Genomic DNA, 55697 nt, shown 5'->3' on the forward strand with positions numbered 1-55697 from the left:
GGGCCCTGGCAGGGGTCTTGGGGGGGGATGCCCCCGGGGACCCGCGCCCGCCCCCCCCGCCGCCCGGGGCCTCACCGCCCCCCAGCCCCCCGCCGATGCCCTCGCGGCCGCCCATGGCCCCACGCACACCCCCGAGCCCCGTCGGACTGCACAGTCCCTCCCCCGCCCCCGACGCATTCCTCGCCCTGGTCAACTCCGCCCGCGCCGCCGCCGGTTCCCCGCCCGTCTCCCCCGACCCCCGCCTCACCTCCGCCGCCCAGGCCCACGCCTCCGCGATGGCCGCGGCCCGAAGCCTCGGCGTCCAGGGCGCCGACGGCATCTCCGTCTACCAGCGCCTCACCGCCACCGGGTACGCGTACGTCACCGTCGGCGAACACCTCGTCTCCGGCCCGCGCACCCCCGCCGAGTTCGTCGACTACTGTCTGCGCACCGCCCAGCCCCGCCGGACCCTCGGCGACCCGGCCTTCACCCACGCGGGCCTGGCCCACGCCTTCGACGGCCGCACCGGCGACACCTACTGGACGGCGCTGTGGGCCAGGCCCCTCACACCGGGCGACCTGAGCCGTACGGCGTCGGAGGTCGTCGACCTCACCAACCGCGAACGTACCCGGCACGGCCTGCCGCCCCTGGCCGTCGATCCCTTCCTCACCACCGCCGCACAGGCCCACAGCGCCGACATGATCGCTCGCGCCTTCTACTCCCACACGTCGCCGGACGGCAGCCGGCCCTGGGACCGGGCGGCCGCCGCGGGGTCGAGGCGGCGCTCGATCGGCGAGAACATCGCCTGCGGTCAGCGGTCCCCCGCCGAAGTCGTGGAGGGCTGGATGAACAGCCCGGGCCATCGCGCCAACATCCTCAAACCCGACTTCACCCATATCGGGATCGGCTTCGCGGGCGGCGGCTCGTCGGGCACGTACTGGACACAACTCTTCGGCGCCTGAACCGACACGCCGGTGGGCCCCATGGCGGAACGGAAACGTCCGGGACACCATGCCCCCATGAAGGGTGACCTCTTTTCCAGTGAGCACATGGTCCAGCCGGCCACGACGCCGGGCATGTCCGTCGAGAACGCGAAGTGCATCAGGTACACGGTGAACGGCGAGATGCTCGCCCGGCAGGGGGCGATGATCGCCTACCGCGGCAACCTCCAGTTCGAGCGCAAGGGCCAGGGCGTCGGCGGGATGCTGAAGCGCGCGGTCACCGGTGAGGGACTGCCGCTGATGACCGTGCGCGGCCAGGGTGAGGCCTGGTTCGCGCAGGAGGCGCAGAACTGCTTCGTCGTCGAGGTCGACCCGGGCGACGAGTTCACCGTCAACGGCCGCAACGTCCTGTGCTTCGACGCCTCGTTGTCGTACCGGATCTCCACGGTGAAGGGGGCGGGCATCTCGGGCGGCGGTCTGTTCAACAGCGTCTTCACGGGCAGCGGCAGGCTGGGACTGGTGTGCGAGGGCAACCCGCTGGTGATCCCGGTCTCGCAGCAGTACCCGGTGTACGTCGACACGGACGCGGTCGTGGGCTGGACCGCCGGCCTGCAGACCTCGCTGCACCGTTCGCAGTCCATCGGGTCGATGCTGCGCGGCGGGTCGGGCGAGGCCGTGCAGCTGATGCTCCAGGGCCAGGGGTACGTCGTCGTACGGCCGAGCGAGGCGACACCGCAGAAGCCGCAGCAGCACTGAGCCGACCACCCCACTGCCCGAAACCGTGTTGACCGGTGCCGCGCACCGCGCCAGGGTCGAGGCGGTGCGGATCGTCCGTGCCGGAAGGGTTGAGTGTCTTGATCGGGATCTCCGACATCGAAGCCGCGGCCGAGCGGATCGCCGCACACGTCGTCCGCACCCCGACCGTGCCGAGCCCCGGGCTGTCCGCCCTGCTCGGCGCTCCGGTCACCGCCAAGCTCGAACTCCTCCAGCGCACCGGTTCGTTCAAGGCGCGCGGCGCGACGGCGAAGCTGCTCTCGCTCACCGACGCCGAGCGGGCCGCCGGAGTCGTGGCGGTCAGCGGCGGCAACCACGGCATCGCCCTCGCGGTGATGGCCGCGGCGCTCGATGTGAAGGCCACCGTCGTCATGCCGCGCTCGGCGCCCGCCCACGCCGTGGAGATCGCCAGGGACGCCGGTGCGTCGGTGCGGGTGACCGACGACATGGACGGCGCGTTCTCGCTGGTGACACGGTTGCGGGACGAGGGCCTCACCCTGGTCCACCCCTTCGACGATCCGCTCGTGATCGCCGGACAGGGGACCGTGGGACTGGAGTTCGCCGAGGACGCCGGTGAACTCACCGACGTCCTCGTCAGCATCGGGGGCGGCGGGCTGATCGCCGGTGTCGCGGCGGCGCTGCGCGCCCGGCGCCCGGGTCTGCGGATCTGGGGTGTGGAGACCGAAGGCGCCCAGGCCATGTCCGAGGCACTGGCCGCGGGCGGTCCGGTGCCGGTCGCGCTGTCGTCGATCGTGTCCACGCTCAGCGCGCCGTCCGTGTCACAACTGACGTACGACCATGTGTCGGCCCTGGTCGACGAGGTCCTCGTGGTCACCGACCGGGAGGCCGTGCAGGGTGCGCTGCAGCTCGCCGATCACGCCAAGGTGTGGGCCGAGCCCGCCGCCGGCTGTCTGCTGCCCGCGGCCCGGCGGGTGCTTCAGCGGGTGGGCGACGACGCCCGGCTGGGACTGGTGGTGTGCGGGGGCAACGCGACGACCGGGGATGTCAAAACCTGGGCAGAACGTTTCGAATTGCTCTGACCATTCGTCAAATCCCTTCCCGTGACAGCCCATCAGGAAAAGCACCCGGCTTTCCGCTGAACGCACCCCGTCACGCCCCCCGTACCTGTGGGAAAGGTGAGAGACAGGTTCAGCAAGGGATGACCATGGTCAAGGCGCACGTCTCCACACACGAGTTGGTGGCCGGAAGGTACCGGCTCCTGGAGGTCCTCCACCGCGAAACGAACCGCGTCTGCTGGTACGGCGAGGACGTCGAGGCCGGCCGTCCATGTCTGCTCACACAGATCGGGCTGCCACCGGATCCGGACGGCGAGAGCTCGCGCCGCGCGATCGCCCGGGTCATCCGGATGTCCGAGACCATGGGACGGCTCTGCCCGGACCGGCTCGCCTCGGTCGTCGACGCCGTCGAGGAGTACGGCACCCTGTGGACCGTCACCGAGTGGATCGAGGGCACCCCGCTGGGCGAAGTCCTGGAAAGGGAAGGCACGTTCAGCTACGTGCGGGCGGCCCGTATCGGCCTGGAACTGCTCGACGTGCTGGAGGCCGGGCACGGCGAGGGCATCACCCACGGCGAGCTCAGCCCCGGCCAGGTGTTCGTGCGGGACAAGGGCCCCGTCGTGGTCACCGGCTTCGGCCTGACCGGCGCGACGCTCGCACCCCGGGTCAGCGCACCGTCGTACGCCTCCCCGGAACAGGCCCGCGACGAGCGCATCGGGCCGGCCGCGGACCTGTGGGCGCTCGGCGCGATGCTGTACACGATGGTCGAAGGTCGCCCGCCCTTCCGGGACCGGGACAGCCCGGAGACCACACTGAAGGGCGTGGACCGGCTGCCGCTGCGCAGCCCGGTGCGGGCCGGGCCGCTCACCCAGACCGTGCAGGGGCTGCTCCGGAAGAACTCCAGGGAGCGGCTGAACCGTCAGGTGGTCCGCGAGGCGCTCGTCCGTGTCGTCACCGAGGACCCCGACGCCGCCCTGGCATCGGCCCCCCGGTCCCGGCTGCGCGGCCTCACCTCCGGTGGGCCGGGCTGGAGCCGGCGCACCATGGCCGCCGGCACCGCGCTGGCCGTCGTCACCGTCGCGGTGGCCGTCGTCGCCGTGGCCCGTGAACTGCCCGGCGGCTCGGACGACTCCGCGAACGACGCGGCCACGCCCAGACCGTCCGCCTCGGCCTCCGCCTCCGTCCCGGCCGCACAGCCCAGCCAGGCACCCGTCCCGACGCCGACGCCCCAGAGTCCCACGCCCACGCCGACACCCACTCCTACGAGCGCCTCGCCGGCGGCTCCGCAACCGGAGTTCCAGCACTACACCTCACCGCAGGGCTTCTCCGTCTCCCTCCCCGAGGGCTGGGAGGCGCTGAGCACGACGAAGCAGGACGACCTCGCGTACCGGGTCGTCCTCGGCGCGAAGGGCGACCCGCGCACGCTCGCGGTCACCTACAGCACGCGCGTGGGGGACGATCCGGTGGCCGTCTGGCGGGACGACGTCGAACCGAGGCTGCGGCAGTCCGGCGACTACGAGCGGATCGGGGAGATCCGCGCGACGACGTACCAGGGCCGCGAGGCCGCCGACCTGGAGTGGCTCTCCACCGTCGACGGCACCCGCCTGCACACCCTGGGCCGTGGCTTCCTCCTCGGCTCGGGCCAGGGTTTCTCGCTGCGCTGGACCACTCCGGCGTCCGACTGGGACGACGACGCCAACCAGCAGACCCTGGACACGATCCTGCGGACGTTCCGCGTGCCCTCAGACTGAGTCGCGGGGTGCGCGCATCGCGCGGACACGGGAGCTGTGCAGCGGCTGGGTGCTCCACCGCGCGGTGAACGTCCGGTGCGTGAGCGAGCAGGTCAGGTCGACGTGGTGCGGGGTCTCCAGGAGGGCCACATCCAGGGCGAGGGTGTCCGGGCCGCTCCATCCTCCGCTCACCGCCGCGGGAACCGGTCCGTCGGTGACGGTCCAGCCCGGCTCCCCGAACCGCAGCTCCAGCCGGTGGCCGTCCTCGACGAGGGTCAGCCGCCGGCCCTCCGCGTCGACCTCGACCGCCGTCAGCTTCGGAAGTCCCTCGCAGACGCCGCCGTACGGCGTGAACGCGAGAGCCCGCTCAGGCGGTGCGGGCTTGCCCGGCGCCGGCGGCAGCGCGAGCCGGGACATCCGCTCGGCCAGCGCGACATCGTCCTCCGCGCGGCCGGTCAGCGGGCCGGCGCCGAACGCCGGCAGCAGATGGCTCCAGACCAGGTCCAGCACCTTCTGCATCTCCTCGGTGGCCCCGGTGATCGCGACCACCGCGTCCTGCTCGGGCAGCACGAGGCAGTACTGCCCGTACGCCCCGTCCCCGCGGTAGCCGTGCCGGGACATCCAGAACTGGAAGCCGTACCCCTGCGCCCAGTCGGTCCAGGTGCCGTCCCCGTTGACGATGTGCGACCGCGTCGCCTCGGCGACCCACTCCCGCGACAGCAGCCGCTCGCCCTCCCACACGCCGTCCTGGAGGTACAACTGGCCGAGCCGGGCGATCGCGTCGGTGGTGGCGTGCAGTCCGCTGTAGCCCAGCTCGCGTCCGGTGCGGCCGCGCAGCCACGCCACGTCGCCGATGCCGAGGGGATCGAGAAGGCGCGGGCGCAGATACTCGGTCAGCGGTCGGCCGGTCACCCGCTGGACGATCGCGGCGAGGGTGTAGGTGGCGGGCTGGTTGTAGGCGAAGACCGTGCCGGGGTCACGGTCCGGCGGCAGCAGCAGGAAGCCGCGCACCGGCTCGTCGCGGTCCGTCGCCAGCGCCCGGTCATGGGTCTCGGCCTCATGACCGCTGGCCATCGTCGTGACGTGCCGGACGAGCATCGCGCGGCTGCGCGGGTCGGTGATGTCGGTGTCGAACTCCGGGAAGTACGAGATCACCGGGTCGTCGAGCCGGAGCAGTCCCTCGGCGACGGCGAAGGCGGCGGCCGTCGCGGTGAAACTCTTGCTGAGCGAGTACAGGAGATGGGGACGGTCGGCCGTGTAGGGCGCCCACCATCCGGACGCCACGACCTTGCCGTGACGCAGGACCATCAGACTGTGCGGCTCGATTTCCGGGGCGGATTCGAGGGCGTCGAGCAGGGCCTGCACGCCGGTCGCGTCGATGCCTTCGGCGGACGGGGTGCTCGTGGGCAAGGGGCGAACACTCATACGACCATCCTCCCCCGGCGATCACGTCATGATCCAGACGCCTGCGGGCCGTTTTCCGTGCCGAAGCCCGGGGACTCGCTCCTTATGGTGCAAATCGGATACACGATGATGACCGAGCAGGCCGGGCCCCGTGAGCTCGTCGACCATGTGGTGCGGGCCGAAGAGGTGGGCTTCGACTTCTCGGTGACCTCGGACCACTACTTTCCGTGGCTGCGTGCACAGGGTCACTCGCCGTACGCCTGGAGTGTGCTGGGCGCCGCCGCGCAGGCGACCTCACGCATCCCGCTGATGACGTACGTGACATGTCCGACCTTCCGTTACCACCCGGCCGTCGTGGCACAGAAGGCGGCGACGATGCAATTGCTCTCCGAGGGCCGCTTCCGGCTGGGCCTCGGCTCGGGAGAGAATCTCAACGAGCATGTGGTGGGCGGCGGTTGGCCGTCCGCGGACGTACGGCACGAGATGCTGGAGGAGGCGGTCGAGATCATCCGGGCGCTCTTCCGGGGCGGACATGTGAACCATCGCGGGACGCACTTCGACGTGGAGTCCGCCCGGCTGTGGGATCTGCCCGACGTACCGCCGCCCCTGGGCATCGCGGTCTCCGGCGAGCAGTCCTGCGCCCTCGCGGGCCGGCTCGCGGACCTGGTGATCGCGACGGAGCCCAAGGCCGGCCTCCTCGACGCCTTCGACCGCAACGGCGGTACCGGCAAGCCGCGCGTCGGCCAGCTGCCGGTCTGCTACGACCCCGACCGGGACACCGCCGTGAAACGCGCCCACGCGCAGTTCCGCTGGTTCGGCGGTGGCTGGAAGGTCAACTCGGAGCTGCCGCATCCCGATTCGTTCGAGGGGGCCACACAGTTCGTGACGCCGGACGACGTCGCCGCCTCCATCCCGTGCGGCGACGACCCGGACGACTTCGTCGAGGCCGTGCGTCCCTACGCGGAGGCCGGGTTCACGGAGATCGCCCTGGTGCAGATCGGCGGCGAGTCGCAGCCGGCGTATCTGGACTGGGCGGAGAAGACGCTGCTGCCGGCGCTCCACGACGCCCTGGACCACTAGACACAGGGGTTTGCCAAAGCATCGCCAATGGGTGGATATAGGCTGCCTCCCTGCATTCGTGCAGTTCGACCGGCCCCCACCCAGGAGAGTCACCTGTGACCCTAGCCATCGCCCCGTCCGAGACGTCCCCCGCCCCCCTGTCCGACCTCGTGGCACGGGACGCTCGTGAGTTCGGCGTCTACGCGCGGACCGGAGGCTGGGCCTTCGGGCTGATGGTGGCGCGCAGCGTACGGCCCGGCGGCCAGGGCGCGGACGAGACGCCGAAGGTGTCCGCGAAGGAGTTCGCCGAGCTCGCCGGCTGCTCCGCCGACCGTGTCATGCGGTACTACAAGGCGTGGGACCGGGCCGCCGACGACGGTCTCGTCCCGCACTTCGAGGCGCTCGCACCGGGCCAGGAGGTGGAGGAGCTGCCGGACGCCGATGTGTGGCTGACCTACTACGTCTCCCGCAACAGTGCCACCTCCGAGCGCGGCACCGCCATCGCAGAGGCCGCCGAGGCCGAGGGCATCCGGCCCACGAAGGCGCTGGAGGTCGCCGAGAACCCCACCGCGCTGCGCGCCGCGATCCTCGCCGACCCTTCCACCGCCCGGGCCGCCCGCCAGGCGCTCCTGGACCGGGTGCGCGAAGACCCCGACCTGCAGGCCGAGTTGGCCCGTGACGTCGTGCGCACCGACGACCTCAAGAAGGCCGTCGCCACCGAGAGCAGGTCCGCCGACCGCATCGGCTACGTCCGTCAGATCGCCGAGTCGGGCCAGATCAAGACCCCCGCCGGACAGACCGTCGACGCGCCCGCCGACCTCCGCCAGGAGGCCGAGCGGCACCTTTCGCTCCTCGATGAGCTGGACGAGGACGAGGACACCGGCGAGTGGGCCACCGAGGCCTACGGCACCATGAAGACCCTCGTCGTCGAGGCCGTGGAGGCCGATCCCGAACTCCGTGTCCAGGAACGGCGGACGAAGTTCTACAGCAGCCTCCAGAAGGCGACGAAGGTGTTCGAGGAACTGACCTTCGACGACGCGCAGGACTTCTACGAGGACGACATGGTCCAGCAGCTCGAGGAATTGCAGCAGGCCATCGGCGCCTGCATCACGTCCTTGCGCGACGCTCGGGAGAATCAGCCTCACGGGTGAGCATTTCGTGCGTGAGAGGGGTACTTGAGGGCAGCACCGCGTCCGTTCTTTCCGGAGGCCCTCACGTGAACTTCTCGACGCACAAGACCTTGGTCGTACAGCTCCAGGCGGGCGACACGGGGCGTTTCCCCGTGCTCGCCCACCTGGACTACGACGCCTCCGACCCGTTCGCCGTCACGGTGGTGTTCAGCCACGACGGCCGGGTGCTCGCCCGGTGGCGCCTCGACCGCGAGATGCTCGCCCAGGGACTGACGGGACCGGTCGGGCTGGGCGACGTACGTCTGCGCCCCGTGTCCTCGGGCGCGGGCAAAGAGCTGCGCATGGAGTTCCTCGGCGACGCTCGGCCCGGCGGCGGCAGACATCACGCCGTGGTGTTCGCCTGGGCCCCGACGGTCGCCGCGTTCCTGAGCCGGACCTACGAGGTCGTGCTGCCGGGGCAGGAGGACGTCGAGGTCGACGACTTCCTCGCGGAGGTCATCGCACGGGGCTGAACCGGGTAGCCGTACTCATGCCAGGCGCCGCTGACGGGGTGTCGTCTTCGAGATGCCGGCGTGGCCGGCCGTGGTGCTCGGCGGTCAGGCGGCGGACGCCTTCCTGGCCGCGCGGGCCTTCACTTCGTCGTGTAGCGGCGCCGGATCCACAGCGGCAGCAGGAACCAGCACACCAGGTACCACGCGACCACTGCGGTGACCAGCCACGGCACGTAGGGGTCGTGGGTGGCGACCCGCAGGATCAGCAGGAGTGAGGCGGCCGTGGTGGCGAGCAGCAGCAGCAGGCCGACGAAGGTCAGCCGGGCCGCCCACTGCACCGCGCGGGGTTTGATGCGACGCCCGGACACCAGGCGGTGCAGGGACACCGGCCCGATGAGGGCGCCGGTGGCGGTGGCGCCGAGGACGACCGTCACGATGTAGATCGTCTTCTCGGTGTCGCCGAGGTCGGCGTACTTCGGTGTGAAGACGACGGTCAGCAGGAAGCCGAACAGGATCTGCACGCCCATCTGCGCGACACGGATCTCCTGCATGAGCTCGGCCCACATACGGTCGGCCCGCTCGTCCTCGGTCTCGTCGCGTCCCGTTCGTCTCTCCGCAGCCTGCACCATGCGGGACGGGTAACCCGGCGTCTGATCGTTCAAACAGCCGGGCTCCCGCCCCCATGGACTACCAGCGGTTCTCGACCTGGTCCTTGATCCGCCCCTCGTAGAGGTCCCGGATCGCGGTGAGCGTGTCCTCGGACAGCTCCGGCAGCGCGGCGGCGGCCGCGTTGGCGCGGGCCTGTTCGGGGTTGCGGGCGCCGGGGATCACGGTGGTCACGCCGGGCTGCTGGATGATCCAGCGCAGTGCCAGCTGGGCCGGGGTGTATCCCTCGGGAGCGAGGGCGGAGAACTCGGCGGCCGCCTCAACGCCCGTGGCGTAGTCGACGCCGGAGAAGGTCTCGCCGACGTCGAAGGACTCGCCGTGCCGGTTGTAGGCGCGGTGGTCGTTCTCGGGGAAGACGGTGTCCTTGGTGTACTTGCCGGACAGCAGACCGGAGGCCAGGGGCACCCGGACGATGATGCCGACGCCCGCCTCCTGCGCCGCCGGGAGCACCCGCTGAAGCGGCTTCATGCGGAACGCGTTGAAGATGATCTGCACACCGGCCACGCCCGGCCGGGCGATCGCGGTCAGGGCTTCCTCGCACGTCTCCACACTGACGCCGTACGCGGCGATGCGCTCCTCCTCGACGAGGGTGTCCAGCGCGTCGTACACCGCGTCCGTCGAGTAGACCGGCGTGGGCGGGCAGTGCAGCTGGACGAGGTCGAGGCGGTCGACGCCGAGGTTGCGGCGGGAACGGTCGTTCCAGGCACGGAAGTTGTCGAGGACGTAGTTCTCCGGGATCTGGTCGACCCGGCGGCCCATCTTCGTGGCGACCAGGACGTGCAGGTCGGGACGGCTCCGCAGAAACGTGGCGATGGTCTGCTCGCTGCGGCCGTCGCCGTACACATCGGCGGTGTCGAAGAAGGTCACGCCCGACTCGGCGGCGGTTTCCAGTACCGAAAGGGCTTCCTTGTCGTCGACGTCTCCCCAGTCGGCACCCAGCTGCCATGTACCGAGACCGACGACGGATGCGTGCTGACCCGACCTACCGAAAGTGCGCTCGTCCATGGCGTCAGTCTGTCATCCGTCACCTCTGTGCGCGGAACGGGCTCCTCCGGAGACTCGCCTGTAAATCATTCACTCACACGAGTGAATCAACTCGACGAGCAAGCGCTCTCTGTCAAGCAAGTCCCTAGCTTGACCCCCGTGACCCACAACTGGACCCGCAGAAGCTTTCTCCTCAGTGCCGCCGCCCTGACCCTCGTGCCGGCCGATCCGGCCGTCGCCGCGCAGGAACTGCCCGGCTTCCCGGACGAGGTGGCGCTCTACCGCTCGGCGTACCGGAACTGGGTCGGCGAGATCACCGCCGCCGGGCTGTGGGCCTGTGCGCCTTCCGACGGGGACCAGGTGGCCGCCGTCGTCAACTGGGCCTGGCGCAGCGGCTGGCGGGTGCGGGCCCGGGGTCACTCGCACGGCTGGTCCCCGCTGACGGTCACGGAGGGCACCTCGCCGGACGCGCCCGTGCTGCTCGTCGACACGACCGCGCACCTCACCGATCTGACCCTGGAGTCCGCCGGCGCCGTGCGAGCCGGCGCCGGCGCCTCGATGGAGTCCCTGCTGACCTTCCTGGAGGGACACGGCCTCGGTGTGACGGCCGCGCCCGCGCCCGGCGACCTCACCCTCGGCGGCGCCCTGGCGATCGACGCGCACGGCAGCGCCGTCCCCGCACAGGGCGAGCGACGGCCGCCGGGCCAGACCTACGGCTCGCTGAGCAACCGGGTGCTGTCGGTGACGGCGGTCGTGTGGGACGAGGGCTCCGGGGCCTACGTCCTGCGGACCTTCGCACGTGACGAGGCGGACGCCGCCGCGCTGCTGACCCATCTCGGGCGGACCTTCGTCACGGAGGTCGTCCTGCGGGTCGGCGCGAACGCGAACCTGCGCTGTGTCAGCCGTACGGACATCCCGGCCGGTGAGCTCTTCGCCGCGCCCGGCGGCGACGGACGCACCCTCGCGAGCTACCTGGACGAGGCCGGGCGCGTCGAGGCGATCTGGTTCGCCTTCACCGAGTTCCCGTGGCTCAAGGTGTGGAGCGTCGAGCCGACGAAGCCGCTCACCTCGCGCCGCGTGACGTCGCCGTACAACTATCCGTTCTCCGACAACGTCCCGACCCTGGTGGCGGACCTCGCCGGGCGGATGGTCTCGGACGCGGCCTGGTATCTGGCGCCGGTGCTCGGGAACGCGCAGTACGACACGGCCGCGCTCGGGCTCGTGGCGACGCTGTCCGCCGACATCTGGGGGCCGTCCAAGAACACGCTGCTCTACATCAAGCCCACCACCCTGCGGCTCAACGCCAACGGCTACGCGGTGCTCATCTCCCGGGACCAGGTGCAGCGTGTCGTGGCCGAGTTCACCGCCTTCTACCGCGAACGGCTCACGACGTACGCGGCCCTGGGACGTTTCCCGGTCAACGGCTCGGTGGAGATCCGGGTGACGGGCCTGGAGGACCCGGCCGACGCCGAACTCGTCGGCGCCCGCGCCCCGTTGCTCTCCGCACTGCGGCCGGACAGTGGGCACCCGCAGTGGGACACCGCTGTCTGGCTGGACGTGCTGACGCTGCCGGGGACCCCGTACGCGGAGGCGTTCCTGCGTGAGCTGGAGCAGTTCCTGCTGGACAGCCACGACGGCACGGAGGCCCTGACCCGCGTCGAGTGGTCCAAGGGCTGGGCCTACACGGACGACGCGGTGTGGGACGACGAGCAGGTGCTCGGCACGGCGGTGCCCGCCTCCCTCGGTGACGGCGTCTGGGGGCGGGCGGCCGGCATCCTGGACCGTCTCGACCCGCACGGCGTGTACGGCAACGCCTTCCTGGACCGGCTGTTCGGCTAGGACGTGAGCTGGGCCTGGACCACGGGTGCGTACCGCTCAATGACGGTGTCGAGCGTGCTCGCCCTGAGGTGGGGGCCACGGGCGATGCCGTACATCACGCCGAGGCCGAGAAGGGTGCCCACGGCGAGTTCGGCGCGCAGGCCGCTGTCGGGGCCGGTGAGGCGTTCGGCGAGGCGTTCGGTGACCTGGGCACGGAAGTTGGCGCGCAGGATGTCGCCCTGTTCGCCGTGCAGCGGGGCGAAGGCGATGCGCAGCAGAGGGTCTGCGCCGCGCTCGCTCTGGCTCTCCAGGACGTGGCGGACCATGTACCGGCCCAGCTCTTGCAGGGGTGCGTCCAGCAGGGCTTCCGCGTCGGCCTCGAAGGACATGACGCGGGCGAAGAGGGCGTCCTTGTTGCCGAAGTACTTCAGGATCAACGGCGGGCTCACACCGGCGCGTTCGGCGACCGCCTTCAGGGTGATGTCGGCGTGGGCGTGGCGGGCCAGGAGATAGCGGGCCGACCTGAGGATGGCCGCCTTGGTCGCCTCGGCGTCCCTGCGTGCGGACGTGGCGGCGGTCGGTGGAGTGCTCACGGCACTCATGCTCCCTCCATCACCTCCTTGCGGGCTCCCCGGGCCCGGCGTGTTCCGCCCGCCTCCGGGTCGGCGGGGATGCACAGCGCGGTCGCGCACGCCGCCAGGGCGACCGCACCCGCGACGCCGAAGGCCAGCAGATAGCCGTCCAGGGCGGGCACGGGAACACCGCCGACCAGGCTGGTGTGGCGGACCAGGACCGCGGCGACGACGGCACTCGACACCGCCTGCCCGATCGTGCGCATCAGGACGTTGACGCCGTTGGCGGAGGCGGTCTGGCCTGCCGGGACGGCGTGCAGGATGAGGGTGGGCAGCGCCGAGTAGGCCAGCGTGGTGCCGGTGCCCACGACCGCCGCACCGACCATGATCATCCACAGGTCGTGGCTGTCGGCGATCCGCACGGCATAGCCGGCCGCGATGACCAGCGCCCCCAGGGCGAGCGTGACGCGCGGTCCGCGGGAGGCGGAGATCCGGGCCGAGACCGGCGAGAACAACAGCATGATGAAGCCGCCAGGGAGCAGCACCAGACCGGTCTGGACGATCGACAGCCCGAGCCCGTACCCGGTGGCCCGGGGCGCCTGCACGAGCTGGGCCGTGACCAGGGAGTTGGCGTAGAACGCGAACCCGGTCAGCAGTGCGGCCACATGCGAGAGCCCGACCCGCGGCTTCGACACCAGCCGCAGATCGACCAGGGGCCGTTCGGTCCGCAACTGCTGCCACCACCACAGGGCCAGTACGACGGCGGCGGCGCCGAAGAGTCCCAGGATCCGCGCGCTGCCCCACCCCCACTGCCCGCCCTGCGACACCCCGAGCAGCAGGCTCACGAGCCCGGCGGCCAGGCCGAGGGTGCCCGGCACGTCGAACCGGCCGGGCTCCCGCACCGGCGACTCCCGTACCGCCCACCACACCGAGGTGACGCCGAACGCGCCCAGGCCGGCGGTCACCCAGAACATCGCGTGCCAGTTCGCGTACTGCACGATGACCGCCGCGAGCGGCAGGCCCAGCGCCGCGCCGATGCCCACGGTCGAGCTCATCAGCGCCACCGCGTTGCCCCGGCGTTCCGGCGGGAGTTCGTCGCGCAGAATGCTGATGGCCAGCGGTACGACGGCGGATGCGGCGCCCGACAGGGCGCGGGCGGCGATGAGCACCCGGATGTCGGAGGACAGGGCGCACAGCACCGAGCCGACGGTCATCAGGCCCAGCGCCGCCATGAGCACCCTGCGCTTGCCGTACATGTCGCCGGCCCGGCCGAGGACCGGGGTGAGGACGGCGCCGGCGAGCAGGGTCGCGGTGACCATCCAGGAGACGGCGCCGGGTGAGGCACCGGTCAGCCGCGGCAGGTCCGGCAGCAGCGGGACGACCACGGTCTGCATGACGGCCATGAGGATGCCGCCGAACGCCAGCACCGGGACCGTCAGCCGTTCTCGCAGGGGCCGGGGTATGGCAGCGGGCTCGTCCATCGGCGCTCCAGCGGAAAATATGGGTGAATGGCAATTCACCATAGCTGGTGAATTGCCATTCACCCAAGAGAAAAGGCCGCTACTTCCGCTCGCTCAGAGCCCGGGTGTGGGCGCTGCGCGCGATCTTCGGACCCAGCCAGCGCTTGAGCCGCCGCAGCGCTTCGAGCTGCCCCGCGGCCTTGTCGAGCCGGTAGTACAGCTGGGGCGGGACATAGGGCAGCAGGGGCGAGTGGCGCTGGCCGAGCAGGGCGAACATCTGCCGCGGGGGCAGGTGGATGTAGCGCGGGAGGTTCTCGTACCACTGGGCGCTGTAGCGGGCGGCGCTCTGGACGGAGAGGAGCTCGGCCTTGCGCTGCCGCTCATAGCGGGCGAGCGCTTGTGGGAGATCGCTGTGCTCGCGGAGCGCTGTGGCCAGGGCGATGGCGTCCTCGAGGGCGAGGGTGGTGCCGGCGCCGATGGAGTAGTGGGTGGTGTGGGCGGCGTCGCCGATGAGGACGAGGTTGCCGTGGGACCAGGTGCGGTTGGTGAGGGTGCGGAAGTTGAGCCACTGGGCGCTGCCGTCGCCACCGGAGCGGCCGATGAGGGAGTGGCCGTCCAGGACGTCGGCGAAGAGCTTCTCCAGCAGGGTCAGACCCTCGGCCTCGTCCGCGCCGTCGAGGCCGAGGCCTGCCCAGGTCTCCGGGGCGCATTCGATGACGCAGGTGCTGCGGTCGGGGCCGAAGCCGTAGCCGTAGCACCAGATCCAGCCGTGGTCGGTCTCGACGAAGGCGAAGGTGAAGGCGTCGAAGACCTTGGTGGTGCCGAGCCAGGCGTAGTGGTTGCGGCCTGCCCTGACCTCGGTGCCGAAGTGGCCGGCGTGGGCGGTGCGCAGCGCGCTGTGGACGCCGTCGCCGGCCACGATCAGATCGGCGTCCGGCAGGTTCTCCGGGGTGATCCCGTGCTCGAACTCCAGCCGTACACCGAGCTCCCGGGCACGGGCGGCGAGGAGCTCCAGGAACCGGTGGCGGCCGATGCCGTGTCCTTCGTCGCCGCGATGGCGGGTCGTCAGGTCCCGTACATGGGCGACGCCGTCGTTCCAGCGGACCGAGTGTTCCTCGACGGCCCGCGCGGTCTCGGGGTCGTGCTCGTGGAGCTTGTCGAGCAGGCCACGCCAGTAGGTGACACCCCAGCCGTAGGTCGAGCCCTCCGGATTGCGCTCGTAGACGGTGATGTCGTGGGACGGGTCCTGCCGTTTCAGCAGGATCGACAGATACAGGCCGGCGGGCCCGCCACCGACGCAGGCGACCTTCACGCGCACCCCAGGAATTACTCAAAGCGGTCAGTTGACGACGCAGAGTAGCAGGCGATTGCGCCAGTTTCTCCAGGTGAGCCAGGCCACCGACGGCACTCCCGTCCGCCAAGGACCACCCGAAACACGGCCCCCGACGGAAGGAATTTCCCGTTCCGGTGCTCCACGGGCCCCGTCGAAGCAAGATCATCTTCGTTCAACGTTGCACGACATGTTGGTAATTGTCCGGATCACAACCAACCGGTTCCGAGGGATTTCTCCCGCTCTCCGCGGGGCCGATAGGCATGCGGAGTCGCCCACCACCGGAAGGACTCCCATGCCCGAACTGACCCGACGCCGCGCACTCACCGCCGCGGCCGCCCTCGCCACCACGGTCGCCGTCGCACCCCGAGCCGCCGCCCGCGACCACTCCCCCGAGGCCTTCGACGAGGTCTACAAGGGCCGCCGCATCCAGGGCCGCCCCGCCGCGGCGGGCGGTCACCACCACGGCACCGGATACGCCGTGTTCGTCGACGGCACGGAACTGCACGTGATGCGGAACGCCGACGGCACCTGGATCAGCGTCGTCAGCCACTACGACCCGGTACCGACGCCGAAGGCCGCCGCACGCGCCGCCGTCGACGAGCTGCGGGGCGCACGACTCGTCCCCTTCCCCGCCAACTGACCTGTTCCGCACGCACCTTGGAGTACCGCACATGACCGTCCGCAAGAACCAGGCGAGCCTGAGCGCCGACGAGAAGCGGCGCTTCGTCGCCGCCGTCCTGGAGCTCAAGCGCAGCGGCCGCTACGACGCCTTCGTCACCACACACAATGCCTTCATCATGTCCGACACCGACAACAGCGAACGTACGGGCCACCGTTCACCGTCGTTCCTGCCCTGGCACCGCAGATATCTCCTCGAGTTCGAGCGGGCCCTGCAGTCGGTGGACGCGTCGGTGGCGCTTCCGTACTGGGACTGGTCCATCGACCGCTCCCCGCGCGCCTCGCTGTGGGCGCCGGACTTCCTCGGCGGCACCGGCCGCAGCCGGGACGGCCAGATCATGGACGGGCCGTTCGCCGCGGCGGCCGGCAACTGGCCCATATCCGTGCGGGTGGACGCCCGTACGTTCCTGCGCCGCTCGCTCGGCGGCTCCGTGCGCGAGCTGCCGACACGGGCGGAGGTCGACTCCGTGCTGGCCATGTCGACGTACGACATGGCGCCCTGGAACAGCGCCTCGGACGGCTTCCGCAACCATCTGGAAGGGTGGCGCGGGGTCAATCTCCACAACCGGGTCCATGTCTGGGTCGGCGGCCAGATGGCGACCGGGGTCTCCCCCAACGACCCGGTGTTCTGGCTGCACCACGCCTATGTCGACAAGCTGTGGGCCGAGTGGCAGCGCAGGCACCCGGACTCGGGATATCTGCCCGCCGCCGGGACGCGGGACGTGGTCGACCTGGACGAGACGATGAAGCCGTGGAACGACGTACGCCCGGCGGACCTGCTGGACCACCGGGCGCACTACACGTTCGACACGGACTGATCAGGCGTCCGCCGTACGGCACTCCGGGTGGCCCCAGCCCTGCGCGTTCTTCGCGATGTCCGCGCCGGCCGCGTAGGGGCGGCCGCACAGACAGCGGCCGGGGAACTTGGCCTTGATGGTGCGAGACCCTGAGGACGCCGAGCCGGCCGAACCGCCGCTCCGCCGGGGCGACTTGGCCTTGGCGGGGCGGGAGGGCCTCGGGGTGTCGGGCGCGGGCGGCGGCTCGGGCGAGCCGAGGTCGGTGCCCGCGGGCTCCTGGACCACGGCGGCCTGGCTGGCGGCGCGGTCCGCGAAGTCGTTGAGAGGGTCGCCGTCGACCTGGTGGGCGGGGACATAGCGGAAGTCGACCTTGCGGCCGTCGAGCAGTTCGTCGATACGGACGACCAGGTCCTGGTTGGCGACCGGCTTGCCGGCGGCCGTCTTCCAGCCGTTGCGCTTCCAGCCGGGCAGCCAGGTGGTGACGGCCTTCATGGCGTACTGGGAGTCCATCCGGATCTCCAGCGGCACGTCCGGCTCGACCGCCGTCAACAGGCGTTCCAGCGCGGTGAGTTCCGCGACGTTGTTGGTGGCCTTGCCGAGCGGCCCCGCCTCCCAGCGGGCCGGGGTCTCCGTGTCGTCCGCGACGACCCAGGCCCAGCCGGCCGGTCCGGGGTTTCCCTTCGAAGCGCCGTCGCAAGCGGCCACCACACGTTCACGCATGGGCCCGATCATGCCACGGAGGGGCGGGGCGCCCGGCCACCGGTCCTCAGACCTCCGAGATCTTCGGCATCTCACCCTCGGTCGTGCTCAGGTCGATCACCGAGAAGCTCGCGCCCTGCGGGTCGCTCAGCGCGGCGAACCGGCCGAACGGGCTGGACATCGGCCCGAAGCGCAGGATGCCACCGAGCTTGGTGGCCTTGGCGACGGCGTCGTCGCAGTCGGGCACGGCGAAGTAGACGTTGACGTACGACGGGACCTCGGGCGGGAAGTCGTCCGTCATCTTCATCCGGCCGAGGACGGTGTTCTCACCGACGTCGAAGATACGGAAGTCGATCGCGTCGTCCTCCATCTGCTTCACGCGGTACGGGAAGACCGCCGTGAGGAAGTCGTCCGTCTTCGCGGGCTCCCGGGTGAAGAACTCCGCCCAGGCGTACGCCCCCGGCTCGCCGATCGCCTCGAAGCCCTCGTGCTGTCCGGCCTGCCAGACGCCGAAGACGGCGCCGCTCGGGTCGCGGCCCAGGCACATGGTGCCGAAGTCGCCGACGGCCATGGGCTCCATCAGTACTTCGCCGCCGTTCTCACGGATCTTGCCGGCGGTGGCCGCGGCGTCCGGGCTCGCGAAGTACAGGCACCACTGCGACTGGCCCTCCTGGCCCGGCATGGGCGGGACGACGGCGGCGACGGCCTTGCCGTCCGAGTACGCCTGGGTGTAGTTGCCGTACTCCGACGACGCCTCGCCGAAGGTCCAGCCGAGGACGTCGCCGTAGAAGCTCTTGGCTCCCTCGACGTCACTGAACATCGCATCGGCCCAACAGGGGGTTCCCTCAGGTTGTACGGCCATGGCTGCGGCCCTCTCCGGTTCGGTGGTCGGTCCGGTTTCTCACGCTAGTCACCCCGCCGCCGGGTCGCGCGCCGAACGGTTCGGTCCGTTTGGGACGGGAAAGAGGGCCGTCACGGAGCGGGGGACGGCATGACGGTTGGTGCGATGCGGGCGGGGTCCGTGATGCGGCCGGGGCCCGTGGAAGGGGCCGCCGAGGAGGCATCCTTCGGGTTCGTGCGGTTACGCGGAGTAAACGAACACCGGCCGTCGCCGGGATGCGGTGAGCCCGGACACCGCCTCGGCCAGGGTGGCGAATGGATTCAGCGCCTCCGCTGTACCGTTCGCGCGCAGCAACCGCAGCTGACCGGTGTCACACAGAAGAGCGAATCCGCACCCCGCCTCGATGACCCGGCGCCGGAAGCGCAGCACCACGTCGAGGCCGGCGGAGTCGATGAAGGAGACCGGGCGCAGGTCGATGACGTAGCCCGGGGCGGCCACCGCCGCCAGGGTGTCGCACCAGAGGCTCAGGTGGGCGGCGGTGGCCAGGTCGATGTCGCCGTGCAGTTCGGCGACCAGCAGCCCGGTCTCCGTTCGCAGCAGCGCGTGCTCGCCGGCCGGGGGCCAGGAGGCCGCGTCGACGGGCTCCGCAATGGTGTCGTGCAAGCCGTCCGTCCCCGTTCCGTACCTGCCGCGTGTTCCGGCACGGGCGCGTGCGGTGACTTCGTCATCCCCGCACCGCAGGCACCCGCGCCGGAACTCCCCCTTGGCGGCTCCCCCTTGAACCGTGGGCCTTTACTGTTCTACCTTCGCCACATGGTCGGGGCATCAACGCCCGCTCGTCGGTTGCACAACGAGCGGACGGCAGTTGGGCCAGGTGATGCGGAATGCGTCCGCACCTCGCCCTGATCGAGGACGACTCCGATTTCGCACTGATGTGCCGTTCCTATCTGGAACGCGCGGGCTTCACCGTCACCTGGGCCATGGACGCCCGCGCCGGCAAGGCCACGTTGCACGAGGGCGGCGTCGATCTGGCCGTCCTCGACCTGGGCCTTCCCGACGGCAGCGGCCTGGAACTGCTGCGGGCGCTGCGCTCCACGAGCCGCCTCCCGGTCATCGTGGTCACCGGCCGCGGTGCGGAGGCCGACCGGGTGGCGGGCCTGGAGATCGGCGCCGACGACTACCTCGTCAAACCGTTCTCGCAGCGCGAGCTGGTGGCCCGGATCCGCGCGGTACTGCGCCGCTCGCAGCCGCCGGAGACTGCGACCGTGCTCCAGATCGGCTCCCTGCGCGTCGACACCGCCGCCCGCCAGGCCTCCTCCGAGGGCTTCCCGCTGACGCTGCGGCCCAAGGAGTACGCCCTGCTGGAGCTGCTGACCGCCGCGCCCGGCCGGGTCTTCTCGGCGGAACAGCTCCTCGAGCGGATCTGGAGTGCCTCCTGGCAGCAGCCCTCGACCGTGGTCGAGCACGTCTACCGGCTGCGCGGCAAACTCGCCCGGCTGCCCGCTCCCGCCCCTCGGATCACCACCGTCCGCGGCTACGGTTACCGACTCGACCCCTGAGAGCGACGCATGGCCGACGCCCCGGACTTCCGGCGCCTGTTCGACGCCGTCCTGTCCCCACTGCTGGTCCTCACCCCCGGCTTCACCATCGTCGAGGTCAACCGCGCGTATCTCACGGCCACCCGCACTGAACGCGCCATCGTGGGGCGTCCCCTCTTCGCCGTGTTCCCCGACAACCCCGACGATCCGTCGGCCGACGGCGTCGCCAATCTGCGCCGCTCCCTGGAAGCGGTGGTCGCCACCAGCCGTACCGACACCATGGCGCTCCAGCGCTACGACATCCCCACGGAGGACGGCGGCTTCGCCGAGCGCTACTGGAGTCCGGTGAACTCGCCCGTCCTGGACGCCGAGGGGGAGCTGTCGTACATCATCCACCGGGTCGAGGACGTCACGGAGTTCGTGCATGTGCGGCACGTGGGGCGGGAGCAGCAACGGGTGGCCGCCGAGGCACAGATGCGCGCGGAGGGCATGGAGATCGACCTGTTCGTACGGGCCCGGGAGATCCGCGAGGTCAACGAGCAGCTCCAGCGCGCCAACGCCGAACTGGACGCGGCGGGGCGGCGGCTCAGGGAGGAGCAGGAGGCCAAGGACCGGTTCATCGCAACGCTCTCGCACGAACTGCGCAACCCGCTCGCGGCGGCCACCGCGGCCACCGAGCTGCTGGCCCTCGACATGCCCGACGGCCATCCGGCGCTGTCCGTGCTGGAACGGCAGCTGGGCACGCTGGTGCGGATGAGCAACGACCTGCTGGACGGCACACGAGCGGTGACGGGGCGGCTGGGGCTGGTGCGGGAGCGGATCGACATCCGGTCCGTCGTCGAGGGTGCGTGTGCCGACATCCGCCATCTGTTCGGGCACGAGGGACGCCGGCTCGACGTCGGTGTGCCGGGCGAGCCGGTGATCGTGGACGGCGACCGGCTGCGGCTGGCGCAGGTGCTGACCAACCTGCTGTCGAACGCGCTCAAGTACACACCGCCGGGCGGGCACACCGAGGTCGCCCTGGGCATCGAGGGTGGGCAGGCCCGGCTGACCGTGCGGGACGACGGGATCGGTTTCGAGCCCGGTCAGTCCGAGGACCTGTTCGGGGTGTTCATGCGGGCGGCGCCGGCCGGGCCCGACACACCGGAGGGGCTGGGGCTGGGCCTCGCGGTCGCCCGCACCGTGGTGGAGCTGCAGGGGGGCCGGATCTCCGCGTACAGCGAAGGGCCGGGCCGGGGCGCCGAGTTCACCGTGGCGCTGCCGATCGCCGACTCCGGCGCACCTGAACCGGCACGAGCGGTGGTGGTCCGTCCGGCCAGACGGCAGCTGTCCGTCCTGATCGTGGAGGACAACTCGGATCTCGCCCTCACCTACCGCACCCTGCTCCAGCGGCAGGGCCACCACGTCACGGCGGTGCACACCGGCACCGACGCGCTCACCGCCACCGAGGGCCGCCTCTTCGACGTCGTGCTCTGCGACCTCGGTCTGCCCGACATCGACGGCTACACGGTCGCCCGCACGATCAGGACCCGGCCGCACGGCAAGCACCTGCGGCTGATCGCGGTCTCCGGTTTCGGTCAGGGCAGCGACCGCACCAGGTCCCGCGCGGCCGGATTCGACGCGCATCTGGCCAAGCCGCTGCCATTGAACGACCTCATCGACCTCCTGGAGCGTTTCGACGAGCCGTGACCGGCACACGTCTTCCGCCCTGTGCCCCGCTGTGCTTGCCTGGGGAGCCGTTTTCGGTGTCCGGGGCGGGAGTTGCCGCATGCGCAAGCCGTGGATCGTGGGAATGCTGCTGGCCGGAGTGCTGCTCGGAGCGTGCTCGGACCCGGCGTCCGGGCCCGAGGCGGCCCCGTCGTCCGTCGCGCCTCCCAAGCCGGCCGGCACGACGCAACAGCAGGCCGCCGGCAGTCCCGGTGCCCCGGCGAAGGCTCCGGTGGTGCTGTACCTCGGGGACTCGCTGGCGATGGAGGCCCAGAAGGTGGTCGGTCAGGAGCTCCGCCGGGACCTGCGTGCCGAGTACACGGGCAAGCCGTACTCCGGGACGACGGTGTGCGACTACCTGGAGGGCACCGGCGCCAAGTCCCTCGTGCCGGACCGCGACAAGGCGGCCGCCCTGGTGCGCTCGCTGCATCCGGACTTCGTGGTGCTCCAGTTCTGGGGCAACGCGTGGGGCTACACATGGTGCATGGACGGCATCACCCACGCCCAGGCGCCGACGACGTACTTCAAGCGGTACCAGGCCGACATGGCCCGCCTGACCGAGCAGATCGCGACGGCGGGCGGTGACCGCCGGCCCCGGATCGTGTGGGTGGCACAGGGCCCGGACCCGATCACCCCCGACCGGGTCCGGCGCGTGAACGAGCTCTACGCGCGCCAGGCGGCCGCCTCGGGCGACCTCGTCGCCGACGCGGGAGCCAAGGTGAGTGCGGCCGGGGCCCGCTACTCCTGGGTCCAGTACCTGCCGTGCACCGCCTACGAGCGCGAGCACTCCGCGTACTGCACCCAGCCGGGCCGGGACCGGACCGCCCTCCACCGCGACAAGGACTATCTGCACTTCTGTCTGGCGCCCACCACGTCCACGCCCAAGCCCTGCCCGGTCCGCTCCCCCGGCATCCTGCGGATCGCGCGGGAGATCACCCGGGTGATCGGCCGGACGCCCGTCGACTGAGCCTCACTCGCCCGCGTAGGCCCTCTCCAGGGCCGCGATGTCGAACTTGCCCATCGCCATGAACGCCTCGGTCACACGGGCCGCCTTCGCCGGGTCCGGGTCGGTGACCATGGTGTCCAGCGTGTCGGGGACGACCTGCCAGGACAGTCCGTACTTGTCCTTGAGCCAGCCACAGGGGCCGGGCTCGCCGCCGCCCTCGAGGAGCTTGGCCCAGTAGTAGTCGATCTCCTCCTGGTTCTCGCAGAAGATCATGAAGGAGGTGGCCTCGGTGAACTTGAACTGAGGGCCGCCGTTGAGCCCGAGGAACTTGTGGCCGTTGGCCGTGAACTCGACGGTCATCACTGTGCCCGCAGGCTGCATCGCCCCCTCGGGGTAGCGCGCGACCTTGCCGACACTGGAGTTCTTGAAGACCGAGACGTAGAAGTGGGCGGCCTCCTCGGCCTGGCCGTCGAACCAGAGACACGTGGTGAAACCGTCGGTTGCCATGAGTACCTCCTGGGCGGGCGGATCGCTGTCACCTGTGTCGACCGATCCTCGCCGCGAAACTCATCGGTCGCTTGGCCGGTTAATCCAGGTGGCCCGTACACCGTTCGGAACTAGCATCCGGGTCATGACGTCTTCGCCCGCCGGCACCGGCCTTCACACCTTCCGCATCGACATACCGCAGGCCGACCTGGACGACCTCCACGACCGCCTCGACCGGGTCCGGTGGCCCGACGAGCTGCCCGGGGTGGGCTGGGCCTACGGCGTGCCGGAGGGGTATCTGCGCGAGCTGGTGCGGTACTGGCGGCACGAGTACGACTGGCGGGCGGCGGAGGTGCGGCTGAACGAGTGGCCGCAGTTCACCACCGAGATCGACGGCGCCCATGTGCACTTCGCGCACATCCGCTCCCCCGAGCCCGATGCCACCCCGCTGATCATCACCCATGGCTGGCCGGGGTCGATCGTCGAATTCCTCGACGTCGTCGGCCCGTTGACGGATCCGGCCGCGCACGGCGGCGATCCCGCCGACGCCTTCCATCTCGTGGTGCCGAGCATCCCCGGCTTCGGGTTCTCCGGGCCGACCCGGGAGACCGGCTGGGAGGCGCGCCGGATCGCCGACGCATGGGTCGAGCTGATGACACGCCTCGGCTACGAGCGGTTCGGCGCCCAGGGCGGCGACTGGGGCGCGGGCATCTCCCGCGAGCTGGGCCGTGTCCATCCCGACCGGGTGATCGGCATCCACCTCAATCTGCTGCCCGGCGCACAGGCGGCCACGGAACCGACCGAGGAGGAGCTTCGGGCACTGAGCCCCGAGGAGCGGGAGCGGACCCGGCTCTCGTGGCGCAAGTGGGCCGCGTGGTTCCGCGACGGAGTGGGCTACTTCCACCTCCAGTCCACCCGGCCGCAGACCCTCTCGTACGCGCTCACCGACTCGCCGGTCGGCCAACTCGCCTGGATCGTCGAGAAGTTCCAGGAGTGGACGGACTCCGACGAACTGCCCGAGGAGGCCGTCGACCGGGACCTGATGCTCACCAACGTGATGCTGTACTGGCTGACCGGCACCGCGGGCTCCTCCGCCCGGGTCTACTACGAGCGCGCCCACGCCAAGGGCGACCGGATCGCCGCCCAGCACAAGCCCTCGACCGCCCCGACCGCGGTGGCCTCCTTCCCCGGCGACCCGCAGATCCCGCTGCGCCACAAGGCCGAGCGCACCGAGAACATCGTGCGCTGGACCGAGCTCGACCGGGGCGGCCACTTCGCCGCGATGGAGGAGCCTGACCTGCTGGTGGGCGACGTACGGGCCTTCTTCCGGCAGTTGCGCGAGAAGGGCTGAGACCTGCGGTGAAAGCGGCGCTCTGCCCTCGGCGAATCTGCCGCGGGCAGAGAACGGGCTGAAGGGCGCCGCCCGAGGTCAAGAGTGGAGTCGACGGCATCCCCGCCACCACGAGGAGAACCGATGACTCCACTCACCACGCTCGCCCCGCGGGCGGAGGAGGGCGACACCGCGCCCTCCCGCTTCGACGACCAGTTGGCCGCCCAACTGCTCGGCCAGCGGATCGTCCTGCTCGGCACCCAGGTCGACGAGGTCTCCGCGAACCGGGTCTGCTCCCAACTGCTGATCCTGTCCGCGGAGGACCCGCGCACCGACATCAGCCTGTACATCAACAGCCCGGGCGGCTCGGTGTACGCGGGCCTCGCCATCTACGACACGATGCGGCTCATCCCCAACGACGTGTCGACGCTCGCCATGGGTTTCGCGGCGAGCATGGGCCAGTTCCTGCTCTGCGGGGGCGCGCCCGGCAAGCGGTACGCCCTGCCGAACGCGCGGATCATGATGCACCAGGGGTCGGCGGGCATCGGCGGGACCACGGCCGACATCGAGATCCAGGCGGAGAACCTGGACCACAGCAAGCGGACCATGGAAAGGCTGCTCGCCGAGAACACCGGCCAGACGCCGGAGACCATCGCCCGGGACGGCGACCGCGACCGCTGGTACACGGCCGAGCAGGCCAGGCAGTACGGAATGGTGGACCAGGTCGTGGAGTCGCTCGCCGACGTCCGCCCGGCCGCCTCGAAGCGACGGATGGGGCTGTGACATGGGGAACTACACGATTCCGTACGTCGTCGAGCGGACCGCTAACGGTGAGCGGTCCTCGGACGTCTTCAGCCGGTTGCTGTCGGAGCGGATCATCTTCCTCGGCACCGAGATCGACGACGGGGTGGCCAACGTCATCATCGCGCAACTCCTCCATCTGGAGTCGTCCGCGCCTGACAACGAGATCGCGATCTACATCAACTCCCCCGGCGGCTCGTCCACTTCGCTCATGGCGATCTACGACACGATGACGTACGTGCAGGCACCGATCTCGACGTTCTGCGTCGGACAGGCGGCCTCCACGGCGGCCGTGTTGCTGGCCGGCGGGGATCCCGGGCGGCGGTTCGTGCTGGAGCACGCGCGCGTGCTGCTCGGCCAGCCGGCCAGCGGCGGCAGCCGGGGAGCGATCTCCGATCTCGCCCTCCAGGCCAAGGAGATGATGCGGATCCGCTCCCAGGTCGAGGAGGTACTGGCCCGCCACACGCACCACGACGTGGCGACGCTGCGCGCGGACATGGACCGCGACAAGGTGTTCACCGCCGAGGAGGCGGTGGCGTACGGGCTGGCGGACGAGGTGGTGAGTCGGCGCCTCGTGGGGGTGTGAGGCGCCGGGTTCCGCTCAGGCGGCCAGGCAGAGCCCGTCGTACGACGAACCGGGCGCCGCCCTGCGGCTGCCGACGGCGTGCCGGCTGGTGATCCGGACGAGTTCGCCCTGGGCCCGTCCGAGCAGGTCGCCGAGACCCAGTCCGAGGGCGTGGGCGGCGGCCGCGAGGACCTCCGACGAGGCCTCCTTGCGACCCCGCTCCACCTCGGAGAGGTAGGGCATGGAGATGCGCGCCTCGTCGGCCACGTCCTTCAACGTGCGCTCCTGGGCGAGCCGTTCACGGCGCAGGACGTCGCCGACCAGGTCACGCAGCAAAGGCTCCTTGGCTTGCGGTGCGGCGGCAGGGCGGGCGGTCCCCGGGCGCAGGGGGATGACGCGGGCTTGGTTCGTCGCTTCTTCGCTCACCTCTTCAGCCTAGAAGCCGTGGACCACAGCGGAAGGGATCAGCACAGGATCAGCATTCTGCTCTGGGGGGAATCGCCGGGGCCCGCCGTACGGCACGGATCGACCCGGTCGGCATGCACCGGCACGCACCGGGTAGGTGCAAAGGAGACTGCCCTCGGGCGATCCGCTGGTCAGCGGCGGACATACGCATACGTCGTCGCTGTGCGGGTACCCGTGGGACCGCGAAGCACAGTTTCGGAAAACAACCGAGGCTGAAGAGGCTGACGTCAAGCCGTGACTTGCGTGGGAGAGGTACATGGACACCGCCGTGATCCGGTCGGAGGCACAGGTCGTGGAGAAGACCGCCGGGACCAGCACGGGTGAGACATCACTGCCAGGAGTCGTGAACCCCCGGAGCGTGGCACCGCGCGACGCGCGGGAGCTGTCGCGCCAGTTCTTCCAGCGCCTGACCGAGCTCGAGGAAGGCACGCACGAATACCAGTACGCGCGCAACACGCTCATCGAGATGAACATGTCCCTCGTGCGCTTCGCCGCCGGCCGGTTCCGCGGTCGCGGCGACGACATGGAGGACATCGTCCAGACCGGCATGATCGGCCTGATCAAGGCCATCGACCGGTTCGACCTGACGCGGGAGGTCGAGTTCACCTCCTTCGCCCTGCCGTACATCGTCGGCGAGATCAAGCGGTTCTTCCGTGACACCACCTGGGCGGTGCACGTGCCGCGCAGGCTCCAGGAGCTGCGGGTCGAACTGGCCAAGGCACGTGAGGAACTGGCCAGCCGGCTGGACCGGGAGCCGACGGTGGCCGAGCTCGCCACCCTGATGAACATCGCCGAGTCCGAGGTGATCGAGGCGCAGATCGCCGCGAACGGCTACAACTCCTCGTCCCTCGACGCCGCGCTCACCGGCGACGGGCCCGAGAACGGCGAGTCGGTCCTGGCCGACTTCATCGGTGTGGAGGAGGACGGACTGCGCCTCGTCGAGGACTTCCAGTCGCTCGCCCCACTGATGGCCGAACTCAGCGAGCGCGACCGGCAGATCCTTCATCTGCGGTTCGTGGAGGAGGCCACCCAGGCGGAGATCGGTGAACAGCTGGGCTGCTCGCAGATGCATGTTTCCCGGCTGATCAAGCGCATCATCACCCGGCTGCGCACCGGCATGCTGGGCGAGTTGGGCTGCGCCTGAGACGAGAGGTGACCGCCGGAGGTGTCTTCGGCGGTCATTCCGTCTCCAGTCGCAGGACGGCGCTCACTCTCTTCCCGACCGGCACCCGTTCCGCGCTGACCTCGGCCGCCAGCGCGTGCACAATCTCCAGGCCGTGCCGGCCGACCCGCTCGGGGTCCTTGGGGAAGCGCAGGGGCATTGCCGCGCTGCTGTCGTAGACCGACACGGTGACGACCGCGTCCGTGCCCTCCAGGTCGAGGATGTACGGCCCGTTGCTGTGCCGGTCCGCGTTGGTGACCAGCTCGCTCACCACCAGAAGCACCTCGCCGTCGGCCCGGTCACCGATCTCGGCGCACCACTCGGTCCTGAGCTGCTCGAGGAAGTGCGCGGCGAAGTTGCGGGCCTCGGCGATGCATCCCGGTTCGCCGGTGTAGTGGGCCGCCCGCCGTAGTGGATCCACGGGCACGTCGAAACCAGTCGGTATCACTGCCCCGTCCAGGTGCTCGATCATGCGTTTCTCTCTCGGAAGCCGGACTGGCCGGACGCCTGCTGCACCAGTGCTCGTACCCCGAGCGCGGCTCCGCAGTCCCCATAACGGGTCGTGTCGGTCACATGGCTGGTGACGTCACCGCGGACCCGGGGCACTGTACGTGGACCCCGATTCTGTCGGTGTGTCGAATGCCAGTGGGGGCTGAGGCACAGAGGTGTCCGCGGACGGCTCGTCCTCTTCGGTCGCCCCGGAGTCCGACGTGGGCGGGCACGGTGTCGCTGTCGCCGAGTCGCTGGGAGTGTCCGTGGGCGTTCCGGAGGGAGTGCCGGTGGCGGTGGTGAGGCACGGCTCCGGGGAGGAGGGCGAGGTGGACGGCGAGGTCGGTGTCGTGGGCGCGGTCGGTGTGATCACACTCGCGGACGGGGCGACCGGGTTCACCGGCGGCTCGGTCGGCTTGTCCTTGTGGGCCGTGTCGCCGCGGTGGCGGGCGACCCAGTCGTCGGAGTCGTGGTCGTAGATCACGAAGATGTTGATGACGGTCACGGAGGGCGCGACCACCACGACGTTCGAGGGCCGGTAGGACGACCATGTGTCGCCGGTCCGCTTCGGGGCGCTCCGCTGGGCGACCGGCGGGGTCAGGGGGTTGCCGCACGCGCAGCGCACCCGGGGCACGCCGCGGCTGTCGACGAGGACGGCGGTGCCGGACTGGAGGACGGCCTGGTAGCCGGTGGCGTGTCCGTCCCGGTAGCCGTGGTTGGTGACGCGGGTGTCCATGCGCAGCTGGACCGGGGTGAGCGAGCGCAGGTAGGCGGGGACGCCGGACGGCTGGACCCCGGCGACCGAGGCGAAGGCCTGGTTGACCGGGGGGTTCGCCCGGAGGGCCTTGATCTGGCGCTTCACGTCGCAGCTGGCGACGTTGCGGGTGCCGCCGTAGAGACCGGGGGCGCTGCCGTCGACGCCGCGTACCGCGTTCGGGGAGGCCGACTCGGTGGCCGGGGAGGCGGAGACGGGTGCGGCGGAGCTGTCGGTCGCCGTCGACCCGGTGAAGGGGTCGGGGCCGGTCTTGCCGGCTGCCTGGAGGAAGACCTCGCTGTTCCCGCTCTTGCCGGAGCCGCCGTCAGGGCGGGTGAGGACAAGGCCCAGGACCACGGCGGCGGCGACCGCGGTGGCGAGCAGGGCGATACGGGGCACGGAACGCCACCAGGGGCGGTGCGGTTCCGGGGAGGGCGGCGCGCCCCCGCTGCCGCCCGGGGGCTGTGAGGGCGGCCCCGAAGGCGGCTGGGAGGGGCCCGACAGCGGACCGGAGGGCGGTCCTGTGGGCCGGCCGGAGGACGGTGGTTCGACGCTCACGAGCCCTTCTTCCCGACGTGGAACTCCTGCGGCTTTTTTGCCTTTACCCCGCTTTTATCCCCGCCCCTTACATTGTGTGCTCCGGTGTCGTGCCGCTCGCAAGCCGACGCGGACGGCCCTCTCGGCGGGCGGGGCCCCCGGGCCCTGCTTAGCGTGGCAGGGTGAGCCCGCGAACCCGCTCCGACCAGGCCATCGCCCCCCACGGCTGGGTACAGGCCCTCCTCACGGTCCTGTCCGCACTGATCGCCATGGGCGTCGCCGCGACTCTCGGACTGTGGGCGGCCGGGGCGACGGACCTTCCCGACGGCGCGTTCCCCCGGGTCGTGGCGGCGACGGTGGTCACCGCGGTCGGCGGCACGATCGAGCTCTCCGGCAACGCCGGTGGACTGGCCGACACCCAGGCGGGCCTCACCGTGATCCCGCTGTCCGTCACGCTCGTCGGGGCGCTCGTGATCGCCGCGGGCTTCCTGCGTCCGCTGCGGCACCGGGCGGTCGCGGGCGCCGGGGAACTGGCCGGCTGGGCCGCCAGGGTCGCCGTGCTGTGGCTGCTCGCGCTGCTCGCCCTGGCCCTCGGCGCCCGGCAGACCTTCCAGCTGTCGCTCGGCGACGGCACGCTCTCCGACCTGGGCGATGTGTTCGGTGTCTCGCCGAAGGTCGGCTTCGAGACGGACCTGCCCCCGACCCTGTTCTTCGGTCTGCTGTGGCTGGCCGGTGTCCTGGTGCTGGCCCTGCTGGTCTCGCGCGGAGCGCCGCTCCCGGCCCGGCTGCTGCGCTTCCAGGCGACGGTACGGCCGGCGGCGTACGCGATGGTGGTGCTGCTCCTGGTCTACGTGGCCCTGGGCATCGTCATCGCCGTCGTCGTGGCGGTCACGCGCGGGCAGGCGGCGGCGACCCTCGCCGTGATCCTGCTCGGCATGCCGAACCTGGTGTGGCTGACGCTCACGATCGGCCTGGGCGCCACCTGGAACGGCCGGGTGGAGGGCCCCTTCGGGCTGCCGATGCCGCATGTCCTCGACGAGGTGCTGCGCGGTTCGGACACCGCCACGCTGAATCTGCGCACGCTGGCCGAGTACGACGGCCGGGTGTGGTGGCTCGTCGCCGTGGACGCGGTCCTGCTGCCGGCCGCCGCCTTCCTGATGGCGGCGCGCTCCCCGGCCCGCATGCGCGCCTGGCAGCACGCCCTGCACATGGCGGTCGCGCTCGCGCTCACGGTGCTGATGATCTGCCTCGTCGGCCGGATCTCCGCGCACTACGGCCTGTCCGTCCTCGGCATCGGCGACCTCGGCGGCGATCTCAACGGGGAGCTCTTCCTCGAGCCCGAACTGTGGACCGCCGTCGGTCTCGCCGCACTGTGGGGGCTCGTCACCGGCTTCCTGGGCGCGCTCCTCGCCCGTCCGGTGCGGCGGACCGGCGAGGCGAAAACGGCTGGGACCGCAGACGCCGGGCGTGACAGTGTGCGGCCATGACGCTGCCGCTCGAAGACCGCCTGGCCATCACCGAGTTGATCTCCCTGCACGGCCATCTGGTCGACGAGGGGCAACTCGACCGCTTCGAGGAGGTGTTCACCTCCGACGTCGTCTACGACCTCTCCGACTACGGACAGGGCGAGGTCACCGGCGTCCCCGCGCTACGGGAGGCCGCACTGACCCTGGGCTCGGCGAATCCCGTCGCGCACCTCGTCACCAACGTGGTGATCGCCGAGGCGCAGGACGGCCAAGTGCGGGCCCGGTCCAAGGGGTTGGGCATCATGGCCGACGGCTCGTGCGGGTCGGTGACGTACGAGGACACGGTCGTCCGTGTCGGCACCGGCTGGCGGGTGTCGCACCGCAAGGTGTCGCCGCGGCGGGTGCCGCTGAGTGGAACTAGCCGCCCCTGAACACCGGTTGGGCCCACGGCGGCGGCCGCTTCGGGCCCTCCTGCGACGTCTCCACCACCTTCAGGTCGACCTCCGTCGGCGCGTGGGCGGCGAAACGGTCACCGGTCGTGGCCGCGCGCAGGGCCGCGACGAAGGCGAGGCAGGTGTCGTAGCGGGCGTCGGGGCTCTTGGCGAGGCCGCGCGCGAACACGGCGTCGACGCCCGGGTCGAGGTCGGGGCGGGACTCGGTCAGCGGGGGCGGATCGTCGTACTGGTGGGCCCACAGCAGGGCCATGTCGTCGTCGCGGCGGAAGGGCGGGCGGCCGGCGAGGGATTCGTAGACGACGCAGGCGAAGCCGTACACGTCGCAGCGTCCGTCGACCGGCTTGCCGGAGATCTGCTCCGGTGCCACGTAGTCCAGGGTGCCCACGAACTGGCCGACCGTCGTGAAGCCGGTCAGGGACAGGGACTTCTTGGTCAGGCCGAAGTCCGTGAGGTAGGCGTGTTCGGGGTGGTCGCTGTCGGTGCCGCGGGCGACCAGGATGTTCCCGGGCTTCACGTCCCGGTGGACGAGCCCGTGCTCGTGGGCGGCGTCCAGCGCCGAGGCGACCTGGGCGGCGATGCGCAGGGCGACGGCGGGCGCCAACGTGCCCTGGCGGTCCAGGAGATGACGCAGGTCGCTGCCCTCGACGTAGCGCATCGCGATGTACAGGACGCCGTCCGTCTCGCCCGCCTCGAAGACGGGCACGATGTGCGGGTGGTCGATCGCGGCGGCGGCCCGGGACTCGTGGGTGAAGCGGCGGCGGAAGGTGTCGTTGCGGGCGAGTTCGGGGGCGAGGAGCTTGAGCGCCACCGCGCGGTCCAGTCGCAGGTCGCGGGCGCGGTAGACGACAGCCATGCCGCCGCGGCCGATCTCGCGCTCGATGCGGTAGCCGGCGACCCGCCGGCCGATCAGCTCGGAGGGCCGGCCGGAGAAGAGGCTCGTGTCACGGGCCATCAGGGGTCACCACTTGTGTGGGGGCGTGGTCCTCGACGGCGGCACGGGGTGCCTCGTCCGTCGCGAAGGTGCTCAGACGGGCACCGTCGGCGTACACCCAGCGGCCGTGCTGGGCGTCGTAGAGCCATACGGACTCGCCGTCGACCACGACTCCGACGCGCCGGCCGCGCGTACGCGCCCGGAAGGCCTCGCCGTCGAGGCCGCCCGAGGCGAGCTCCTCGACCGCGGCCCGGTAGCCGGCCAGGGTCTGCTCGGCGCGGGCCAGCAGCGGGCGCGGGTCGGCGGTGCGGGCGAGCGGGCCGTCCGCGGCGGGCGGATCCGGGGGGACGGCGACCAGGAAGCGGCCGTCGACCCAGGCCGACCAGCCGTTGGCACACAGGACGTGTCCCCAGTCGCCGCGCCGCTCCACCAGCTGGACCGGAAGCAGCGGATCGAGAGGAACGGTGGGCCGGGCGGGATCGGGGGCCTCCCAGGCGGGCATGCCGTGCTGGGGGACGACGTGGGTGGGCCGGAAGCCGGGGGTCGCCATCGCGCGCGCCTACTTCCGCAGTACGGCCGGCTCGTGCCGGCGCAGCAGCCGGGACACGACGTAGCCGAAGAGAGCCGACAGCACGACGAGCATGGCCACATTGAGCAGCCACACCCCCGCCGAGTGCCGGAACAGCGGGTCGCCGGTCAGTTCGCCGGGCACGATCCGGGCGAGCCCGACGGTGCCGGCCATCGCACCGAGCGCCCAGCGCGAGGGCACCAGCCAGGACAGCTGCTCCAGGCCGGGTACGCCGTCGAGTTTCAGCAGGGCGCCGCAGAAGACCACCTGGACGATGGCGAGCAGCACAAGCAGCGGCATCGTCACCTCCTCCTTGCGCACCAGCGCGGAGACCAGCAGACCGAGCATCATCGCCGTGAACGCCAGCAGGGCGACGGCGACGGTGATCTCGACAAGGGGCGGCATCAGCACGCCTTCGCCGCCCGGCGCGTTGAGGTCGACGCCGAACAGGGCGACCAGGGTCAGCACGACCGCCTGGAGCACGGTGATCGTGCCGAGGACGACGACCTTGGAGAGCAGGTACGCCGATCTGGACAGGCCCACGGCCCGCTCCCGCTGATAGATCACGCGTTCCTTGACCAGCTCGCGCACAGCGTTGGCCGCCCCCGTGAGTACGCCGCCGACGCACAGGATCAGCAGCGCGTTCATCGCCGTCTCCTGCGTCAGCTTGCTGCCGGCCAGGGCGCGGGCCATCGCGCCCATCACGAACGGCAGGGCGATCATGATGACCAGGAAGGTGCGGTCGGCAGCGAGTGCCGTGGCGTAACGGCGGATCAGGGTGCCGAGCTGGGCGCCCCGGCTGCGGGGCCTGGGCGGTGGGGCGATGACGACCGGTCCGGACCTGGACACCCGGGGCTGCCCGGTCGCCTCGGAGACGTACTGCCGGTGGAGGGACGAGGTGCGGAACTCTCCGGCCCAGTCCCGGCCCTGGTCCCGCTCGAAGGCCTCGAAGGCCTCCGGCCACTGCTCGTAGCCGAAGTAGGCGAGGGTGTCCTCGGGCGGGCCGTAGTAGGCGATCTTCCCGCCGGGGGCGAGGACGAGGAGCCGGTCGCAGACGTCGAGGCTGAGGACGCTGTGGGTGACGACGATGACGGTGCGGCCGTCGTCGGCGAGGCCGCGCAGCATGTGCATCACCGAGCGGTCCATGCCGGGGTCGAGGCCCGAGGTCGGCTCGTCGAGGAAGAGGAGTGAGGGCTTGGTCAGCAGCTCCAGGGCGACGCTGACACGCTTGCGCTGACCGCCGGAGAGGCTGTGCACGGGCTGGTCGGCGCGCTGTTCCAGGCCCAGTTCGCGGATGACCTCCTCGACCCTGGCCTGCCGCTCGGCCTTGGCGGTGTCCTGCGGGAAGCGCAGTTCGGCGGCGTAGGACAGGGCGGCGCGGACGGTGAGCTGGGCGTGCAGGATGTCGTCCTGCGGGACGAGGCCGATGCGCTGGCGCAGCTCGGCGTAGTCGCGGTACAGGTCGCGGCCGTCGTACAGGACCGTGCCGTGGTCGGCGGGGCGCTGCCCGGTGAGCGCACCCAGGAGGGTGGACTTGCCCGCGCCGCTCGGGCCGACGACCGCGAGCAGGCACTTCTCCCCCACCGGGAACGACACATGCTCGAGGAGCGTCTTGCGGCCGTGGTCGACGGCGACGCTCAGATCCTGTACGTCGAGGGAGACCTCGCCGGTGTCGACGTACTCCTGGAGCTCGTCGCCGACCAGGCAGAACGCCGAGTGGCCGATGCCGACGACATCGCCGGGGCCGAGCTGGGCGCGGGTGACGGGGCCGCCGTTGAGGTAGGTGCCGTTGTGGCTGCCCAGGTCGACGATCTCGTACGTCCCGTCGGGGTGGGCGCGCAGTTCGGCGTGCCGGCGGGAGACGACCAGGTCGTCGATGACCAGGTCGTTGTCGGCGGCGCGGCCGATGCGGACGGTACGGGAGGGCAGCGGACGGACGGTGGTGGGCTGTCGGAAGGTGCCGGTCAGCGCGGGCATGGACACCGCCGAGGGGCGTTCCCGGGGGGCCGGTGCGGTACTGGTCAGCACCGCCCTGGGGCCGTCGGCGGGGCTACCGAAGCGGATCACGCTGCCGGGGCCGACACTCCACTCGTCGACCCGGCGGCCGTCGGCGTAGGTGCCGTTCGTGCTGTGCTCGTCCTCCAGCGTCCAGTGGTCGGCCTCGGGCCGCAGCACCGCGTGGTGCCACGAGACCCGGGCATCGTCGATCACGATGTCACTCAAGGGATCGCGCCCGACGTGGTAGTCGCGGCCCGGACTCATCACCGTGGAGCCCGTCTCGGTCTCCAGGACGAGTTCAGGCGCGGTCGGCGTGTTCAGCCGCTCTGCCATGCCGAAATTCTACCGATTCGTCCAGATGTGCGCCCGGCGTCGGCTCAGGGGCTCAGCCCACGGACACGACCAGCGCCGGAATCGTCCGCTGCATCCGCAGGGCGTCCACCGACTCGGCGAGCAGCTCGTACTCGGTGGTCTCGTCGCAGGTGGCGATCCGGATCAGCCGTCCGGCCGCCAACTCCTCGGCGACCAGCTCCTGTTGGGCGTCGTCCCCACACCACGCGCGCAGCACGGCGGGCACATCGGGCACGGTGTCGGCGACCGGGACGAGAGCGCCCGAAGGTAAGTGCTCGGCGTCGGGCTGCGGGTCGAGCCGCTCGGCGATCCAGGCGGCCCGGTCGCGCAGCCACCAAAGCGCCAGGGCGAGGGTCGGGGCCCGATAACTGCCCAGGGGTACGCCGATACGTTTCCCCTCGCACGTTCCGTACGCGGTGACATGGCACAGGAATTCGTCGTGCACGTTCACTCCCCCGGTGCGTAGTGCGCCTCTCGGCTTGCCTCGCTTTCGGTGCGGCTCTCGTGCTCGCGGGTACCGCGGCTCATGTGCGGTGTGTGATGGCATCCTCGCTGGATGTGAATGCCCTGTCAGTTGAGTATGTTCACTACTGAAACACTGTCACCACGACTTTCCGGCCACTCTCCTGGCATATTCACGGGGGGAGTTGGCCGAAATCCTGCGACGTCGGCATTACCCCAGGAGTAATCGACGCTCCGCCGCACTGCGGGCAAGGTTGCGGTACCGGGTCACCACGACCGGGATCCGGTCCTGACCAGCAGATACGACCTTGACGGAGGCTGATTTCGCATGCCCGCCAACACCGACCGTTACGAGAGTGCCGTCGCCCGCTATTTCGAGGCCTGGAACGCCGTCGATCACGAGACGCTGGCCAAAGCGGTGGCTGCCGCCTGGGCGCCGGACGGCACCTACACCGACCCGCTGACCGACGTGGGCGGCCATGAGCAGATCGCCGCGGTGATCGCGGCGGCGCACGAGCAGTTCCCGGGGTTCGTCTTCTACCCCACGGCGGTCGTGGACGCTCATCACGACACCGCGCGCTTCTCCTGGGAGCTGGTGAACGAGGCCGACGGAAGCGCACCCGTCGCCGGCTTCGACGTGATCACGCTGGACGAGAAGGGCCGTATCCGGTCGGTGTTCGGATTTCTGGACCGGGTGCCCGCCGGGGCGTGATGAGTTTTCGCGCTCGCGAGGGTCTCTTGAACGGGAGGTCTCCTGAACGGGAGACCACCGTGAGCGAAAGGCGGCCGCCATGAGTACGACCGGGAAACTGGACCGGCACTTCACCGCCGAGCTGGTCAAGAGCCCCGCCGAAGGGGGCTGGACCTATCTCGTGTGGCCCGAGTCCGTCGCGTTCTTCGGCACCCGCGGGCTGGTCAAGGTGCGCGGCACGATCGACGGGCACCCGTTCCGGAGCTCCTTCATGGCCCTGGGCGACGGCAGGCACAAGCTGCCCGTGAAGGCCGAGGTGCGCAGGGCCATCGGGAAGGAGGCGGGCGACACGGTGACCGTCCGCCTCCAGGAGCGGCTTACTTCTTGAGCACGGCGTCGATCCGGGCCAGCTCGTCCGCGTCGAAGTCGAGGTTGCGGATGGTGCCGACACTGTCCTCGATCTGCTGCGGGCTGCTCGCGCCGACGAGGGCGGAGGTCACCCGGCCGCCGCGCAGGACCCAGGCCAGGGCCAGCTGGGCCAGGGTCTGGCCGCGGGACTGGGCGATGTCGTTCAGCTCGCGCAGCTGGGCGACCAGGTCCTCGGTGAGCGCGTCGGAGTTCAGGAACGGGCTGTCGCTCGCGGCCCGCGAGTCCTCCGGGATGCCGTCGAGGTAGCGCCCGGTGAGCATGCCCTGCTCCAGCGGGGAGAAGACGATCGAACCGACCTGGAGCTCGTCCAGGGCGTCCAGGAGACCCCCGTCCTCGGGGCGCCGGTCGAGCATCGAGTAGCGCGGCTGGTGGATGAGGAGCGGGGTGCCGAGCTCGCCGAGGATACGGGCGGCCTCGCGGGTCTGCTCCGCGGAGTAGTTGGAGACGCCGACGTAGAGCGCCTTGCCCTGCTGCACGGCCGAGTGCAGGGCGCCCATCGTCTCCTCCAGCGGAGTCTCGGGGTCCGGGCGGTGCGAGTAGAAGACGTCGACGTAGTCCAGGCCCATCCGGGTCAGGCTCTGGTCCAGCGAGGACAGCAGGTACTTGCGGGAGCCCCACTCGCCGTACGGGCCGGGCCACATCAGGTAGCCGGCCTTGGTGGAGATGATCAGCTCGTCGCGGTAGGCGGCGAGATCGGACTTCAGGGCCTCACCGAAGGCGGACTCGGCGGCACCGGGCGGCGGGCCGTAGTTGTTGGCCAGGTCGAAGTGGGTGACCCCGAGGTCGAAGCTGCGGCGCAGGATCGCGCGCTGCGTCTCGACGGTGCGGTCCGCCGGGCCGAAGTTGTGCCACAGGCCCAGCGAGATCGCGGGAAGCTTCAGGCCGCTGCGGCCGGTGCGCCGGTAGGGCATGTCCGTGTAGCGGTCGGGGTGTGCGGTGTACAACGCGACTCCAGAGGGGTTGGCACGGTTTCCTGAGAACCACGGTTTCCTGAGAACCGCTGTCCACTACCGCCGTCCACTCTTTCGCGACCTGGGGGCATTCGTCCAACAGAAGAATCCGATGGAATTAAGCGGATACGCTTCTCAGTCATGGAACTCCGACATCTCCAGCACTTCGTCGCGGTCGCCGAGGACCAGCACTTCACCCGGGCCGCCGAGCGACTGCTGGTGTCCCAGTCGGGTCTGTCGGCCTCCATCCGGGCGCTGGAGCGGGAGCTGCAGACGCCGCTGTTCGTGCGGACCACCCGACGGGTGACGCTCACCCCGGCGGGCCGGGCGCTGCTGGGTGAGGCCGAGCGCATCCTCGCGCAGGTGCGGGCGGCCCATGAGGCGGTCGCCGCGGTCCAGGGGGTGCTGCGCGGGATGCTCGCGCTCGGGTCGGAGCAGTGCATCGCGGGGGTGCATGTGGCCGGCCTGCTCGCCACGTTCCGGCGACGGCACCCGGATGTGGAGATCTGTCTGCGGCAGGCAGGCTCGGGCGCGCTCGTGGAGGAGGTCGCGGCCGGGCGCCTCGATCTGGCCTTCGCGGTGCGGACCGCGCAGGAGGACACCGACCAGCTGCGGGTCGTACCGCTGGCCGGTGAGCCGATGACCGTCCTGTGCCACCCCGACCACCGGCTCGCGCGCGTCGGCGCGGCCGTGACTCCGGAGGATCTGGGCGGCGAGGTCTTCGTCGACTTCCACCCGGACTGGGGCCCGCGCCGCACCACCGACGCCGCGTTCGCCGCCGCGGGCGTACGGCGGGCGGTCGCGCTGGAGGTGAACGACGTGCACAGCCTCCTGGACCTGGTGGACGAGAACCTGGGCGTCGCCGTCGTACCGCGCCACTTCCGTCACAAGCGCCCGTCGCTGACCGCGCTGCCCGTGAAGGGCACCGGCGAGACCGTGTACGAGACGGTCGCCCTGCTGCCGCCCGAGCAGGCCACCAGCCCGGCGGCCCGGGCACTGATGGAACTGCTGGAAACAGGGGGCGTAGGTACACCCCCGGACGGGGCCCACCCCTCCTGACCCGGCCCGTCTCCCACCGCAGACTCGTGACCGTCCCTCACGACAACTGCGGTCAGGAGTACGGGAAATGACGGACCACACACGACGGAACGTACTGCGCGGCGCGGCGGCGATCGCGGCGGCGGGCGGGCTGGTGGGCACGGGAGCGGGGGCGGGACCGCGTGCGGCCGCCGCGGCTCCCCAGGCGTCCACCTCGCGGCGCTTCCCCTTCCTGGAGGGCGCGTTCGAGCCTGTCACGGAGGAACTGACGGCCTTCGACCTGCCGGTCACCGGCCGCATCCCCCACGACCTGAACGGCCGCTATCTGCGCAACGGCCCCAATGTCCTGGGCCTGGAGGACCCGCGCGCCCATCACTGGATGCTCGGCGACGGCATGGTGCACGGCGTCCGGCTGCGCGACGGCCGCGCCGAGTGGTACCGCAACCGCTGGGTGCGCTCCTCCCAGGTGGCGAGGAAACTGGGCGAGCCCTACCCGCGGCCGGTGCCACCGGACGACTTCCCGTGCAACACCCATGTGATCCCCTACCGGGGGCGGATCCTCACGCTCCAGGAGAGCGGGCCGCTGCCGTACGAACTCGACGACGAGCTCAACACCGTGGGTACGTACGACTTCCGGGGCACCCTGAAGGGTCCGCTCACCGCGCACACCAAGTTCGACGTGCACGCCGGTGAACTGCACGCCATCGCCTACTACCCGACCTGGGACCATGTCCGGCACCTGGTCGTGGACCCGACGGGCCGGGTCTCACGCACCACCAGGATCCCGGTGGCGGACGCGCCGATGATCCACGACTTCGCGCTCACCGAGCATCACGTGATCATCCTCGACATGCCGGTCACCTTCGACCCGGCGGCCGCCGAGCGCGGCGACATCGTCCCGTACGTCTGGAACGACAAGCACCCGGCCCGGGTCGGAGTACTGCCGCGCAAGGGCGGTGCGGTCCGCTGGTTCGAGGTCGACCCGGTCTACTACTCGCACACCCTCAACGCCTACGAGGAGGGCACGGACATCGTCATCGACACGACGAACTTCGACGCCCCCTTCCTCGTCGCCGGCAACGGCTCCGGCGGCCCCTACAGCGCGGGCACCCCCAGGCTCGACCGCTGGACGATCGACCTGCGCCACGGCCGGGTGCGCACCAGGACCCTCGACGACCGCCCGCAGGAATTCCCGCGCGTGAACGAGGCCCTGGTCTCCCGCAGGCACCGCTACGGCTACTCGGCGGCGTCCGCGGAGATGGCGGTGGCCTACATGGCGGTCGACGGCAATCCGCCCGACCGAGCGTTCAGCAACGCGCTCATCAAGCAGGACCTGTTGCGCGGCACGACCCAGGTCCACCGGCTGCCGCGCGGAGCGGCCGCGAGCGAGGCCGTGTTCGTCCCGCGCGAACACAGTGCGGCCGAGGACGACGGGTACGCGATCGCCTACGTCCACAATCCCGATCTCGGAGCGTCCGACCTGCTGATTCTCGCCGCACAGGACTTCACCGGCGAGCCGGTCGCCCGGATCCATCTGCCGGGCCGGGTGCCGCTGGGGTTCCACGGGAGCTGGATTCCGGACGCGTGAGGCGCCCGGGTGCGCGATGGTGGACGGTATGCATGCAAAGGACATCCTCATCGACGGTTTCAGCCGCATCCAGGAAGAAGTCCATGCCGCCGTCGAGGGCCTGACCCCCGACGACCTCAACCATCGCCTTGGCCCCGACGCCAACTCCATCACCTGGCTGGTCTGGCACCTCACCCGAATCCAGGACGACCACCTGGCCGACGCCTTCGCTCTCGACCAGGTGTGGCTGACCCAGGAGTGGGAGAAACGCTTCGGCCTCGACCTGCCGCCCCGCGACCACGGGTACGGTCACACCTCCGCGCAGGTCGCGAAGGTGCGGGTCGACTCCCCCGAGCTGCTGACCGGCTATTACGACGCCGTCCACGCACAGAGTCTGGAGGCGCTGCACGGGGTGACAGCGGCGGACCTGGATCGTGTCGTGGACACGAACTGGGATCCGCCGGTCACCCTCGGCGTCCGGCTGGTCAGCGTCCTGTCCGACGATCTGGAGCACGTCGGACAGGCCGCCTACCTCCGGGGGCTGCGTCAGAGCGCGTAACCCGGCAGGACGACGTCCTCGATGAGGGCCTTGCGCTCGTCGAACGGGATGAACGCGCTCTTGAGGGCGTTCACCGTGACCGTGCGCAGGTCCTCGACACTCCAGCCCGCCTCCTCGACCAGCAGGGACATCTCGCGGGTCATCGTCGTGCCGGACACCAGACGGTTGTCGGTGTTGAGGGTGACACGGAAGCCGAGGTCCTTCAGGGCCGTGATCGGGTGCTCGGCGATCGAGGTGGCGGCACCGGTCTGGAGGTTGGAGGTGGGGCACATCTCCAGGGCCACACGACGGTCGCGCACCCAGCCCGCGAGACGGCCGAGCTTGCCGTCCACGATGTCCTCGGTGATACGGACGCCGTGGCCGATGCGCTGGGCGCCGCAGACCTGGAGGGCCTGGTGGATGCTGGGCAGGCCATGGGCCTCGCCGGCGTGGATGGTGAACGGGACGTTCTCGCGGCGCAGGTGCTCGAAGGCGGCGAGGTGGTCGGCGGGCGGAAAGCCGTCCTCGGCGCCGGCGATGTCGAAGCCGACGACGCCCGCGTCGCGGAAGGCGACGGCCAGGTCGGCGGCCTCGCGGACGCGGTCGAACATCCGCATGCCGCACAGCAGGGTGCCGACCCGGACCGGGGTGCCGGCGGCGGCCGCCTTGGCCATGCCGGCCGCGAGCCCCTCCTGAACGGTCTCCACGACCTCGCTCATGGCGAGTCCGCCCTTGGTGTTCAGCTCGGGGGCGTAGCGCACCTCGGCGTACACGACACCGTCCGCGGCCAGGTCGAGGACGTACTCCTCGGCGGTGCGCAGCAGGCCCTCGCGGGTCTGCATCACGGCGAGGGTGTGCTCGAAGGTGGCTATGTAACGCACCAGGTCGCCGGAGTTCGCGGCGTCGAAGTACCAGGCGGCCAGCTCGTCCGGGTCGGTGGTGGGCAGGGTGTGGCCGACCGCCGCCGCGAGCTCCACCACGGTGGCGGGGCGCAGGCCGCCGTCGAGGTGGTCGTGCAGCACGGCCTTGGGCAGCCGGCGGATGGCATCGAGGTCTACGCGCGTAGCAGTCATGATGGATCTTTCCTTGGCAGTGCTGGGCGGGGCGGTGCGGCAGATGCGGTGCGGTGGTCAGTCGGCGGGCTGGAGCAGGTCCCAGCGGTTGCCGTAAAGGTCCTGGAAGACGGCGACCGAGCCGTAGGGCTCGTGGCGCGGCTCCTCCAGGAAGGTCACGCCGGCGGCGGTCATCCGGGCGTGGTCGCGGGCGAAGTCGTCGGTGTGCAGGAAGAAGCCGACGCGTCCGCCGGTCTGGTCGCCGACCCGGCCGCGCTGGGCCTCACTCTTGGCGCGGGCGAGGAGCAGGCCCGTGCCCCCGCCCTGTCCCGACCCCGGCTCCACGACGACCCAGCGGGAGCCGTCGGGGCGCGGGGCGTCCTCGGCGAGCCGGAAGCCGAGGGCCTCGGTGTAGAAGCGGATCGCCTCGTCGTAGTCGTCGACGACGAGGGTGACCAGGGCGACGCGTCTCATCGGGGCCTTTCGGAGGGCGGGGTTAGCGGAAGAGGTTATACGTAAAACGTGGCGGACGCCAGTCCGGCTCGGACCTAGGGCGGACGTCCGAGCCGGAGGGGACCCCTGGACCGAGGCGGGGCAGGCCGCCGGTCACTACCGTCCGGGTAATGAAGATCGACAACCCTCCGCGCGATGCCGAGGAGCGCAAGCGAGACGTGCTGGCCCGACTGGACCGGGAGAGCGACATCTGGGTGGCCTCGGCGGACGACGACGGGCTGCCGTGCATGGTCCCGCTCTGGTTCGTCTGGCACGCCGGGGCCGTATGGCTGGCGACCCGGCTGACGAACCCGACCGGCCGCAATCTGCGGGACGGCCGCCGGGCGCGGCTGGCGTTCGCGGACACCCGGGACGTGGTTCTGGTCGACGGCTCCGTGGAGACGTACACCCTCCAGGAGGTACCGTCCGAGGCGGCTGCCGCGTTCCTCGCCAAGCACGGCTGGGATCCGCGGGAGGACAGCCCGTCGTACGCCTTCTTCGAGGTGCGACCGTACGCGGTGCAGGCGTGGCACGAGGTGCGGGAGCTGCCGAAACGGCACGTCATGCGGGACGGGGAATGGGTCGTGTAAGGCCCCGCCCGGAGATGTCCTCCCGTCCCGCACGGGTGTCACCTGGGAGTAGCTCCCGGTGGTTCGATGTGCGGCGCCGGCTGATCAACCTGCCTTGGTGTGCGCCGAGTTGAGGCGGGTCAGCTCGTCGTCGGTCAGCTGGATCGCGCCGGCCGCCACGTTGTCGACGAGGTGGTCGGGGTTTCCGGTGCCGGGAATGGCCAGCACGTGCGGGCCCTGGTGCAGCGTCCAGGCGATACGGATCTGCGCGGGGCTCGCACCGTGCGCCCGGGCGATGGAGAGCACCTCCTCGTCGTGGTTCGTGGTCGCGCCCTGTTCCCCCACCGTGCCCGCCACCGCGTAGAACGGGACGTACGCGATGCCCTGCTCGCCGCAGATGCGCAGGAGTTCGTCGGGGTGGTCCAGGGCGTAGCGGTTCTGGACGCTCACCACGGGGGCGATGGCCTGGGCCTCGGCGAGGTGGCGGGGTTTCACGGACGAGATGCCCAGGTGGCGGATCAGTCCGGCCTCGCGCAGTTCGGCCAGGGCGCCGAAGTGCTCGGCGATGGATTCCTGTTTCATGCGGCGCAGATACACCAGGTCCAGGTGGTCCCGGCCCAGCTGGCGCAGGTTCTCCTCGACATGGCCGCGGAGGTCCTCGGGGCGGGCCGAGGTGCCCCACTCCCCCGCGTGGTCGCGGAAGGGGCCGACCTTGACGGCGACGACCAGGTCGTCGGGGTACGGGGCCAGCGCGGTGTTGATCAGTTCGTTGGCGGAGCGCAGGGACGAGAAGTAGAAGGCCGCCGTGTCGATGTGATCGACGCCGACCTCGATCGCCTTGTGCAGTACGGCGATCGAGCGTTGCCGGTCGCTCGGCGTCCCGTGGTGGAAGGCCGCGCTGCCCGTCAGCCGCATCGCGCCGAGGCCGAGGCGGTTGACGGGCAGGTCGCCCAGTTTCCAGGTGCCCGCGGCATCCGCGGTGATCGTTTCGGAGGTCATCAGCGGAGTGTCACACAGGGACCGCCGGGGGACGTGGTCCCTTTACGGACATATGAATCATCCGTCCCAGGTCCAGTCCGCCACCTCCGGCAGATCCGTGCCGTGTTCGCGGATCCATGCGTGGTGGCGCAGTCGGGCGTCCTCCATCTGCTGTCGTACGGGAGCGGCGCGCACGGCGAGACCGGGGACGCGGTCGATGACGTCCATGACCAGGCGGTAGCGGTCGAGGTCGTTGCGGACGACCATGTCGAAGGGCGTGGTCGTGGTGCCGATCTCCTTGTATCCGCGGACATGGAGATGCGGGTGGCCGTCGCGGCGGTAGGCCAGACGGTGGATGAGCCAGGGATAGCCGTGGTACGCGAAGATCACCGGCCGGTCGGTGGTGAACAGGCCGTCGTACTCGAAGTCGCTCACCCCGTGCGGGTGTTCGTCGCTCGGCATGAGCCGTGCGATGTCGACGACGTTGACGACGCGTACGGCGAGCCGTGGCAGGTGGCGGCGGAGCAACTGGGCGGCGGCCAGCACCTCCTGGGTCGGGACGTCGCCTGCGGCCGCCAGGACCACGTCCGGTTCGCGGTCGCCGTTCTCCGTGCCGGCCCACTCCCAGATGCCGGCGCCGCGGGCGCAGTGCGCCTTGGCCTGCTCCATCGACAGCCAGTCGTAGCAGGGCTGTTTGCCGGCGACGATCACGTTGACGTAGTCGCGGCTGCGCAGCGCGTGGTCGGTGACGGAGAGCAGGGTGTTGGCATCCGGCGGGAAGTAGACGCGCACCACTTCGGGGCTCTTGTTGAGGATGTGGTCGACGAAGCCGGGGTCCTGGTGGGAGAAACCGTTGTGGTCCTGGCGCCAGACGTGCGAGGTCAGCAGGTAGTTGAGGGAGGCGATGGGAGCGCGCCAGGGCAGTCGGCGGGTGACCCGCAGCCATTTGATGTGCTGGTTGACCATCGAGTCGACGATGTGGGCGAAGGCTTCGTAGCAGGAGAAGAGTCCGTGCCGGCCCGTGAGGAGGTAGCCCTCCAGCCAGCCCTGGCAGGTGTGTTCGGAGAGGATCTCCATCACCCGGCCGTGCCGGTCCAGGTGTTCGTCGACGTCCAGGGTGGCGGCCTGCCAGGCCTTGCCGGTGGCGGCGTAGACGGCCTGGAGACGGTTGGACTCGGTCTCGTCGGGGCCGACGATGCGGAAGTCGCGCCGGTCGGCGGTGGCCCGCATGACGTCCTCGAGCAACTCGCCCAGGACGCGGGTGGGTTCATGGAGGGTGGCGCCGGGTTTGTCGACGGGGACCGCGAACCGTTCGAGGGGCGGCAGGGGCAGGGAGCGCAGGAGCAGGCCGCCGTTGGCGTGGGGGGTGGCGCCGAGTCGGCGCTTGCCTTCGGGGACGCATGCCAGGACGTGAGGCTTCGGGCCGCCGTCCTCCTCGAACAGGTCCTCGGGGCGGTACGAGCGCAGCCACTGCTCCAGCTGCCGCAGGTGGTCGGGGTTGTCGCGGACGGCGGCCAGGGGGACTTGATGGGCACGCCAGGTGCCTTCCACCGGGAGGCCGTCGACCTCGGCGGGGCCGGTCCAGCCCTTGGGGGTGCGCAGCACGATCATCGGTGGCCGGCCGTGCTCGGCGATGCGGTCGAGCGCGGTGTCCAGGGCGTGGGCCATGGCGCGGTGGACGGTGGCCGGGTCGTCGCCGGTGACGTGGAGGGGTTCGTGGCCGTATCCGCGCAGGAGGGCGTCGAGTTCGTCCTCGGGGATGCGGGCGAGCACCGTCGGGTTGGCGATCTTGTAGCCGTTGAGGTGCAGGATCGGCAGGACGGCCCCGTCGTGTTCGGGGTCGAGGAACTTGTTGGAGTGCCAGGACGCGGCCAGTGGGCCCGTCTCGGCCTCGCCGTCGCCTATGACGCAGGCGACCACCAGACCGGGGTTGTCGAGCGCGGCTCCGTAGGCGTGCGAGAGGGAGTAGCCGAGCTCACCGCCCTCGTGGATCGAACCGGGGGTCTCGGGGGCGACATGGCTCGGCACCCCGCCGGGGAACGAGAACTGTTCGAAGAGGCGGGCCATGCCCTGCGCGTCCCGCGTGATGTCCGGATAGGTCTCGCTGTACGAGCCCTCCAGCCAGGCGTTGGCGAGCACGGCGGGGCCGCCGTGACCGGGGCCCCAGATGCACAGGGCGTCCAGGTCGCGGGCCTTGACGGCGCGGTTGAGGTGGGTGTGGACGAGGTTCAGCCCGGGTGAGGTTCCCCAGTGGCCGAGCAGCCGTGGCTTGATGTGCTCGGGGCGCAGGGGCTCGGTCAGCAGGGGGTTCGCCATCAGGTAGATCTGGCCGACGGCCAGGTAGTTGGCGGCGCGCCAGTGGGCGTCCAGGGAGGTCAGTTCCTCGTCCGTGAGTGCGCCGGGCGAGTGGCGGGGGTCGACGGACATGGGGTTCCCTTCCGGTCGGGGGTCGCGGTGCGGGTCGACGGTGTCTGCCGTCCACCTTCGTCGCGTTCCCGGGTACCCGGCATGGACCTCATGGGCCAAAGTCGTCGGGAGGAAAGCCGTGGATTCCTTCTGCGGAACCAGTGGCGTTCAGGGCCGGTGTCCCCGGCCCCGGACGGCCCGCCGACGCGGGGCCTCGAACGTGGGTCACCTCGGCGGCGTGGCCGGTGACGCCGACGCCGCGCGGCCGGGATCGGGGCGGGCCCGGACCACCAGCACCTCGGTGTGGAGTTCCTCCGGTGGGATGTCCAGGCCGGCCCAGAGCGCGGCGGCGGCGATGAGGTTGAAGGGGCGGTGCGGGACGCAGTGCACGTCGGAGGCGAGGTCGGGCAGCCGTTCGGCCAGGGCCCGGGCGGCGGCTTCGGCGTCGGCGGCGTGCGGTCCGGACTCCGTGGGGACGGGTTTGCCGGCCCCTGAGACCAGTGCTTCGGCGAGCAGGAGGCATGGGCCGCCCGGGGCGGTCCAGCGGTCCGGGCGGGTGGTGGCCGCCGTGCCGGGGAGCACGTCCGCCAGCCGAGCGAGCAGCCATGCCGCCTGGGCCACTCCGGTGGCCAGCACGCCGGCGCCCGCTCCGGCCGACCAGGGGCGGTTGCCCTCCCCCGCGCGTGCCCGGCCCAGTTCCCGCCACCCGGCCGGGACCGGTACGGCCATCGGCGCCTCCAGCACGAGCGCGGCACACCCTCCGTCCGCCAGGCCTTCGGCCAGCGCCAGGACAGCCGTGTCCGGATCGCTTCCCCGGGCCGCGAGGGCCGACGAGGGTGCGTCCACGGCGGCCCAGGCGAATCGGCCGAGGGCCACCGACCCGACGTCCACTCCTACAACACGCGTGTGCATGGCTCCAGTTCAGCACACGTCGATTCAGCCCAGCGGCTTGTCCAGCACCGCCTTGCGGTGGCTGAACGTCTCGATGGAGTACCGCCCGTGGTAGTTGCCCATGCCGCTCGCTCCCACCCCGCCGAACGGCAGGTCGGAGACCGTGAGGTGGGCCAGCGGCAGGCCGTAGCCGAGGCCGCCGGAGGACGTCTCGGCGGCGAGCCGGTCCCGGGTGTCCTGGGAGGCGGTGAAGACGTACAGGGCGAGCGGCTTGTCGCGGTCGTTGATGAAGTCGATCGCCCGGTCGAGGTCCGGCACGGTGACGATCGGGAGGATCGGGCCGAAGATCTCCTCCTGCATGACGGGCGACGCGGGGTCGACGTCGGCGAGGACGGTGGGCGCGATGTACTTCGTCGTACGGTCGCTCGCGCCGCCCACGACGACACGGCCCGAGTCGAGCAGCCCGCTCAGCCGGTCGAAGTGCCGTTCGTTGACGATCCGGCCGTACTCGCCGGAGGCCGAGGCGTCACTGCCGTAGACGGCCTCGACCGACTTGCGGAACAGGGGCTCCAGGGCGGCGGCGGTCTCCGGGTCGGTGAGGACGTAGTCGGGGGCGACGCAGGTCTGCCCCGCGTTGAGGAACTTGCCGCGGGCCAGTCGGTCGGCGACGACGGAGAGGTCGGCGTCCCGGTCGACGAACGCCGGGGACTTGCCGCCGAGTTCGAGGGTGACCGGGGTGAGGTGTTCGGCGGCGGCGCGCATGACGATACGGCCGACGGCGCCGTTGCCGGTGTAGAAGATGTGGTCGAAGCGCTCGGCCAGCAGGGCCGTGGTCTCCGGGATGCCGCCCTCGACGACGGCGAAGGCCTCGGTGTCGAGGAACGCCGGCATGAGCCGGGCCAGTACGGCGGAGGTGGCCGGGGCCATCTCGCTCGGCTTGACCACGACCGCGTTGCCGGACGCCAGGGCGCCGACCACGGGGGCGAGCAGGAGCTGGGCCGGGTAGTTCCAGGGGGCGATGACGAGGACGACGCCGAGCGGGTCGTACTGCGTCCAGGCGGTGGCGTCGGCGCCGAGGTGTGCGGGGACCGGGGCGGACTCGATGCGCAGCCAGTCCTCGAGGTGGTCGAGGGTGTGGTCGATCTCGCGGATCACGAAGTCGATCTCGGTGCGGTAGGCCTCGGTGGCGCTCTTGCCCAGGTCCGCGTGGAGGGCGTCGGCCAGGTCGGTGCCGTGCTCGGTGAGCATCTCGCGCAGTCGACGCAGCTGCGTGGTGCGCCATTCGACGGGCTTGGTGCGGCCGGTGCGGAAGGTGGCGCGCAGCCGGGCCACGATGTCGGCGGGCTGCTCGGGGGTGGGCTGGTTCACGATGCCTCGCTGATGCTGCGCGGGCCGCTGGGCACGGCCTCGAACGGTTGGATGTAATTACCAACCTTTTCTACACCAAGATACATTCCCTCACCACGTAGATAACTTTGCGCTACGCCGCGATCACACTCGGGTGGAGTCGTCCAGCGTGCCCGCCAGACGGTCGAGCAGTCCGCGCAGGAGCTCCTCGTCACTGTCGCCGAGGGCGGGCCAGTCGGTGCGGACCGCGCGGTCGACGCGGCGCCAGTACTCCTGCCCGCGCGGGGTGAGGTGGGCGAGGATGCGGCGCCGGTCCAGCGGGTCGACGCGGCGGTGGACGAGGTTCTGGTCGACGAGCTGGTCGATGAGCTTGGTCAGCGTCGGCGGCGGCAGGAACGCGGCCTCGGCTATCGCCGTCATGTGGTGCCCCTGCCCGTCGCAGAGCAGGCCGAGCACCCGCCAGGCGTCGAGCGAGCAGCCCTCCTCGTCCAGGACCGTCTGGAGGCGGCGCGCGGCCAGTCGCTCGGCCCGCGTCAGGAGCTGCACCAGATCACGGGGCTGACGCGGAGATGAGGTGGGCATCGCGCTCCTAGGTCACGGGGTGCGTACATCGTATGAGACAGGCTGGAGTTCACCGGGCGGACCCGAAATCATGACGCCATGTTCCGGCACGATCCTCCCGCACCCGAGTGGTTCACGGCCGACGCCTCCGTGCTCGGCGTGGCTCTCGTCGTCCCGATGCAGGGGCCGGCGGGGATCTTCGGGCCGACCTGCGAGCTGTGCGCGCAGTTGGCGGCCGAGGAGGTCAACCGGGCGGGCGGGGTGCTGGGGCGGGAGCTGCGGCTGCTGCCCGTGGACGGCGGTGGGTCGCCGCGGGAGATCGCCGACCATGTCGAGGCGCTGGTGGACCTGGGGGTCGTGCAGGGCGTCACGGGCTGGCACATCTCCTCGGTACGGCAGGCGCTGGCGCCGAGGATCGCCCATCGGGTGCCGTACGTCTACACCGCCCTGTACGAGGGCGGCGAGCACACCGCCGGTGTGTTCCTGACGAGCGAGACACCGCGCGACCAACTCCGGCCCGCCATGGGTCTGTTGGCGCATGAGCGCGGGGTGCGCCGGTGGTTCGTCGTCGGCAACGACTATGTGTGGCCGCGGCGTACGGCACGGGCGGCGCATGAGTACGCGCGCGAGTCCGGCGGAGCCGTGGACGGGGAGGTCTATCTCCCGCTCGGCACCCATGACTTCGAGCCGGTTCTGCGGCGCATCGAGCGGTCGGAGGCGGACGCGGTGCTGATGCTGCTGGTGGGCAGCGACGCGGTGCGCTTCAACCGGGCGTTCGCCGCCTACGGGCTGCCCGCGCGCTGTCTGCGGCTCAGCACCCTCATGGACGAGAACATGCTGATGGCGAGCGGCCCTTCGGCCACCGAGGACCTCTACAGCACCGCCGGCTTCTTCGCCTCGCTCGCCAACCAGGACACCCTCGACTTCCACGGGCAGTACGCCGGACGCTACGGCGTCGAGGCGCCCGCGCTGGGCAGTCTCGGCGAATCCTGTTACGAGGGTGTGCTGTTGCTCGCCGCGCTGCTCAGGCAGGCCGGGACGCTGGACGTCACGGCGATCGGGGCGGCGGCCGGATCGGTGTCCTACGAGGGGCCGCGCGGGCTCATGCATCTGCGGGGCCGGCATGTTCGCCAGCGGATCTACCTGGCGCGCGCCGACGGGCTGGACTTCGACGTCCTCACGGAACTCGATCTTCACGGTTCCCGCTCTTGACAGCCCCCGGCACCGCCAAGATACTTCCCACAGAAAGTAATTAGAATGCCTCGGGCGAATTGTGATTTCTGTTTCTGAATGCAGATCACATGCCGCCAGGGGCGTTTTTTGTTGCCTCCGGGAAAGTCGAGCGAAACACCCCGGAAACAGGGGGACTTGAGTCTGTGGACCGCACTTCAGCAGGCAGTCACCCGAGGGGGTTGGTTTGTCCAGCGGTTCCAGCAGTTCCCGTATTCTCCGCCGACGTTTCCTGGCCGGCGGCGCCGCGCTCACCGCGGTGGTGGCCCTCTCCGCGTGCGGCGCGAAGACCGACGCGGCCGGCACGTCGTCCGACAAGGCCGCGAAGATCGACGTCAGCGGTGACACGGTCAAGGTCGGTCTGCTCAACTCGCTCTCCGGCACCATGGCGATCAGCGAGGTGACCGTACGCGACTCGCTGAAGCTGGCGATCGACGAGATCAACGCCTCCGGCGGGGTGCTCGGCAAGCAGATCAAGCCCATCAGCGAGGACGGCGCCTCCGACTGGCCGACGTTCGCCGAGAAGGCGCAGAAACTCATCAAGGAGGACGGGGTCGCGGCCACCTTCGGCTGCTGGACCTCCGCCAGCCGCAAGGCCGTCAAGCCGGTCTTCGAGAAGAACAAGTCGCTGCTCTTCTACCCGGTGCAGTACGAGGGGCTCGAGGAGTCCCCGTACATCTTCTACACGGGCGCGACCACCAACCAGCAGATCGTCCCGGGCCTCGACTACCTCAAGAGCAAGGGCCTGAAGAAGATCTACCTGGTCGGCAGCGACTACGTCTTCCCGCGTACCGCCAACAAGGAGATCAAGGCCTACGCCAAGGCCAACGGCATGACGATCGCCGGCGAGGACTACGCGCCGCTGGGCTCCACGGAGTTCTCCACGATCGCCAACAAGGTGAAGGCGTCGAAGGCGGACGCCGTCTTCAACACCCTCAACGGCGACTCCAACGTGGCCTTCTTCAAGGAGTACAAGTCCGCAGGGCTCACCGCCAAGACCATGCCGGTCGTCTCGGTGTCGATCGCCGAGGAGGAGGTCAAGTCGATCGGAACGCAGTATCTGGCGGGCCAGTTGACGGCCTGGAACTACTACCAGACCACCGCGGGCGCGGCGAACGCGAAGTTCGTGAAGGCGTACAAGGCCAAGTACGGCCAGGACAAGCCGACCAGTGACCCGATGGAGGCCGCGTACACCTCGGTCTACCTGTGGAAGGCGATGGTCGAGAAGGCTAAGTCCTTCGACCCGGAGAAGGTGAAGGCCGCCTCCGACGGCATCACCTTCGACGCCCCCGAGGGCAAGGTCACCGTCGACGGCGCCTCGCAGCACGTCTACAAGACCGCCCGGATCGGCGAGATCGGCACCGACGGCCAGATCAAGGAGGTCTGGAACTCCGGCAAGCCCATCAAGCCGGACCCGTTCCTCAAGGGCTACTCCTGGGCCTCCGGCCTGTCCTGACCGACCGTCACACGGCGGCCTCGCACGCGGGGCCGCCGTCTCACGCCTCTCCGGAGCCGCCGTATGACCGTGATCCTCGGTCAGACCTTCACCGGCATCAGCATCGGTGCCGTCCTGCTCCTCATCGCACTCGGCCTCTCGCTCACCTTCGGCCAGATGAACGTCATCAACATGGCCCACGGAGAGTTCATCATGGCGGGCGCCTACACGACATACGTCCTGCAGAAGTCCATTTCCAGCGCGGGAATTTCGCTGCTGGTCGCACTTCCCGTCGCATTTCTCGTCTCGGGCGCACTGGGCGCGTTGCTGGAATGGCTGTTGATACGACGCCTGTATCTGCGGCCACTTGACACTCTTCTCGTCACCTGGGGCGTCTCGCTGATGCTCCAGCAGCTCGCCCGGGACATTTTCGGCGCGCCCAATGTCCAGACCCGCGCGCCGGACGTCCTCACCGGGAACATCACCGTCATCGGCGGCGACGACCCGCTCACCTTCGCCAACAGCCGCCTGTTCATTCTGGGACTGGCCGTGGCGGCCGTGGTCGTGCTGTCGCTGACGCTGCGGCTGACCTCGCTGGGACGCCGGATCAGGGCCGTGGTGCAGAACCGGGACCTGGCCGAGGTGTCCGGCATCTCGACCTCGACCGTGGACCGTACGGCCTTCTTCATCGGCTCCGGGCTCGCCGGCGTGGCCGGGGTGGCGCTGACGCTGGTCGGTCCGATCGGGCCGACGATGGGCACCAACGTCATCATCGACGCCTTCCTGGTGATCGTGGTCGGCGGCATCGGACAGCTCAAGGGCACGGTCATCGTCGCCTTCGTGCTGGGCGTGCTCCAGTCGGTCCTGGAGTACTCCACGACCGTCAGCGTCGCCAAGGTGCTGGTGCTCGTCGCCATCGTCGCGTTCCTCCAGTGGCGGCCCCAGGGGCTGTACACGCTGCGCACGAGGAGTCTCGTATGAACCTCCTGACAGGCCGCTCGGCACGGGTGTGGGCGGGTTTCGCCGGGGCCGCCGTCCTCCTCTTCGCCGTCGCTCCGCTCGCGCTGTCCGACTTCCGGCTCGGGCTGCTCGCCAAGTACCTGTGCACGGCCATGGTCGCCGTCGGCGTCTGTCTGGCCTGGGGCCGCGGCGGGCTGCTGACGCTCGGGCAGGGCGTGTTCTTCGGGCTGGGCGGCTACGCCATGGCGATGCATCTGAAGATCGCCGACGCCGGGCCGGGCAACCTGCCCGACTTCATGCAGCTGTACGGCACGGCCACCGAACTCCCCTGGTGGTGGAAGCCGTTCGAGAACCCGCTGTTCGCCCTCGCGGCGACCGTGCTGCTCCCGATGGCCGTCGCCGCGCTGCTCGGTCTGTTCATCTTCCGGCGCAGGGTCAAGGGCGCCTACTTCGCGATCCTCAGCCAGGCCCTCGCCGCGGCGCTGGCCATCTGGCTGATCGGCCAGCAGGCCACCACCGGCGGCACCAACGGGCTCACCGACATCCAGGGCTTCTTCGGCTACAGCCTCGACGACCCGGTCAACCAGCGGATGGTGTACTTCGTCATCGCCGCGGCCCTGCTGCTCCTGATCGTGATCGCCCGCCAGCTCATCAACAGCCGGTACGGCGAACTCCTCGTCGCCGTACGCGACTCCGAGGAGCGGGTGCGCTTCCTGGGGTACGACCCGGCGAACGTCAAGCTCGTCGCGTACGTCGTCGCCGCCGGTATGGCGGGCCTTGCCGGGGCGCTGTTCGTGCCGGCGGTCGGCATCATCTCGCCGGCGCTGATCGGCATCGTGCCGTCCATCGAGTTCGTGATCGGCGCGGCGGTGGGCGGCCGGGCCAGCCTGGTGGGTGCGGTCCTCGGCGCGGTCGCGGTCGCGTGGGCCAAGACCGCGCTGTCGGAGGAGTTCCCGGCGGCCTGGACGTACTTCCAGGGGCTGCTGTTCGTCGTGGCGCTGGCCTTCCTACCGGGTGGGCTCGCCTCGCTGGCGGTCCTCGTACGGCGACGCAGGGCGACCACCGAGAAGAAGCCGACCGCCATCCCCGTGGGAGAGGCAGCATGAGCGAGCTGGAGATACGCGGACTGCGGGTGTCCTTCGACGGGTTCACCGCCGTCGACGGCGTCGATCTCGACGTCAGCCCGGGTGATCTGCGCTTCCTCATCGGGCCGAACGGCGCGGGCAAGACAACCCTCGTCGACGCGGTCACCGGTCTGGTGAAGGCGGAGGGCTCGGTGCGGTTCGACGGCCAGGAGCTGTTGGGGCGGGCCGTGCACCGGATCGCGCGGTCCGGGATCGGGCGGACCTTCCAGACGGCCACCGTCTTCGAGGAGTTGACGGTCCTTCAGAACCTGGACATCGCGGCGGGCGCGGGCCGGAGCATGTGGACCATGCTGCGGCGGCGCAAGGACGTCCCCGAGCCCGTCGCGAAGGCGCTGGAGACCGTCGGGCTCACGGACCTCGCCGATTCCCCCGCCGGAACCCTCGCCCACGGCCAGAAGCAGTGGCTGGAGATCGGCATGCTGCTCGTGCAGGACGTGAAGCTGCTGCTCCTCGACGAGCCGGTGGCCGGTATGAGCCACGACGAACGGCAGGCGACCGGCGAGCTGTTGCAGCGCATCAGCGAGGAGCGCACCGTCGTCGTCATCGAGCACGACATGGACTTCATGCGGTCCTTCGCGCGCAGCGTCAGCGTGCTGCACGCCGGCAAGGTGCTCAGCGAGGGCACGGTGGCCCAGGTGCAGGCGGACCCGAAGGTGCAGGAGGTGTACCTCGGGCACACGGTGACCGAGGCCGCCCCTGCCGTCGTACAGGAGGCGTGATGTTGCAGATCGAGGGCGTCCGCGTCGGCTACCACCGCAGCACGGTCCTGCACGGGGTGTCGATCGAGGTACCGAAGGACGGCGTGGCCGCGGTGCTCGGGCACAACGGCGCCGGCAAGAGCACGCTGCTGCGCGCCGCCGTCGGCCTGCTCACCCCGAACAGCGGGACGATCCGCCTCGACGGCGAGGACATCACCCGTCGCAAGCCGCACGAGCGGGTCGGGCGCGGGATGGCGTACGTCCCGCAGGGGCAGCAGTCGTTCCCGCATCTGACCACCGCGGAGAACCTCCAGCTCGTCGCGGACGGCCGCAGACGCGGCAAGGAGGCGATCGCCGAGGCGCTGGACCTCTTCCCCGCGCTGCGGACGCTGTCCGGTCGGCGTGCGGGGCTGCTCTCCGGCGGTCAGCGGCAGCAACTCGCCATCGCCCGGGCCCTGGTGACGGAGCCTCGGATCCTTCTGCTGGACGAGCCGACCGAGGGCATCCAGCCGTCGGTGGTGGCCGAGATCGAGGAGACGATCCTCGCGCTGGCCGCCCGGGGCGGGCTCTCGGTGCTGCTGGTCGAGCAGCACGTCGGCTTCGCGATGCGGGCGGCGCAGAAGTACTACGTCCTGGAGGCCGGGCGCGTCACGTCCTTCGGCGAGGGCGGCAAGGAGTCGGAGCTCGCGGTGCGGGAGGCGCTCAGCGTGTGAGGCGGCGTTCGAGCCAGGCGCGTTCCGCCGGGTTCTCGGCCAGGGCGACGGCGGCCTCGTAGGCCCGCGCCGCCTCCGTGTCCCGGCCGAGGCGGCGCAGCAGGTCGGCGCGGACCGCGTGGAAGACGTGGTAGCCGTCGAGGTCGAGGGTGTCCACGAGGTCGAGGGCCGGGCGCGGTCCCTCGACCTCGGCCACGGCGACCGCCCGGTTCAGGGCCACCACCGGGCTGGGAGCCAGGGCCATCAGCTGGTCGTACAGCTGGAGGACCTGCGTCCAGTCCGTCGGCGGCCCGTCGCTGTGGACGGCCTGGACGGCGGCCTGGATCTGGTACGGACCGGGCTGGTTGCGGCGCAGACACCGGCGTACGAGATCCTGCCCCTCGGTGACGAGCCCGCGGTCCCAGCGCCCGCGGTCCTGCTCGGGCAGCGGCACGAGCACGCCCTCGCCGTCCTCCCGTGCCGCCCTGCGGGACTCGACGAGGAGCATCAGGGCGAGCAGGCCCGTGGCATCGGGCTCGTCCGGCATCAGGTCGGTCAGCAGACGGCCGAGGCGGAGCGCTTCCGCGCACAGGTCGGCCGAGCCCTCGTTGAAGATCAGGTAGACGACGGCGAGGACTCCTCGCA

At 70.7% G+C, this 55697-nt stretch carries 57 protein-coding genes (1 of these 57 running past the window's edge); 31 read left to right on the forward strand and 26 right to left on the reverse strand.

What is annotated here, in order from left to right:
* From TN53_RS16330 to TN53_RS16345, 4 genes are all read left to right on the forward strand, one after another.
* Nucleotides 1-941: CAP domain-containing protein (locus TN53_RS16330; protein ID WP_046259220.1), on the forward strand; the 941-nt coding region annotated here is incomplete at its 5' end.
* 57 nt (nt 942-998) lie between these two features.
* Nucleotides 999-1676 (forward strand): AIM24 family protein, encoded by a 678-nt coding sequence (locus TN53_RS16335; protein WP_046259221.1) that lies wholly within the window; start codon nt 999-1001, stop codon nt 1674-1676.
* Between the two features lie 98 nt (nt 1677-1774).
* On the forward strand, nt 1775-2734 hold the full coding sequence (locus TN53_RS16340) for a threonine/serine dehydratase (protein WP_046259222.1): 960 nt from the start codon (nt 1775-1777) through the stop codon (nt 2732-2734).
* Between the two features lie 119 nt (nt 2735-2853).
* A complete protein-coding gene (locus tag TN53_RS16345) occupies nt 2854-4461 on the forward strand; it encodes a serine/threonine protein kinase (RefSeq protein ID WP_046259223.1) in 1608 nt (535 codons plus the stop codon).
* Here TN53_RS16345 and TN53_RS16350 read toward each other — a convergent pair.
* Entirely contained in the window at nt 4453-5865 is a 1413-nt protein-coding gene (locus TN53_RS16350; protein ID WP_046259224.1) for a serine hydrolase domain-containing protein, read from the reverse strand. The genes TN53_RS16345 and TN53_RS16350 overlap by 9 nt on opposite strands.
* Before the next feature lie 84 nt (nt 5866-5949).
* On the opposite strand from TN53_RS16350, the gene TN53_RS16355 reads away from it, so the two are divergent.
* From TN53_RS16355 to TN53_RS16365, 3 genes are all read left to right on the forward strand, one after another.
* Nucleotides 5950-6924 carry an LLM class F420-dependent oxidoreductase gene (locus tag TN53_RS16355; RefSeq protein WP_046259225.1) on the forward strand — a complete coding sequence of 325 codons (975 nt, stop codon included), beginning with the start codon at nt 5950-5952 and terminating at the stop codon, nt 6922-6924.
* Nucleotides 6925-7019: 95 nt separating this feature from the next.
* Nucleotides 7020-8054, forward strand: a complete 1035-nt coding sequence (locus tag TN53_RS16360; RefSeq protein WP_046259226.1) for a hypothetical protein — start codon at nt 7020-7022, stop codon at nt 8052-8054.
* A gap of 65 nt (nt 8055-8119) precedes the next feature.
* Nucleotides 8120-8545: an SsgA family sporulation/cell division regulator gene (locus TN53_RS16365; protein WP_046259227.1), complete on the forward strand. Its 426-nt coding sequence runs from the start codon at nt 8120-8122 to the stop codon at nt 8543-8545.
* Between the two features lie 119 nt (nt 8546-8664).
* On the opposite strand, the gene TN53_RS16370 is transcribed toward TN53_RS16365, so the two are convergent.
* Both TN53_RS16370 and TN53_RS16375 read right to left on the reverse strand, forming a co-directional pair.
* Entirely contained in the window at nt 8665-9153 is a 489-nt protein-coding gene (locus tag TN53_RS16370; RefSeq protein WP_046259368.1) for a DUF6328 family protein, read from the reverse strand.
* Between the two features lie 58 nt (nt 9154-9211).
* Complete coding sequence (locus TN53_RS16375) at nt 9212-10195, reverse strand: aldo/keto reductase (protein ID WP_046259228.1); 984 nt, start codon at nt 10193-10195, stop codon at nt 9212-9214.
* Between the two features lie 138 nt (nt 10196-10333).
* Between TN53_RS16375 and TN53_RS16380 the strand changes: the two genes are divergently transcribed.
* A complete protein-coding gene (locus tag TN53_RS16380) occupies nt 10334-12013 on the forward strand; it encodes a cholesterol oxidase substrate-binding domain-containing protein (protein WP_046259229.1) in 1680 nt (559 codons plus the stop codon).
* On the opposite strand, the gene TN53_RS16385 is transcribed toward TN53_RS16380, so the two are convergent.
* The 3 genes from TN53_RS16385 to TN53_RS16395 form a co-directional block, all read right to left on the reverse strand.
* Nucleotides 12010-12594 carry a TetR/AcrR family transcriptional regulator gene (locus tag TN53_RS16385; protein WP_046259230.1) on the reverse strand — a complete coding sequence of 195 codons (585 nt, stop codon included), beginning with the start codon at nt 12592-12594 and terminating at the stop codon, nt 12010-12012. The two genes, TN53_RS16380 and TN53_RS16385, sit on opposite strands and share 4 nt — an antisense overlap.
* Nucleotides 12591-14045 carry an MFS transporter gene (locus tag TN53_RS16390; protein WP_046259231.1) on the reverse strand — a complete coding sequence of 485 codons (1455 nt, stop codon included), beginning with the start codon at nt 14043-14045 and terminating at the stop codon, nt 12591-12593. The genes TN53_RS16385 and TN53_RS16390 overlap by 4 nt, the downstream gene beginning before the upstream one ends.
* 79 nt (nt 14046-14124) lie before the next feature.
* Nucleotides 14125-15336, reverse strand: coding sequence for an FAD-dependent monooxygenase (locus TN53_RS16395; protein WP_199924588.1), 1212 nt, complete (start codon nt 15334-15336; stop codon nt 14125-14127).
* 313 nt (nt 15337-15649) lie between these two features.
* Here TN53_RS16395 and melC1 point away from each other — a divergent pair, with 313 nt between their 5' ends.
* Entirely contained in the window at nt 15650-15997 is a 348-nt protein-coding gene (gene melC1 / locus TN53_RS16400; protein WP_046259233.1) for an apotyrosinase chaperone MelC1, read from the forward strand.
* A gap of 31 nt (nt 15998-16028) precedes the next feature.
* Nucleotides 16029-16853, forward strand: a complete 825-nt coding sequence (melC2, locus tag TN53_RS16405; RefSeq protein ID WP_046259234.1) for a tyrosinase MelC2 — start codon at nt 16029-16031, stop codon at nt 16851-16853.
* On the opposite strand, the gene TN53_RS16410 is transcribed toward melC2, so the two are convergent.
* The 3 genes from TN53_RS16410 to TN53_RS16420 all read right to left on the reverse strand — a co-directional run bounded on the left by TN53_RS16410 (nt 16854) and on the right by TN53_RS16420 (nt 19035).
* A complete protein-coding gene (locus TN53_RS16410; RefSeq protein ID WP_046259235.1) occupies nt 16854-17564 on the reverse strand; it encodes a ribonuclease H family protein in 711 nt (236 codons plus the stop codon). It abuts the gene before it with no gap.
* 34 nt (nt 17565-17598) lie between these two features.
* Nucleotides 17599-18393 carry a VOC family protein gene (locus TN53_RS16415; protein ID WP_046259236.1) on the reverse strand — a complete coding sequence of 265 codons (795 nt, stop codon included), beginning with the start codon at nt 18391-18393 and terminating at the stop codon, nt 17599-17601.
* Between the two features lie 219 nt (nt 18394-18612).
* Nucleotides 18613-19035 (reverse strand): STAS domain-containing protein, encoded by a 423-nt coding sequence (locus TN53_RS16420; protein ID WP_046259237.1) that lies wholly within the window; start codon nt 19033-19035, stop codon nt 18613-18615.
* Between the two features lie 221 nt (nt 19036-19256).
* Here TN53_RS16420 and TN53_RS16425 point away from each other — a divergent pair, with 221 nt between their 5' ends.
* The 3 genes from TN53_RS16425 to TN53_RS16435 all read left to right on the forward strand — a co-directional run bounded on the left by TN53_RS16425 (nt 19257) and on the right by TN53_RS16435 (nt 22584).
* Nucleotides 19257-19931 (forward strand): response regulator transcription factor, encoded by a 675-nt coding sequence (locus TN53_RS16425; protein WP_046259238.1) that lies wholly within the window; start codon nt 19257-19259, stop codon nt 19929-19931.
* Between the two features lie 9 nt (nt 19932-19940).
* Nucleotides 19941-21599: an ATP-binding protein gene (locus tag TN53_RS16430; RefSeq protein WP_046259239.1), complete on the forward strand. Its 1659-nt coding sequence runs from the start codon at nt 19941-19943 to the stop codon at nt 21597-21599.
* Nucleotides 21600-21678: 79 nt separating this feature from the next.
* Nucleotides 21679-22584, forward strand: a complete 906-nt coding sequence (locus tag TN53_RS16435) for an SGNH/GDSL hydrolase family protein (protein WP_046259240.1) — start codon at nt 21679-21681, stop codon at nt 22582-22584.
* A gap of 3 nt (nt 22585-22587) precedes the next feature.
* Here TN53_RS16435 and TN53_RS16440 read toward each other — a convergent pair whose 3' ends face one another.
* Nucleotides 22588-23070, reverse strand: a complete 483-nt coding sequence (locus TN53_RS16440; protein ID WP_046259241.1) for a VOC family protein — start codon at nt 23068-23070, stop codon at nt 22588-22590.
* Between the two features lie 124 nt (nt 23071-23194).
* On the opposite strand from TN53_RS16440, the gene TN53_RS16445 reads away from it, so the two are divergent.
* The 3 genes from TN53_RS16445 (at nt 23195) to TN53_RS16455 (ending at nt 25766) form a co-directional block, all read left to right on the forward strand.
* Complete coding sequence (locus TN53_RS16445; RefSeq protein ID WP_046259242.1) at nt 23195-24400, forward strand: epoxide hydrolase family protein; 1206 nt, start codon at nt 23195-23197, stop codon at nt 24398-24400.
* Between the two features lie 123 nt (nt 24401-24523).
* Nucleotides 24524-25162, forward strand: coding sequence for a ClpP family protease (locus tag TN53_RS16450; RefSeq protein WP_046259243.1), 639 nt, complete (start codon nt 24524-24526; stop codon nt 25160-25162).
* Between the two features lies 1 nt (nt 25163).
* Nucleotides 25164-25766 (forward strand): ClpP family protease, encoded by a 603-nt coding sequence (locus TN53_RS16455; RefSeq protein ID WP_046259244.1) that lies wholly within the window; start codon nt 25164-25166, stop codon nt 25764-25766.
* Nucleotides 25767-25781: 15 nt separating this feature from the next.
* On the opposite strand, the gene TN53_RS16460 is transcribed toward TN53_RS16455, so the two are convergent.
* Nucleotides 25782-26171 (reverse strand): helix-turn-helix domain-containing protein, encoded by a 390-nt coding sequence (locus TN53_RS16460; RefSeq protein WP_046259245.1) that lies wholly within the window; start codon nt 26169-26171, stop codon nt 25782-25784.
* A gap of 295 nt (nt 26172-26466) precedes the next feature.
* Here TN53_RS16460 and TN53_RS16465 point away from each other — a divergent pair, with 295 nt between their 5' ends.
* The gene (locus TN53_RS16465; RefSeq protein ID WP_046259246.1) at nt 26467-27354 is read left to right on the forward strand and encodes an RNA polymerase sigma factor SigF; all 888 of its coding nucleotides are present in this window, start codon (nt 26467-26469) and stop codon (nt 27352-27354) included.
* Nucleotides 27355-27388: 34 nt separating this feature from the next.
* Here TN53_RS16465 and TN53_RS16470 read toward each other — a convergent pair whose 3' ends face one another.
* Both TN53_RS16470 and TN53_RS16475 read right to left on the reverse strand, forming a co-directional pair.
* Nucleotides 27389-27844: an ATP-binding protein gene (locus TN53_RS16470; protein WP_046259247.1), complete on the reverse strand. Its 456-nt coding sequence runs from the start codon at nt 27842-27844 to the stop codon at nt 27389-27391.
* 114 nt (nt 27845-27958) lie between these two features.
* Nucleotides 27959-29173 carry a DUF6777 domain-containing protein gene (locus TN53_RS16475; protein ID WP_046259248.1) on the reverse strand — a complete coding sequence of 405 codons (1215 nt, stop codon included), beginning with the start codon at nt 29171-29173 and terminating at the stop codon, nt 27959-27961.
* 161 nt (nt 29174-29334) lie between these two features.
* Between TN53_RS16475 and TN53_RS16480 the strand changes: the two genes are divergently transcribed.
* Nucleotides 29335-30639 (forward strand): streptophobe family protein, encoded by a 1305-nt coding sequence (locus TN53_RS16480; protein WP_046259249.1) that lies wholly within the window; start codon nt 29335-29337, stop codon nt 30637-30639.
* Nucleotides 30636-31049, forward strand: a complete 414-nt coding sequence (locus TN53_RS16485) for a nuclear transport factor 2 family protein (RefSeq protein WP_046259250.1) — start codon at nt 30636-30638, stop codon at nt 31047-31049. Before TN53_RS16480 ends, TN53_RS16485 begins: the two co-directional genes overlap by 4 nt.
* Here the strand turns inward: TN53_RS16485 and TN53_RS16490 are convergent.
* Genes TN53_RS16490 through TN53_RS16505 form a run of 4 tightly spaced genes read right to left on the reverse strand, consistent with a single transcriptional unit; the run spans nt 31036 to nt 35366 of the window.
* Nucleotides 31036-32025 (reverse strand): serine/threonine-protein kinase, encoded by a 990-nt coding sequence (locus TN53_RS16490; RefSeq protein ID WP_046259251.1) that lies wholly within the window; start codon nt 32023-32025, stop codon nt 31036-31038. The two genes, TN53_RS16485 and TN53_RS16490, sit on opposite strands and share 14 nt — an antisense overlap.
* On the reverse strand, nt 32015-32554 hold the full coding sequence (locus TN53_RS16495; protein WP_046259252.1) for a hypothetical protein: 540 nt from the start codon (nt 32552-32554) through the stop codon (nt 32015-32017). Before TN53_RS16495 ends, TN53_RS16490 begins: the two co-directional genes overlap by 11 nt.
* A 9-nt stretch (nt 32555-32563) precedes the next feature.
* Nucleotides 32564-34903: an FHA domain-containing protein gene (locus TN53_RS16500; protein ID WP_046259253.1), complete on the reverse strand. Its 2340-nt coding sequence runs from the start codon at nt 34901-34903 to the stop codon at nt 32564-32566.
* Between the two features lie 52 nt (nt 34904-34955).
* Nucleotides 34956-35366: a hypothetical protein gene (locus tag TN53_RS16505; RefSeq protein ID WP_046259254.1), complete on the reverse strand. Its 411-nt coding sequence runs from the start codon at nt 35364-35366 to the stop codon at nt 34956-34958.
* Nucleotides 35367-35711: 345 nt separating this feature from the next.
* Between TN53_RS16505 and TN53_RS16510 the strand changes: the two genes are divergently transcribed.
* Together TN53_RS16510 and TN53_RS16515 are read left to right on the forward strand one after the other, a co-directional pair.
* Nucleotides 35712-36095 (forward strand): nuclear transport factor 2 family protein, encoded by a 384-nt coding sequence (locus TN53_RS16510; RefSeq protein WP_046259255.1) that lies wholly within the window; start codon nt 35712-35714, stop codon nt 36093-36095.
* A 79-nt stretch (nt 36096-36174) separates the two neighbouring features.
* Nucleotides 36175-36462 (forward strand): DUF1905 domain-containing protein, encoded by a 288-nt coding sequence (locus TN53_RS16515; protein ID WP_046259256.1) that lies wholly within the window; start codon nt 36175-36177, stop codon nt 36460-36462.
* On the opposite strand, the gene mgrA is transcribed toward TN53_RS16515, so the two are convergent.
* Nucleotides 36452-37447 carry an L-glyceraldehyde 3-phosphate reductase gene (gene mgrA, locus TN53_RS16520; protein WP_046259257.1) on the reverse strand — a complete coding sequence of 332 codons (996 nt, stop codon included), beginning with the start codon at nt 37445-37447 and terminating at the stop codon, nt 36452-36454. The genes TN53_RS16515 and mgrA overlap by 11 nt on opposite strands.
* 147 nt (nt 37448-37594) lie before the next feature.
* Here mgrA and TN53_RS16525 point away from each other — a divergent pair, with 147 nt between their 5' ends.
* The 3 genes from TN53_RS16525 (at nt 37595) to TN53_RS16535 (ending at nt 40617) form a co-directional block, all read left to right on the forward strand.
* Nucleotides 37595-38512, forward strand: coding sequence for a LysR family transcriptional regulator (locus tag TN53_RS16525; protein ID WP_046259258.1), 918 nt, complete (start codon nt 37595-37597; stop codon nt 38510-38512).
* Between the two features lie 67 nt (nt 38513-38579).
* Complete coding sequence (locus TN53_RS16530; protein ID WP_046259259.1) at nt 38580-40079, forward strand: carotenoid oxygenase family protein; 1500 nt, start codon at nt 38580-38582, stop codon at nt 40077-40079.
* A gap of 28 nt (nt 40080-40107) precedes the next feature.
* The gene (locus tag TN53_RS16535; protein ID WP_159038132.1) at nt 40108-40617 is read left to right on the forward strand and encodes a mycothiol transferase; all 510 of its coding nucleotides are present in this window, start codon (nt 40108-40110) and stop codon (nt 40615-40617) included.
* Here the strand turns inward: TN53_RS16535 and TN53_RS16540 are convergent.
* Nucleotides 40605-41669 carry an adenosine deaminase gene (locus TN53_RS16540; protein ID WP_046259261.1) on the reverse strand — a complete coding sequence of 355 codons (1065 nt, stop codon included), beginning with the start codon at nt 41667-41669 and terminating at the stop codon, nt 40605-40607. The two genes, TN53_RS16535 and TN53_RS16540, sit on opposite strands and share 13 nt — an antisense overlap.
* 57 nt (nt 41670-41726) lie before the next feature.
* Nucleotides 41727-42122: a VOC family protein gene (locus tag TN53_RS16545; protein ID WP_046259262.1), complete on the reverse strand. Its 396-nt coding sequence runs from the start codon at nt 42120-42122 to the stop codon at nt 41727-41729.
* A gap of 149 nt (nt 42123-42271) precedes the next feature.
* Here TN53_RS16545 and TN53_RS16550 point away from each other — a divergent pair, with 149 nt between their 5' ends.
* Entirely contained in the window at nt 42272-42730 is a 459-nt protein-coding gene (locus tag TN53_RS16550) for a pyridoxamine 5'-phosphate oxidase family protein (protein ID WP_046259263.1), read from the forward strand.
* Nucleotides 42731-42814: 84 nt separating this feature from the next.
* On the opposite strand, the gene TN53_RS16555 is transcribed toward TN53_RS16550, so the two are convergent.
* The 5 genes from TN53_RS16555 to TN53_RS16575 all read right to left on the reverse strand — a co-directional run bounded on the left by TN53_RS16555 (nt 42815) and on the right by TN53_RS16575 (nt 48913).
* Complete coding sequence (locus tag TN53_RS16555; protein ID WP_046259264.1) at nt 42815-43708, reverse strand: aldo/keto reductase; 894 nt, start codon at nt 43706-43708, stop codon at nt 42815-42817.
* A 57-nt stretch (nt 43709-43765) separates the two neighbouring features.
* On the reverse strand, nt 43766-46114 hold the full coding sequence (locus TN53_RS16560) for a phosphoketolase (protein ID WP_046259265.1): 2349 nt from the start codon (nt 46112-46114) through the stop codon (nt 43766-43768).
* Nucleotides 46115-46318: 204 nt separating this feature from the next.
* Nucleotides 46319-47005, reverse strand: a complete 687-nt coding sequence (locus TN53_RS16565; protein WP_159038133.1) for a hypothetical protein — start codon at nt 47003-47005, stop codon at nt 46319-46321.
* Nucleotides 47006-47029: 24 nt separating this feature from the next.
* On the reverse strand, nt 47030-48352 hold the full coding sequence (locus tag TN53_RS16570; protein ID WP_046259267.1) for an aldehyde dehydrogenase family protein: 1323 nt from the start codon (nt 48350-48352) through the stop codon (nt 47030-47032).
* Nucleotides 48353-48475: 123 nt separating this feature from the next.
* Nucleotides 48476-48913 (reverse strand): MarR family winged helix-turn-helix transcriptional regulator, encoded by a 438-nt coding sequence (locus TN53_RS16575; RefSeq protein WP_046259268.1) that lies wholly within the window; start codon nt 48911-48913, stop codon nt 48476-48478.
* 78 nt (nt 48914-48991) lie between these two features.
* Between TN53_RS16575 and TN53_RS16580 the strand changes: the two genes are divergently transcribed.
* The 6 genes from TN53_RS16580 (at nt 48992) to urtE (ending at nt 55073) form a co-directional block, all read left to right on the forward strand.
* The gene (locus TN53_RS16580) at nt 48992-50104 is read left to right on the forward strand and encodes a substrate-binding domain-containing protein (protein WP_046259269.1); all 1113 of its coding nucleotides are present in this window, start codon (nt 48992-48994) and stop codon (nt 50102-50104) included.
* A gap of 205 nt (nt 50105-50309) precedes the next feature.
* Nucleotides 50310-51578, forward strand: a complete 1269-nt coding sequence (urtA, locus tag TN53_RS16585) for an urea ABC transporter substrate-binding protein (protein ID WP_420719103.1) — start codon at nt 50310-50312, stop codon at nt 51576-51578.
* A 63-nt stretch (nt 51579-51641) separates the two neighbouring features.
* The gene (urtB, locus tag TN53_RS16590; RefSeq protein WP_046259270.1) at nt 51642-52538 is read left to right on the forward strand and encodes an urea ABC transporter permease subunit UrtB; all 897 of its coding nucleotides are present in this window, start codon (nt 51642-51644) and stop codon (nt 52536-52538) included.
* The gene (gene urtC / locus TN53_RS16595; RefSeq protein WP_046259271.1) at nt 52535-53623 is read left to right on the forward strand and encodes an urea ABC transporter permease subunit UrtC; all 1089 of its coding nucleotides are present in this window, start codon (nt 52535-52537) and stop codon (nt 53621-53623) included. The genes urtB and urtC overlap by 4 nt, the downstream gene beginning before the upstream one ends.
* Complete coding sequence (gene urtD / locus TN53_RS16600) at nt 53620-54381, forward strand: urea ABC transporter ATP-binding protein UrtD (protein WP_046259272.1); 762 nt, start codon at nt 53620-53622, stop codon at nt 54379-54381. The genes urtC and urtD overlap by 4 nt, the downstream gene beginning before the upstream one ends.
* Complete coding sequence (gene urtE / locus TN53_RS16605) at nt 54381-55073, forward strand: urea ABC transporter ATP-binding subunit UrtE (RefSeq protein WP_046259273.1); 693 nt, start codon at nt 54381-54383, stop codon at nt 55071-55073. The genes urtD and urtE overlap by 1 nt, the downstream gene beginning before the upstream one ends.
* Here the strand turns inward: urtE and TN53_RS16610 are convergent.
* Nucleotides 55063-55697, reverse strand: the 3' portion of a protein-coding gene (locus tag TN53_RS16610) for an RNA polymerase sigma factor (protein WP_046259274.1). Its footprint extends 532 nt past the window's final position; 635 of the gene's 1167 nt are visible here — the last part of the coding sequence; the start codon falls outside the window, past its right edge — the gene reads right to left on this strand; the stop codon is at nt 55063-55065. The two genes, urtE and TN53_RS16610, sit on opposite strands and share 11 nt — an antisense overlap.

It is taken from the genome of Streptomyces sp. WM6386, assembly GCF_000972385.1.
Lineage (GTDB): Bacteria > Actinomycetota > Actinomycetes > Streptomycetales > Streptomycetaceae > Streptomyces.

Bases quoted from the DNA above. Each gene is read 5' to 3' on its own strand.
- TN53_RS16335 (WP_046259221.1), top strand. From the start codon at position 999: ATGAAGGGTGACCTCTTTTCCAGTGAGCACATGGTCCAGCCGGCCACG.
- TN53_RS16345 (WP_046259223.1), top strand. From the start codon at position 2,854: ATGACCATGGTCAAGGCGCACGTCTCCACACACGAGTTGGTGGCCGGA.
- TN53_RS16350 (WP_046259224.1), bottom strand. From the start codon at position 5,865: ATGAGTGTTCGCCCCTTGCCCACGAGCACCCCGTCCGCCGAAGGCATC.
- TN53_RS16355 (WP_046259225.1), top strand. From the start codon at position 5,950: ATGGTGCAAATCGGATACACGATGATGACCGAGCAGGCCGGGCCCCGT.
- TN53_RS16370 (WP_046259368.1), bottom strand. From the start codon at position 9,153: ATGGTGCAGGCTGCGGAGAGACGAACGGGACGCGACGAGACCGAGGAC.
- TN53_RS16375 (WP_046259228.1), bottom strand. From the start codon at position 10,195: ATGGACGAGCGCACTTTCGGTAGGTCGGGTCAGCACGCATCCGTCGTC.
- TN53_RS16385 (WP_046259230.1), bottom strand. From the start codon at position 12,594: ATGAGTGCCGTGAGCACTCCACCGACCGCCGCCACGTCCGCACGCAGG.
- TN53_RS16390 (WP_046259231.1), bottom strand. From the start codon at position 14,045: ATGGACGAGCCCGCTGCCATACCCCGGCCCCTGCGAGAACGGCTGACG.
- melC1 (WP_046259233.1), top strand. From the start codon at position 15,650: ATGCCCGAACTGACCCGACGCCGCGCACTCACCGCCGCGGCCGCCCTC.
- melC2 (WP_046259234.1), top strand. From the start codon at position 16,029: ATGACCGTCCGCAAGAACCAGGCGAGCCTGAGCGCCGACGAGAAGCGG.
- TN53_RS16410 (WP_046259235.1), bottom strand. From the start codon at position 17,564: ATGATCGGGCCCATGCGTGAACGTGTGGTGGCCGCTTGCGACGGCGCT.
- TN53_RS16415 (WP_046259236.1), bottom strand. From the start codon at position 18,393: ATGGCCGTACAACCTGAGGGAACCCCCTGTTGGGCCGATGCGATGTTC.
- TN53_RS16425 (WP_046259238.1), top strand. From the start codon at position 19,257: ATGCGTCCGCACCTCGCCCTGATCGAGGACGACTCCGATTTCGCACTG.
- TN53_RS16430 (WP_046259239.1), top strand. From the start codon at position 19,941: ATGGCCGACGCCCCGGACTTCCGGCGCCTGTTCGACGCCGTCCTGTCC.
- TN53_RS16435 (WP_046259240.1), top strand. From the start codon at position 21,679: ATGCGCAAGCCGTGGATCGTGGGAATGCTGCTGGCCGGAGTGCTGCTC.
- TN53_RS16440 (WP_046259241.1), bottom strand. From the start codon at position 23,070: ATGGCAACCGACGGTTTCACCACGTGTCTCTGGTTCGACGGCCAGGCC.
- TN53_RS16445 (WP_046259242.1), top strand. From the start codon at position 23,195: ATGACGTCTTCGCCCGCCGGCACCGGCCTTCACACCTTCCGCATCGAC.
- TN53_RS16450 (WP_046259243.1), top strand. From the start codon at position 24,524: ATGACTCCACTCACCACGCTCGCCCCGCGGGCGGAGGAGGGCGACACC.
- TN53_RS16455 (WP_046259244.1), top strand. From the start codon at position 25,164: ATGGGGAACTACACGATTCCGTACGTCGTCGAGCGGACCGCTAACGGT.
- TN53_RS16465 (WP_046259246.1), top strand. From the start codon at position 26,467: ATGGACACCGCCGTGATCCGGTCGGAGGCACAGGTCGTGGAGAAGACC.
- TN53_RS16470 (WP_046259247.1), bottom strand. From the start codon at position 27,844: ATGATCGAGCACCTGGACGGGGCAGTGATACCGACTGGTTTCGACGTG.
- TN53_RS16485 (WP_046259250.1), top strand. From the start codon at position 30,636: ATGACGCTGCCGCTCGAAGACCGCCTGGCCATCACCGAGTTGATCTCC.
- TN53_RS16490 (WP_046259251.1), bottom strand. From the start codon at position 32,025: ATGGCCCGTGACACGAGCCTCTTCTCCGGCCGGCCCTCCGAGCTGATC.
- TN53_RS16495 (WP_046259252.1), bottom strand. From the start codon at position 32,554: ATGGCGACCCCCGGCTTCCGGCCCACCCACGTCGTCCCCCAGCACGGC.
- TN53_RS16500 (WP_046259253.1), bottom strand. From the start codon at position 34,903: ATGGCAGAGCGGCTGAACACGCCGACCGCGCCTGAACTCGTCCTGGAG.
- TN53_RS16510 (WP_046259255.1), top strand. From the start codon at position 35,712: ATGCCCGCCAACACCGACCGTTACGAGAGTGCCGTCGCCCGCTATTTC.
- TN53_RS16515 (WP_046259256.1), top strand. From the start codon at position 36,175: ATGAGTACGACCGGGAAACTGGACCGGCACTTCACCGCCGAGCTGGTC.
- TN53_RS16525 (WP_046259258.1), top strand. From the start codon at position 37,595: ATGGAACTCCGACATCTCCAGCACTTCGTCGCGGTCGCCGAGGACCAG.
- TN53_RS16530 (WP_046259259.1), top strand. From the start codon at position 38,580: ATGACGGACCACACACGACGGAACGTACTGCGCGGCGCGGCGGCGATC.
- TN53_RS16535 (WP_159038132.1), top strand. From the start codon at position 40,108: ATGCATGCAAAGGACATCCTCATCGACGGTTTCAGCCGCATCCAGGAA.
- TN53_RS16540 (WP_046259261.1), bottom strand. From the start codon at position 41,669: ATGACTGCTACGCGCGTAGACCTCGATGCCATCCGCCGGCTGCCCAAG.
- TN53_RS16545 (WP_046259262.1), bottom strand. From the start codon at position 42,122: ATGAGACGCGTCGCCCTGGTCACCCTCGTCGTCGACGACTACGACGAG.
- TN53_RS16550 (WP_046259263.1), top strand. From the start codon at position 42,272: ATGAAGATCGACAACCCTCCGCGCGATGCCGAGGAGCGCAAGCGAGAC.
- TN53_RS16555 (WP_046259264.1), bottom strand. From the start codon at position 43,708: ATGACCTCCGAAACGATCACCGCGGATGCCGCGGGCACCTGGAAACTG.
- TN53_RS16560 (WP_046259265.1), bottom strand. From the start codon at position 46,114: ATGTCCGTCGACCCCCGCCACTCGCCCGGCGCACTCACGGACGAGGAA.
- TN53_RS16565 (WP_159038133.1), bottom strand. From the start codon at position 47,005: ATGCACACGCGTGTTGTAGGAGTGGACGTCGGGTCGGTGGCCCTCGGC.
- TN53_RS16575 (WP_046259268.1), bottom strand. From the start codon at position 48,913: ATGCCCACCTCATCTCCGCGTCAGCCCCGTGATCTGGTGCAGCTCCTG.
- TN53_RS16580 (WP_046259269.1), top strand. From the start codon at position 48,992: ATGTTCCGGCACGATCCTCCCGCACCCGAGTGGTTCACGGCCGACGCC.
- urtB (WP_046259270.1), top strand. From the start codon at position 51,642: ATGACCGTGATCCTCGGTCAGACCTTCACCGGCATCAGCATCGGTGCC.
- urtC (WP_046259271.1), top strand. From the start codon at position 52,535: ATGAACCTCCTGACAGGCCGCTCGGCACGGGTGTGGGCGGGTTTCGCC.
- urtD (WP_046259272.1), top strand. From the start codon at position 53,620: ATGAGCGAGCTGGAGATACGCGGACTGCGGGTGTCCTTCGACGGGTTC.
- urtE (WP_046259273.1), top strand. From the start codon at position 54,381: ATGTTGCAGATCGAGGGCGTCCGCGTCGGCTACCACCGCAGCACGGTC.